The sequence below is a fragment of the Flagellimonas marinaquae genome (assembly GCF_023716465.1).
GTDB classification, from domain to species: domain Bacteria; phylum Bacteroidota; class Bacteroidia; order Flavobacteriales; family Flavobacteriaceae; genus Flagellimonas; species Flagellimonas alginolytica.
Genome location: NZ_CP092415.1, coordinates 1541888 through 1599558, shown reverse-complemented (window position 1 = coordinate 1599558; position 57671 = coordinate 1541888). Strand labels below are relative to the sequence as shown.

Sequence of the window (57671 nt, the reverse complement as noted above, 5' to 3'; positions counted from 1 at the left end):
TCCAGTAAGCGGTGCAACAAAATCTGATGGTACATGGGAGAAAGTTCAAAGTGAGCACCATCATTCAAAACCTGTTCCTCCAATTCTGTTTTTAGAATAGATTCTGCCTTTTTGTAAAATTGATCATCTTTGAAATAGTATGCTCCAAAAAAAAGGGAAAACCCATTTTCCAAAAGGTGGTTCCCAAGCAGGTGGTATTCCAGATTGTGGTGCAGCCTCTGATAGTGCTTGTAAAGGGTTTGGTTTATGGCATGGTCCTTTATCTGGTTTCTTGAAAGAAATTTTATCCAATTTATTCCTCTCAACGAAATTGGATAGGGCTCCAGACCATCTTTCAGTTGGCTTTCGGCCACCATGTAATCCTTGATTAAATCAAGTCCTTTTTGGGTTATACTATTTTTTTGGTTGAGAAAATCAAAATAATTTAGGTTATAGGTCCACAATTTTCCAAACCCATTGTAGTTCCAATCTATTTTGTTTGTGAAATCATGCAGCAAATTGAGAAACTCAAACTTTTGAGCTTCATGGAATGCGTTTTGAAAATAAATTTCCTTCCCATTCCATACCAAGCCGTTCACTTCCTTATTAAGGCTTTTATAGGCTTTCTTGGAAAAGAATCTATTCCCAACAAAGTAAAACAGCCTGTAATAGATTTGTTTACCCTTTAAAAACTTAAGTGTGTGGAATAAAGTCGTTATTCTATGGTAATCCATTTACCTTGTTTAAGGGATTCAATGGCGGCAAAAGAGGCCTTAGTGGTGTTCATTAAACTTTCAAAGGGTATAATTGGTTTTCCTCCGTTTCGTTGTTGATCCAACAGGGCCTTAAACTGGTTAAAATGTCCTTTGTCCTGCCCTGAAGACATATTACCGCCTTTAAAACCATATGTCTTTAACTTTCTCCAATTGTCCATGACCAACGTGCGTTCTTGGGAATAAACCTCTACACGTTCCTTTGAATAGGACTTGCTGCCATTGGAAAAATAATTGATGACTGCGTTAGTGCCGTTCTCGTATTTAAGTAAAATACTAGCATTATCAGTGTTCTCCTCTGGGTTTTCCCCCATGGCGTTCATACAAACTGCAACCACCTTGCTATCTGCCAGATAGCTACACAAGTCTATAAAATGACATCCTTCTCCAATAATTCTTCCTCCACCAACTTCCATATCGTGCACCCAGACCTCTGGTGGAATATATCCAGCATTCATGGTGGCAACAATATTTATGGGTGTTTGTGCTTTGCCAAGTAGGGTTTTCATTTTTTGGGCCAATGGGGCAAACCTTCTGTTAAACCCAACTGAAATACAGGAATTGCTTTCTCCATACGCCTTTTCAATATTGGAAAGTTCCCCATGAGTCAATGCCAATGGTTTTTCCACAAAGACACTTTTGTTGGCTTGTATAGCTTCCAATACCATTGTGGCATGCATATTATGTTGCGTTGTTACAAAAACAAGGCCCACATCATTATCTTGCAAAATCTCTTTGTAATCTGATGTTGAGTTGGATATTCCATGCTTTTTGGCCTGTATAGTTCCGGACAGCCCGCCTGAGCTTGCAATATATTTTATATCTGCCTTGAGTTTTGAAAGGTTAGGAAGAATTGTGGAACTGGTAAAATTTCCGGCGCCGATAATTCCAATGACACCCTTTTTCCCTTTATAATCCTTTTCAACAATTTGTACGGTTTTGGACTGTTCCTTGGTGTTGTCATATTTCAAAATCGATGCAATTGACCTCGAATTGGCCATATCGCCATATATCTTTTTATAGTCTTCCAACAAAAGGCTTTCCGTGATTAACGGTTTAACTTCTAGCATACCTTTTGATATCGCATTCAAAACCGCTTCAAAGTTGCGCTTTTCTGTCCATCTAACATATCCAATGGGGTAATCGTTCCCCTTTTGCTCATACTCATCATCATATCTGCCAGGGCCATAGGAGCATGATACTTGAAAGGTGATTTCCTTTTCATAAAAGTCCGCCCTGCTGATATCCAATCCTATTACCCCCACCAATACGATTCGGCCTCTTTTTCGACACATGTTGGCAGATTGGGAGATAATTTCATTGCTCTTGTTGGATGCTGTGATTATGACTCCGTCTGCACCTATTCCGTTTGTGAAGGATTCCACAAATTTGACTTGATCGGTTCCTTCAGCTGGATTTATTGCCGTAATCCCTTTTTCTTTTGCTATTCTAACCTTTTCAGGGTCAAAGTCAAAGCCTATCACATTACAACCGTTGGCCAATAACAATTCTGCAGTTACAAGACCGATCAATCCCAATCCAACCACCACTATGGTTTCACCAAAAGTAGGATTTAACAATCTTAGACCTTGTAGCCCTATAGATCCTATCACTGTAAAAGTAGCCTCATCATCGCTGACATTGTCTGGAATCTTGGCCACTAGGTTTTTGGGCACACAAACATATTCTGCATGATTTCCATTGGAGGTCACGCGATCCCCAACAGAAAATTCACTTACGCCTTTACCAACCGCAACCACTTCTCCCACATTGCAATATCCAAGCGGTAACGGTTGGTTCAATTTATTGAGAACAGCACTAACAGTTGGCTTTAAACCGTCTGTTTTAACTTTATCCAAAACCATTTTGACCTTATCTGGCTGTTGCTTTGCTTTTTGGATGAAATTGGCTTTGCCAAACTCAACCAACATACGTTCAGTCCCTAAAGAGACTAAACTTCTTGTAGTTTTAATAAGAACACTTCCAGACTTAATGCGTGGTACTGGAACTTCCTCCAAAATAGTATCGCCGTTCTTAAGGTCTTGGATGATTTGCTTCATTGCATGTTTTTAAGCTTCAAAAGTATGGTAAAATTGCTATTAATCATATTAATCAATTTCAAAATCCCCTCCTAGATAAAAGTATCGGATAAGGTTTATAAGTTATTCTACCAAAAGGGCGAGAAGGCCTAATATTAAGCTTCTTAAAAGTTCGCACCTCAGTTACATTGTACACAATCACGTACTTACACATGCCTAATCTTAAAAGCTATCCTATAAATTGGGGGATGAACACACAACCATAATATTCTTAAAAATAACAGTATCTGTATTTTCTGTCTCAAGGCGGGCCTCAAGTTTAAAACAAAACAAAGATTCTAAAAACAAAAAAATTAACCTCATATTGAAACTGCAGGTTTTTCGGGCCTGTTATATTAAAGCCCTAAATTCGATTAGCTGTTCATAATTCTTTCTAACTCCAACCAGCGCTTTTCTTCATAATGATCATGTAGAAACAATTCAATATCGTTTTGAACTTCGTCAAAGTTGTTTTTATAAAAATTCAGAGTATCAACATACTCTTCTAAAGATTTATTTTTTTTCATTACTGTGCTAGGCGCCTCTATGAGATGCCTAAGGTCTGCATAAACCAAAGGCAAACCCAAAGAAAGAAGGTTGAACGCCTTATTACTAATAGTGCAAGCTTGAACACTTTCTTTGTTTGGATTATAGGGGATAATGGAACAAAAGACATCGTCACTTTTAAGTTCATTAAAGGCAGAATAAGGTATATGTTCAAAATTTGCATGGTTCCGCGTCATAAAATCAACCATTTTTTTATCCTCATTTCGGTCAGGGGGGCCTATAAAGCGATAGTGGTAGTTCGTGTTGTTAATGATTCGTTCAATCATCGGCCAATCCATTCTTCCGATAAAACCCCAATATAGAACAGTATTCCGATCTAGAGAGTTCTTCGGTTTTTTGTATTTTTTTTGGCTCCAAGGAAAAAATAAGGTGACATTGTCTCGGTATGTCTTGAGTTTATCATAAAGGGGATAGGAAACGGTCAAAACATGGTCTGAACTCATACAAGTAGCCTGTGTTTGAAGCCGAATTTGTTTTTCCATTCCAAGTTTGGCCTGTGCTTCAAAATCATCATTGATGATTGTAATGATTTTTTTATTGCCCGCTAACTGGGGCAAAAAAGAATAATCGTAACAAAAATTAATTACAAAGTCGAATTCTAAATTATGGATAATTTTTTTTAAATAGAACTTCACGAGGGCATTATTGGCTCTTTGGATAAATCTACTTTGCCTCAATTGATGGTGAATCAACTCGGGATGAGAATAAAAGGTTATTCCCTCTTCCATTCTTTCTTTTACTAAGAAACTCTTATAGGAGCACTTTTCTATAAAAGTAATTTGGTAGCCATGCTTTTTAAGCATTCGAGTGACTTGATGCCTTATTCTAGGCGGTTCATCCCAATTTGTTTTAGTAAGAATTAGTACTTTTCGCATCTAATTAGTTTACGTTCTACTCTTTATTGTTCCATTTTAAAAGCAGTGTCTTTTAGAAAGATAAAAGAAACCAATATTAATAAAAAGCCTCCATGGGTCAACATTACAGTAGGCAGGGAAGAACTAATTAAAACGAAAAACAGTAAGAAAAACACACCAAAAAATCTACTGCTAATATTTAATTGATTTAATATTGAAAAATAAAAGCTAACTATCAAAATATTGATAAAAACACCGATCAATCCGTAATTCATAAATCCATCTGATATTATTCCATTATTTGCACCCCATTTAATATCATTAAAAAAAGCCTCGCCCACAATATAAGAATGCGATAATTCATATGGATAGTTTATAAAGAGACCATCAAACGTCTCTGACCAATAAAGATGGTTTCCATCAAAAAAATTAAAATAGAGGATGTCCAGGAGATTTGGCAAAAAAATTGCCCTACGCACTGTCATTACCATTAAAAAGTCATTATTAAAAGTCTGGGATAAAAACAGAGAGAAAAGTGCTAAAAAAACAATAAAACTGATAAAATAGGTAGCCTTCTTCCAGTAATCAAATCTATAAAGGATTAAAACCATCAATAATCCAACAAAGACAGCTTTGTGTGCCCCACACAGGTATAAAAAAATTAAGGTGAAGGCCGAAAACAGGACCGTTTTTCTATCCTTAAAATATATGCCGAATACTATCAGAGTAGGAATTAAAATTTTATTAAACCAAGAATAGGTATATGCGGTGTAAAAATTATTAACAGAGGCCGACATAAATGCTCTAGTTTCATAAACTTCCTTTAGCAATAAATTTTTAAGGTTTATATGAGGTAGATACAAAATTAAAAATGGAATTATCCCAATCAAAACAGTATTCAACAATAACTTTCGAGAAGAATATAAATCGATGGTTTTGGATGGTATTTTCAACCTAATCTTACCCAGACCCAATGTTGTTAGAAAAAATAGATTATGGGAAAGAAAAATTCGAGAATCAATACTAACAGTATTGGAATATAAGATGCCACTAGGGAAAACAAAAAAGACAAGAATTAATACTAAAATCATGTAGAGGAATCCTTTAGTTCTAACCAACGTAATTAAAACAATCCAGGCAAGAATTAGAAAGGTAGCCAACAAAAAGCGAAATATTTTAAACTCAAAGATTAAGCCTACCGATAATGATACTTTTTGAAAAACATAGAGATCCTTTACAACTTGGGTAAAACATATTTGCAAAACAAGGAATAGAACAATAAGAAGAGTAGCATTCTTGCCTCTAGTTCTATCTACGATTACATTAACATGCTGTTTTCCTAACATTCTGGCTGTAATTTACAAGTAAACAATAGAAAAGCATCACAAAGGATATTCCTGAAAAACGATTTAACATACTTTCAAAAAGAAATCCTAAACCTAAGATGATTAGAAGAAACAGATTAAACAATTGTTTTGAAGGAATGCTAAAAAGTGCATGTAAGAAACCGATAAAAATGGCCAAGAGAGCAAATAAACCGAGTAAGCCACACTCTAATAATATTTGTAAAAATCCATTATGTACGTTTAGATTCTGTTTTAAAGGAGTAGTATAGCCTTTGACTTTATAGGTCTTGTTCAGTTCTTTTTGAGCATCTGCTACTCCAACACCAAACAATAAATTTCCCTCAATTATAGATATAGCAGCGTCCCAGGACATTAACCTTAGGCCATAACCAAATCTATTTTCAGGGTCGATAGTCAACCCCTTTTCTATAAAAGTTTCTACCATGACCTTCCCTCTTGGATTCTTGACAAGAAACACTGAGCCTAAGATAATTATAAGCAATGGAATTAAAATTTTAAGTTTCAGGTCTTTCAATTTTATAAATAAAAACAATGTGAATAAAATAAAGCATATAATAATTCCCATTTTACTGGACAATTGAAAAACAACGAGGGTTAACAAAAACAGCGCAAGAATATTCCATTTGTTGAACCCTGATTTTTTTACGGAATGGGAAAGGATTATGGCTATAGCCGTATTCAAATAAAGGGAGAAGTATATGGTGTCGTGGAAAATAGAAAAGTGTTTAGCAAAAAAATAATTACCATCCCTAACCACGGCATAAAAAAAAGAAAAGTCTTCGTTTACCAATGGTCGGAACACCAATCTTCCACCACTCCACTCTAACGAATTATTAAAAGCGTTTAAGTAGCAGCATACAATGGCTGTTAAACACCCAAGAACAAAGTATTTTAATATTCTTACAACAATTACATTATCTAGTTTAAGCGTCAAGAAAATTAATGGGAAAGTTATCAGTGAAGCTCGATTTTCCAAATACTTGAATTCAAAACTCTCCGAATACAGCAAGGAAAGGCCTACCAAAATGTAGAGTGCCACAGGAAAAATATATGAAGGAATCCCGAAATCAATTTTCCTATTTAGCCGAAGCAAGGACAAAACGGATAATAGGACTAAAATTAAAGTCGATATTTTTTGGTGTAAAGGTAAGGTAAACGCAAAAGCGTATAAGGTAAAGTATTGTGCTTTCAACACACTATTTGGATTAATTCTCTTCATTTACCTAAACCCACAAATTAGTCAAACCGGATATCGAATTTTCTCGCCCAGACAGCAATATTATATAACTTCCATAAGGTAATGTCATCGATACCTTTATTTAACCTATCCTTTTGCACGAACCTTTCCAGAAATGATGAGGACTTTATTTCCTTTAAAAAAGATTCTTTGTCCGATAACCATTTTTTTGTCGGAGCCTCAAATCCAAATTTGTTCTTTCTCCATACAATCTCACCCGGCAATCTATTTTCAGCTGATTTTCGCAGTATATACTTCGACCATCCTTTGCGCATCTTATATGAAAAAGGTAGCGAATAGGCCAGTTCTACAACGTTGTAATCAACAAAAGGAACTCTTGTTTCTATAGAAAATTTCATGGAGTTCCTATCTTCGAATTTCAGGAGTTTTTGCAACTGCACCTTGGTCAATTCAAATTTCTGCAACCTATGTATGTCCTTATTAGCATAGGCGACGTCTTGAAGTAACTTTTTATTGATAAAGAAAGTAAACTCCCTTTTTATATAATTATGTCTTCTCAATTGCCTAAATGCTCGCACTGAGGCATTGTTAAAGTAAATGTTATACAACATAACATCTTTTAGAGATAGTTTTGAATTTCGAGAAATCTGGACAGCACTTTTAATTTTTTGAAAAATGTTTTTTTGTTGGTTGATATAGGCTGGATAATAACGGTCATATCCCAGGAGACTTTCATCGCCGCCCTGACCATCGAGAAGTACCGTACAGCCTTCTTCTTTTGCCTTCTTCATTACAAAATAAGCCATAATAATCGATGGAGACCCAAAAGGCTCTTCCTGTGTTTCGATTACCTCTTCGGCCACTTCCAAAAAATCTTCCTTTGAGGGTTGAGTCACTTTCCAATCCAATTGGAAAGCATCTACTACCATTTTGGCAAAGTGTGATTCATCATTTCTTTTTTCTATTGATTTAGCTGTAAACGCAGTAAATTTGTCTGTACTACTTTTATGGTATTCCTCTGCAGCTGTTGCTGCAATATAAGAACTATCCATTCCGCCACTCAGGCAGGTACCCACCCTTACATCAGAGCGCAGCCTGAGAGCAATCGCTTTATCTATTGTTTTTTGGAAAAGTTTTTCTGCACCTTCAAAATTAAGTGAAGTGAAATCTTCGTTAATTGTCAACTCATAGTACTTTTTTATGCAAAATGTATTCTTACCTATATCATAACTTAAATTGTGCCCTGGCGGTAAGGAATTAATATTCTTAAAGAAAGTTTCGTCGCTATGATGATGATATCCCAAGTATAGGTAATCGAACAATGTTTGTTTGTTGACGCTTGGTTCTTGGATTTGGGTTAAAATTTGTCGTATTTCGGAACTTAACAAAAAAACTTCTTTATTTTCGAAATAATAAAAAGGCTTTATGCCGAACCTGTCCCTACTAATGAAAATTTTTCCCCTCACCTTATCTAGAAGAGCAAAAGACCACATGCCATTAAATTTGTTAACACACCCTTCTCCCCAGTACTCATAGGCCTTTAAAATCACCTCAGTATCTGTCTTGGTAGTAAAAACACAACCTCTTTGCCTTAGCTCATCTTTGATTTCCAAATAGTTATATATCTCACCATTATAGGTTATGACCAAATTATCCATCTCCATGGGTTGATGACCAGCACTACTCAAATCTATGATGGCCAATCTTCTATGGCCAAAGGCAATATTGGAATCTATGAAGTGACCCTCCCCATCCGGCCCTCGATGAACAACCGCATCTGTCATTTTTTTAATATCAGCCAACTTGGGTGAATCTCCCTTTTTATTAATGATTCCTGCTATTCCACACATTGCTAATGAGTTTTAAATTTTTTAAGTGCTTGTTTTTGAATGAAAAAATAAAGGGCATATATTAATACCTCATGTACTGTATAAACAATCAAAGTCTGTTTTATTGGTAATTTAAAATACACTATTGTAAATAAAAGGGTAATCACTGTGGTAAAAAAATAGGTGATTTGCCATGCCGAAAGCAATTTTAGCTGATTGGTGGCATTGAAAATCGAGGACAGTGGGCTGGTACACAACTTTGCCCACAGAGAAAAACCCAAAATGACTGCAAAACTACCCGAGGTTTCCCAATTTTCTCCATAGACCAAAGAAAAGATTTCCTTGCCAAAAAAGTAAAGAATGAAAGCTATGCACCCACCTATTAAAAAAAGAATGAATACCGATCCTAAAAATAGTCTTTTCGCTTTATAATAATTCTTTTTATTGAAAAATGTAGCTGCCTTTTGATAAAACACATCCCTAAAGGAAACCCCTATCAGTGCCATTGGGGCAACCAAAATCATATTGGTGAGTCCCAAATACCCCAAAGTTTCTTCCGAATAGTAAGTTCCAACAAAAAAAATAAGGGCCTGAACAGAAAACACGTCCAAAAGTGCCGGCAAAATAGTGACTTTAGGATAGTCTATATATTTTCTTGCAACCGCTACAAGTCGCTTTGCATCTGTTTGCAGGTTCAATTTAGCCTTAAAGAAAGGTATTGAAGTAACAGTGCCTGCTATCTTGCCGAAAATCAAACCAGAGTTAATAAGTCCAAAAAAGGCCAATACTATACTAAAAATAGAAGTACTTACAGTTTGGGCGATTTTTGCAATAGCGTTTTCCTTGAAAAATTTTTGCCTTACCGATAGATAAAGGACTATATTATAAATGCCAAAAAATGCTACGTATAATGGTATTACAAACCATAACCCTTTAAGGGCATAAAATGCGTTTAGATGATTATAAAAGAAGACTATTAAAAGAAGCAAAAAACAATTATAGAAAATAATGAGCCAAAAACTCAATTTCCCCAAATCTATGGCCTCTGAATCCTTTCGTGGAACCACCATGGCATAATAATACCTGCCTCCGTTCGGTATTACCAGTACTCCCACGATTGCCATAAAAAAGGTGAACGTAGCAAAGTTTTCCTCCTGATATAACCTTGTAAGTATCGGGGATACTAGAAACGGTATCAATTGTGCGATTCCAGTGCCAATCAGCTGGATGGATACATTATTGAAATATTCGGTTTTAAATGGATCAAGTAACCTTTTCATATTTTGGTTGCTAGTCTTATAGGAAGGAATGATATTCCCCCTTCAACCCAACCGGCTCAACATTTCTTATTTTATGAACAATTTCAATAGCAGTCCTTGCCGCTTCCAAGCCATAACCATTACCAGCCAAAATATCTTTATATACCATGGTGTGCAAGTCTGTAAAACCTCCGCTAAACTCCAACTCTTCCCCATCTATAGTAATAGATCTAAAAGTGGTTTGTCCCTTAGCTTTCACCTCTTGGGGCAAATATTCAGCATTAATGGATAAGAACCATCTTACTCTAGCATTCTCAAACTCCAAATAACCAGCGGCCCTATCTCTTTCATGGACATGAACCACATTTTCCTGAACATTCCCAAAAATCCAAGAAAGCATATCATAAAAGTGAACACCAATATTGGTCGCTATCCCTCCAGACTTGCTCACATCCCCTTTCCAAGAGGTCTGGTACCAGTGCCCTCTAGATGTTAGGTAGGTAAGATCTACTTCAAATTTTGTGCTTTTATCAGATTTGGCTACTTTTTCCTTTAAGGCAATTATACTAGGATGTACTCTTAACTGGAGAATATTAAATACCTGTTTACCCGTATTTTCTTCTACCTTTTTCAGTTTATCAATATTCCATGGATTCAGAACTAAGGGTTTCTCGCAGATTGCATCTGCACCACTTCTTAAAGCAAACCTAATATGTGCATCATGCAAATAATTTGGTGAACAAATACTTACATAATCCAAGTATGTTTTTTTTTCATACTTGAGCTTTTCTATATGACGATCAAACCGTTCAAATTCCACAAAGAAATCAGCATTTGGAAAATAAGAATCGATAATGCCTACACTATCCCCTTTATCATACGCTGCTAAAAGCGTATTGTTTGTATCTTTAATAGCTTTCATGTGCCGAGGTGCAATATAGCCGGCCGCTCCTATTAAGGCAAAGTTTTTCATTGATGTAAGGATTTAAGTAGTGTATTAATAATATATTCTTGTTCTTCTTGTGTCAAGTATGGGTTCATAGGAAGACTCATAACCTCATTTGCCGCCTTTTCCGCAAAAGGAAAATCTCCCTTTTTATGACCCAGATAGGCAAAGCACTCCTGTAAATGTAAGGGAATGGGATAATGAACCGCTGTAGGAACGCCTTTATCTTTTAAATATTCTTGAATTTTGTCCCGTTGCGCAACTCGAATGGTATATTGAGCCCACACCGAGTCGTTTTTTGCTTTCACTATAGGTAAGGGAACAAATCCTTGCAATAAACTATTGTAGCGTTCTGCCACTTCTTGCCGTCTTGTAATATCTTGACAATAATACTTTAATTTAACTCCCAAGATTGCAGCCTGAATGTTATCCAGACGCCCTCCCATTCCAATATATTTATGAATATAACGTTCTACCTGTCCATGTACCCGCATAGCCTTCATTTTAAGATAAAGCGTTTGATCATTGGTAAATACAGCCCCTCCATCACCAAAACACCCCAAAGGCTTTGCTGGGAAAAAGCTAGTGCATCCAATCGTAGAGACACTACAGCTTTTTTTTCCATCTTGTGTGGCGCCAAAACTCTGGGCCGCATCTTCAATAACCGCAAGGGCATACTTTTTGGCAATTGTGTTGATTGCCCCCATATCTGCCATTTGACCATACAAGGAAACTGGCATAACTGCCTTAGTTCTATCCGTAATAACACTTTCTATCTTAGAGGCATCAATGTTGTAGGTCTGCGGGTCTATATCCACGAATACTGGTTTGGCGCCCAAACAAGCAATGGTTTCAGCTGTAGCGATAAAGGTAAATGGGGTGGTGATAATCTCATCCCCAGCGTTAATACCTAAGGCCATCATAGCCAATAGTAGCGCATCTGTACCTGATGAAACTCCTAAGGCATATTTTACACCTGTAAACTTTTCAATCTCAGCTTCAAACTCATCCGTTTCTTTCCCCAGAATATAGCGAGCCGAGGTCATGACCTCTTTCGTCACAGACAAAAATTCTTCCTCGTGCTCTTGGAAGGCCTTCTGTAGATTGGCAAAATCTATTTTCATTATTTAATACGTATTACTTTCTCATTATCCAACTGGTATTCTTGACCACTCTCTGGACATATTGCTTTTCCGTTATTATCAAATTTTAATCTGTGCCCGTATTCTCCCACCCAGCCAATTTGTTTCGCAGGATTACCTACCAACAGCGCATAATCAGGTACACTTTTGGTTACTACTGCTCCTGCTCCAATAAAAGCATATTTCCCAATATCGTTCCCGCAGATTATTGTTGCATTAGCTCCTATTGACGCCCCTTTCCGAACCACAGTTCTTGCATATTCCCCCCTACGGTTGATGGCACTACGCGGATTGATAACATTTGTAAATACCATGGAGGGACCCAAGAACACATCATCTTCACATACAACTCCTGTATAGACTGAAACATTATTCTGTATCTTTACATTTCTTCCTAATATGACCTTAGGAGAAATAACAACATTCTGGCCTATATTACATCTTTCTCCAATAACACAATTGGGCATTATATGAGAGAAATGCCAAATTTTTGTGTCGTTTCCTATAGTACAGCCAAAATCAATCACTGCCGTCTCATGAGAAAAAAAGGTATTTTTCATTAGTTGCTACTTTTCATTAACGGTTAACCCCGCAAAAATCTAACACCACTTTATCTTCATTGATTTTTAGGTTTTTAAACTCATCATGCGCCACCAAAAAAGCTATGATATCCGCTTTTTCTATAGCTTGCTTATACCCTGTGAGTTTAAAAACTTTGTGTTCGTTAATATTGGGCTCCACAATAAAATACTCTTCATCATTAGCGTCCTGTAAAACCTTTTGTGCGATATATTTTGCAGGGGATTCTCTTAAATCGTCAATATTAGGTTTAAAGGCCAAACCCATCAAAGCAATCTTAGGTTTTCGACCATTTTTTAATTGAAAATCAAGCTTCGCATTCTTGATTTTTTCTGCACACCAAAATGATTTGTAATTGTTAATTTCTCTTGCTTTACCGATGATTTGGGATTCCATAGGATAGTCTGAAACAATAAAGTAAGGGTCCACCGCTATACAATGACCCCCAACACCACAACCGGGTTGCAGAATATTTACTCTAGGGTGTTTATTGGCAAGCGCTATCAACTCCCAAACATTAATATCGGCTTTGTCACTTATCAGGGACAATTCATTGGCAAAAGCAATTTGCACATCCCTTGAAGAGTTTTCCACTAGTTTGCACATCTCAGCAGTACGAGCGTTGGTCTTGTGCAAATTACCCTTCACATACTTCGAATAGAATTCAGTTGCCTTCTCGGTGGATTCTTCATCGATTCCCCCTATTACTCTGTCATTGTTAACCAATTCATACATAACATTGCCTGGTAATACTCTTTCGGGACAATACGCAATGAAAATTTTCTCTTCAAGCTCTGGCCTTTCTTGGTATATGTAATCACGCATTTTTTCCGTAGTCCCAACCGGCGACGTTGACTCAATGATATACAAATCTCCCTCTTTTAACAAAGGTAAGACGGCCTTTGTAGCGGCCTGAACAAAGGATATGTCCGGTTCATTCTTTCCTTTGAATGGAGTTGGCACTACAATTATAAAAGTATCGGCGGCAACAGGCACTGTCCCAGCTTTCAAATAACCAGAAGCAACCGCATTGGAAACCGCTACATCCAACTCTGGTTCTACAATATGAATTTTACCGGCATTTATGGTTTCAACCACTTCCGGGTTGATGTCCACACCAAATACCTTTGTTTTGTTCTGTGCTACCAATGCAGCCGTAGGAAGGCCTATATAGCCCAATCCTACCATTACCACTGATGGGTCTATCATTTTTGTGTTCTTATATGTTCCACAATTCTTTTACAAGCTTTTCCATCACCATAAGGATTATGCAATTTTGTCATTTTATCGTATGCGTGTTTATCTTCTAAAAGTTTTGAAGCTTCGGATACAATCAATTCTTTGTTTGTACCGACCAAAAGAACCGTACCCGCTTCAACTGCTTCTGGCCTTTCGGTTGTATCTCTCATTACTAGTACAGGCTTGCCCAAACTTGGCGCCTCTTCCTGTACACCTCCACTGTCGGTTATTATCATATAAGATTGATTCATAAGCCACACAAAGGACGGGTAAGATAAAGGAGCTATCAATTCTATATTTGGAACACCACCAAGTATTTTGTATACCGGCTCTTGAACTTTAGGATTTAAGTGTACCGGATAAACTATTTGAACATCATCATATTTTTGGGAAATTTCCTTTAAAGCTTCACAAATACTCAAAAACCCATCCCCATGATTTTCCCTACGGTGACCCGTTACCAAAATAAGTTTTTTATTCGGCTTCAAAATTTGGGACACCTTGCTGATTTCCTCGTCTTCATATGTATTGGAGCTTACCTTTGCAACGCTAATCTGTAATGCATCGATTACGGTATTGCCTGTTACTACAACCGAATCTGAAGGCTTGTTTTCTTTTAAAAGATTTTCTTTAGATGTTTCCGTTGGCGCAAAATGAATATCACTGACTACTCCCGTAACGCATCTATTCATTTCTTCAGGGAAAGGAGATTTTTTGTTGAAGGTTCTCAAACCAGCTTCAACATGGCAAACACCTGATCCAGAATAAAAGGCTGCAATACTTGTGGCCATTGTAGTTGTTGTATCGCCATGGACATACACATAATCCGGCTCAAATTCTTCAAGAACTTCTTTTAGATTCAAGATAATGTCTGCCGTTAAACCATAAAGGTTTTGATTGGGTTTCATTAGATTAAGGTCGTAATCCGGAATTATCTCAAAAAAGGAAAGCACCTGGTCTAACATTTCCCTATGCTGGGCTGTTATGCAAACTTTGGTCTCAAATTCATCCGTATACTTCTCAAATTGCTTTACCAGAGGGGCCATTTTGATGGCCTCTGGACGAGTTCCAAAAACAATAAGGTTCTTTTTCTTCAAAAATTTCTTTTTTACTGACTGTTAAACTACCTACCCCTTTAAATAGTTTTGATAGGACTGTCCGGTTTCTAAATAATTTTTCAAGGTGGGCGACTTTAGGTCTTTATCAGAAAGTAACAAGTTCTTAGAATCGATTTTCCATTCTATGCCTAAATCGATATCCCGATAGACTATACCTCCCTCTGCACTTTTATTATAATAATTATCACATTTATATAAAACTCTTGCGAATTCGCTCAAAGTTAAAAAACCATGTGCAAATCCTCTTGGTACAAACAGTTGTCTTTTATCCTCATTGTCCAGTTCAATGGATAAATGCTCGCCAAAAGTAGGGGAATTTTTACGTAAATCGACCACTACATCCTGAATTTTTCCATCCAATACGGAAACCAACTTGGCCTGGGCATGTTCGCCTTTTTGAAAATGCAGTCCTCTTAACACTCCCTTTTTGGAATAGGACTGATTATCTTGTACAAAATTCACCTCTTGCCCAATGGCTTTACAAAATTCTCTATGATTAAAACTCTCGAAAAAATAACCTCGGTCATCCTTAAAGATTGTAGGTTCGATTACAAAACATCCTTTTAACTTGGTCTCCGTCGCCTTTATCATCCCTCTTTCTTCAAAATACCCAATAAACGTTCACCGTAGCCGCTCTTTATTAAGGGCTTGGCCAATTCTTTAAACTGATCTGCATTTATATATCCCATTTCAAATGCTGCCACTTCTATAGATCCAACCACAAATCCTTGGCGTTCCTCGATTACTTCTATAAACTGGGAAGCCTGCATTAGGGCCTGAAAGGTTCCTGTATCCAACCAGGCAGTGCCCCTGTCCAAAATACTTACGCTCAGTTTTCCTCTTTCTAGATACGCCCTGTTTACATCAGTGATTTCCAATTCGCCCCTTTTGCTGGGCTCAATGTTTTTGGCAATGTCCACGACTTCGTTGTCATAAAAATAAATGCCCGGTACTACGTAGTTGGATTTGGGTTGCTTGGGCTTTTCTTCGATACTAATTGCCTTGCCATTCTCATCGAACTCCACAACCCCATATCTTTGTGGGTCGTTTACGCGATAGGCATAAACAATGCCGCCCTCGGGATTATTGTTGCTCTGCAATAACTTGGACAATCCCGCTCCATAAAAAATATTATCGCCCAAAATAAGTGCCACCTTATCATCCCCTATAAACTCTTCCCCAATAATAAATGCTTCCGCCAGCCCGTTGGGTGAATCTTGGGCCGCATAGAAAAATGAGCAACCATATTTGTGGCCATTGCCCAACAATTCTTTAAAAAGTGGAAGGTCTTTGGGTGTGGAAATAATCAATATTTCCTCTATTCCTGCATACATAAGGGTAGACAAGGGGTAATAGATCATCGGCTTATCGTAAATGGGCATCAACTGTTTGCTCACCGATAAGGTAAGTGGGTGCAATCTACTGCCTGTTCCTCCTGCCAATACGATTCCCTTCATCCTATTTATGCTTGATATTGCTTTTTATAATATTCCAAGTAGTCTCCCGAAGTAACATGGTCTAGCCATTCCTTATTATCAAAATACCACTCTATTGTTAGCTCCAAACCTTCTTCAAATGTTACCGATGGTTCCCACCCTAATTCTTTATTAATTTTCGAGGCATCGATGGCATATCTTAGGTCGTGTCCTGGACGATCCTTTACAAAGCTTATGAGCTTTGCCGAAGTGCCTGCCTGCCTGTCCAATTTTTTATCCATTAATCTGCACAATAATTGGGTCAGTTCAATATTCTTCCACTCATTAAAGCCGCCAATATTGTATGTTTCCCCCTTTTTTCCTTGATGGAACACCAAGTCTATGGCCTGGGCGTGATCTTTTACAAAAAGCCAATCCCGAGTATAGTTGCCATCACCATAAACGGGCAATGGTTTTTTTTGAATGATATTGTTGATGAAGAGAGGAACCAACTTTTCTGGAAATTGGTTTGGCCCATAGTTGTTGGAACAATTGGAAATTACAAAAGGAAGGCCATACGTTTCCCCATATGCCCTTACAAAATGGTCCGAACTTGCTTTAGAGGCCGAATAAGGGGAATTGGGAGCATATGCTGTAGATTCCTTGAAAAAACCATGACTTCCCAAACTACCATAGACCTCATCGGTGCTGATATGATAAAACACAAACCCTGGATTATTCCGGAACAACCCCAAGGATGCATTCAGCAAATTAACGGTTCCAAAAACATTGGTCCTTACAAACGACAACGGGTCTGTGATCGAACGATCTACATGGGACTCTGCCGCCAAATGGATCACACCATCAAAATGATGTTTGGAAAAAAGCTTGTTTACAAAGTCCGTATCGGTAATATCTCCTTTGATGAAGGTATAATTGTCCGCGTCTTCAATATCTTTAAGGTTTTCCAAATTTCCTGCATAGGTCAGGGCATCCAAATTGAAAACTTGATAGTTTTCGTATTCGGAAACGAATCGCCTAACCACATGTGAGCCTATAAACCCGGCACCGCCGGTAATAAGAATGTTTTTGGAAATATTGTGCTCCATTAATATATGCTTAAAGCCCCTTAGGTTCTAATTATGTAGCAGCGAGTACACTATTCCTAGGTCTCCTTGCTAAGGTACGATAATTCCTGTCCAAAATAAGGTTGGCGGTTTCCTCCAAACCGTTTTCCTTGAGTATTTGTTGTGCAAAACCATACCAAGTTGTAGGCTCCCCATCGGTATAGTGATAGGTTCCAAATGGCCTTTCTCCACAAACAATTTCATTTAAAATATAGTTGGCCAGGGCATCCGAATTGGTCGGGCATCCTTTCTGAGCATCTGTAATTCGCAATTCCTCTCCCGCCTTTGCCTTGTTCAAAATGGTACGGTAAAAGTTATGTCCATGTTTTTTATTGTACAACCAGGATGTCCGAACAATAAAATGGTTGGGTATTATTATTTGAATAAACTGCTCTCCTTTTAATTTGGATGCTCCATAAACATTGATCGGGTTGGGCCTATCGCCTACCAGATAAGGGCCTTCCTTTTCTCCATCAAAAACATAGTCTGTGGAAATATGTATCAATGTAACGTTATGGTCATTACAAAGCTCTGCTATATTTTTTGCTCCCTCGGCATTAATCTTAAATGCCAAATCAGGATGTTTTTCGGCCTGTTCTACATGGGTGTATGCCGCACAGTTGATACAATAGCTATACGTGCTTTGGTGAATTACCTTGGTCAGATCTTCCTTGTTGGCAATATCAAGTTCATTAGAGGCTTTAAAATCGAAATCCAGGTTTGGAAAACCTTGTGCCGCATGCATCAAGGAAAGCCCTAATTGTCCTTTGGAGCCCGTAACCAAGATTTTAGACATTTTGATGGAAAAACTAAGTGTTAAACTTCTATCTGTGAAGCTTTCTTGTTGAGATATTTAAGGAATGATAACAAAAAGAACAATCCTACTAACAACATGGGCAATAATATAATTTTCTTGCCAAAGAAAGCCTTGGTGACCCGATGAGGTTTGCCAAAGTTAATTATACTTATTGTGTTCGAGAATTCCTTGAGCTCTTTTTGCTTATCTTCAATGTCTTCAATTAACCTTGTTTTAAGGCTGAGTAAACTTGAGACATTCAGGTTATCTTCATTTTGCAATATGAGTTTTCCGCTCTCAAATGTTTTGCTCGAGCCGTTAAATTTTGAAGAATATCCTTTTATAATAGTATCAATCTGTCCAATTAAGACTTTATTCTGATTTATTCTTGAAATTGAATTCTCTGTATGGACTGCTAAAAGTTCTTTAAAATAAGTATTTGAGTTAATAAACTTCATTATTTTTTCTGCAACAATTGCCCCTGAAGGATTCTTATATTTAAAAGTGACCTTGTGATTTAATTCGGAGTTTTTTAGAAGTTCATCGCGCAATACATCTGCTACTAAGTCTGTATTTTGAAATTTTTGAAGCGTCTCCAGATACTCCAATTCTTTTTCTTTTGAATTTTCTGTATCTTTTTTTGTAGGCTCTATTGTTACTTGAAAGCCTTTTACTTCTTCCAACGTCACCCCTAATTCATCCAAAAAAGTTTTGTTTTCGGATTTAAGGTTTATATCAATTTCATCTATTACATCATACAAATAGTCTTTACTGTCCAGGTTGGGCCTAACGATTACATCCAACTGCATTTTTTCAGAAGTAATAAATTTTAATCCATATCCGATTGCCCCACCTAGTACAAACAAAGCCGCGAGAATTATTGCGTTTTTCTTTAAATATAGAAAAACGCGCAAAAAGAAAATTCCAAGTTTATTGAACCATTTTCCAATCATTTGGAACAATTGCCCCAAATCTATTTCGTCTGAACTATTCTGATTTACTGGTTGGTCCGCCATTTTTTATGTATTGAATATTTGTTTAAGAATTCTGTCCGTAATCAAGTAAGTGGGTTTAACGCCTGTAGTGCCCAGTCCGCCAGAAGCCAAGGTACTCCCAGTTTCCAAGGGGTTGTCCGATGCGTAATAGGCATAGCGCACCTTAACTTCTTTGTTTATGCTTTTTCGTATTTGAGAAGCCGATTGTATAGCTTTTTGATAATGTACACCCTCCATTTCCAATCCGATCACGTTCCAAGTGGACTCGTGGAAAAACTGGAGTATGTCCCTGTTCTGAAGCGAGGTTCCCAACACTGTGACCATGGTTCCTTCCATTACTTTTAATCCATGTCCCTTAAAATCAGAGGCGCAGAGTTCGTTGTTAAAGGGGTAATTGTCCGCAGTTCCTTCGAAAATATGGGCGGATGGAATCATTAAATCTCCTTTGCCTCCTTCCAGAATTCCGGCCTTGCCCATAATGGAGACAGAATCCACATTCAAAAAAATCTTTTCACCATCCTCTTCCAAGGGCTTCAACAGTTCATCTATGGTTTCGTATGCTTGTTCCCCAAAGGCATAATCCATTACGAATATAACCGGTTTTTCGTCCTCGGAGATACCCTCCGGCAAATTGTAACAGCAGCTTTCCCCACCAAACTTTGCAGTATCAAATATTTGGACATCGATATTGGCCCCGGATTCATCGTCCAAGAAAATCATCCCATTGCTCTGTGCCAGTTCCTTTACTTTTTGGTTCAGCGATTTGTGTTTTTCGGAACCCAATGCTACATAAATGTCCAGGGAATCGTTGTCCGGAAATTCTTCGGCCAATGCCTTTTTGGCAAAAAGGGAATTCATTACACTGTGCATATTGGCACTGATGATATGCAATGGCCTATGTATTAAATTGTTCTGCTTTAAGGTGTTCTTTATTTTGTTGGCCCACTTTTCCCCATGAATGTGGTGCCCTAACCGTTCGCGCAACAACGGACTAAATGTAATGGTTCTTTTATTGCCAGTTGTTTCTTCCTCAATGGCCAATTTGCCCAACCAGTACATCACATTTAAAAAACGGTCTGGATCTTTCTGGGTTTTTAGCTTGTTCTGAATATCAACTACCTCATCAAAGGTTCTGCCCAAGATATTGGCACAATGTATCAGGGCCACTTCTCTTTCTTCATTATCTTTTTCCTCGCTCAGTACAAACTCGGTAAGTTTGTCCCAATCTCTAATGGTTGCATTCCCATCGTCCACCAAAACTCTTTTGGAAATTTTTCCGGACTCAATGAACAAGAAGGTAAGGTGGGTCAAAATATCGTAAATATCACTACGTCCCCGGGTTATTTCTATGTTCATCTGTTCGTCGTCAATGCGGTAACAGTTTCGTCTTCTTTTTGGGGGAACAATAGGTTTTAAATGCGATTTGGCGAAGCCTTCATCCGAGGTAAGGTTAATAAATCGACATTCCTCAATGCCTTCTGGAAGACGTTCCAATACATAGATCAATCCGTTGAGCTCTGCCTTTTCCTCGGCAATTGTACCATATATTTCGGGCCTGAGCAGCAAAAGTGCACTGCGGAGGGCGTTTCCCGAAACGCCCGATGGTTTATAAAAACCGCGATTGAGCAAATGGCGCATGGTAATGTACAAGCGTTCGATCGCATTGGTAGATTCCTGTGCCCTGGTAGTCTGTTTTACTTCTGTTGCCATCATATCTTCTGGCAAAAATAAGTGAATTCCTATGAAAGTTAAACTGTTATGAGTCAACTAATTTTAAAGGACTGTAATCCGTCCGCCACTTTTCTGTCGTTCGCAAGTCGCTGAACCTTGTTCTGCCCGCCAAGTTTACCAATGGATTTCATGTAATCCTGAAAGCCATTTGTTTTGACACTACTAATTTTTAAGGGTTGAAGGATATGTCCATCGATCAAGTCGAGATAGTAACTGTTCTGCTTTTTCATACTTGCCTCAATAATTCCGGCAAATTTTACTCGGTCAGTTGGTTCCCTTTCAAATTCAATGAACCATTCGTGATACGGGAGTTCCCCTTCTGGCGGATTGGTCTGTGGGGCAACGGTAAATTCGTTTACAAGGGCATCGGTCTGTTCCACTGCCAATCGAAGGGCTTCTTCCACTTCTTTGGCAATTACATGCTCACCAAAAGCGGAGATAAAGTGTTTTATACGGCCGGAAACCACAATTTTATACGGGTCTTTGGAAATAAACCGAATGGTATCCCCAAGGTTATAGCCCCAAAGCCCCGCATTGGTAGATATTACCATGGCATAGTCCACACCCAGCTCAACCTCGGCAATGGTCAACCGTCTTGGGTTTTCGTCGAAAAACTCGTCGGCCCTTACAAATTCATAAAAAACACCCGCATCCAACAACAGCAACATTCCTTTTTCCCTTTGGGAATTCTGATAGGCAAAAAAACCTTCGCTAGCGGGGAACAGTTCAATGCTGTCCACTTTTCTGCCGATCAGGTTTTCGAATTTTGCACGGTATGGTTCATAATTTACGCCTCCATAAATAAACAGTTGGAATTCTTTAAAAAGCTCCCCTACTTTTTTGCCCGTTTTTGCATTCAGCTTTTCAAAATACATTTGGACCCAAGAGGGAATGCCCGCTATAACGGTCATACTCTCCTCTTCGGTTTCCTCTACAATCTTGTCCACCTTTGTTTCCCAATCCTCGATACAATTGGTCTCCCAACTGGGCAAGCGGTTTTTTTGAAGGTAATTGGGAACGTAATGTGCCGATATGCCCGATAATCTTCCCAATTTTATGCCGTTCTTTTCCTCCAACATGGGGCTGCCCTGAAGAAAAATCATTCTGCCGTCCACAAAATCCGCATTACCGGTTTCGTGGATGTAATTGAGTATGGCATTTCGAGAGGCTTCTACCTGATTTTTAATTGATGGTCTGGTGATGGGAATATATTTGGCACCAGATGTTGTCCCGGAAGTTTTGGCAAAATATATGGGTTTCCCGGGCCAGAGCACATCGCTTTTACCATCAAGAATTTGCTGAACATAGCCTTTGAGCTCTTCATAATCCCTAATAGGAACTCTTTCCGTAAATTCTTGATGTGATTTAATGGTGTCAAAGCCATGGTCCCTGCCAAAAACAGTGTTCTTGGCTTCGGTTATCAATTGGTTAAAAACCTTTTGTTGGGTCTTAACGGGCTGTTTTACCCATTTATCGGTCTTTTTTGCAATTCGATTCGCAAATATTTTAGCTGCAAATGCTTTTAAGGACATCTAATTGAAATCAATATAGTTTTGTGGGTCCACTGGTTTGCCTTTTCTCCAAAGTTCAAAGTGTAGGTGTGGTCCTGTAGTAAGCTCTCCTGTATTTCCTATTGAAGCTATTACCTCGCCTGCCTTTACCATATCGCCTTGAGCTTTGCTCAACGAGCCGTTATGTTTGTACACCGATGTAATGCCTTCTTGGTGTTCCACGATGATCACATACCCTGTTTCGGTGGTCCATTCCGCAAAAAGAACGGTGCCGTCCGCAATTGCTTTGACCGGTGTATCTCTTGGCGCTACCAAATCCACAGCATAGTGCTTTGTTTTTGGGTCGAACCCTTGGGTCAAAGTACCGTTAACGGGAGAAAAGAAAAGTGTTCCAAGGTTTTCCACATCCCTTTCAAAAAGATTGTACTTGTCTTCCAATTCCACTTCTTCACGCAAAAGCAAATCTTCGCGTATGGGTGTCAGGTCTACTGTGGAGGGGTCCAATTTGTACTGTTCGAACAGGGAGTCCCTATTCGTCTGGTTATTCTCGATATCGCCGCGCAGTACTTTTCTAACATTGTCCAAGTACTTATTTGTATAGTTAAGAACAGTGACCAAAGAATCTGTTTTATAGGTAAGTTCCGTAGCCTGTCTCTTTAATTTTGTTGAGGAGTATCCCGGGATATATTCTCGAAGGGGCGTAAAGGCAATGATCAATGTCGTGAGCCCTATCAATACAATTATAAATAAGGTTCCGGTAACAAAAACATTGAGCCGATTGAGTTTAAACGAAATTTTCTCCTCAAAGGTGCTTTCATTAAGAATTACCAAGCGATACTTGTGCAGTAGCTTACGTTTTATCTCCTTTCTTTTCTTTTTGTCCTTTGCCATGGTCAACAAAGATAGTCTTAGATTTTAATATGGATGTTAAGCTTTTTAAAAAGCTACGCTGCTTACAAGTCTAAAAATCAGTTTTAAATCCTAAATTTCGTTAATCGAATATTCTCTTCCACTTCTTTTTAGTACCTTTACCTTTCTAAATTAAAGGTTTTTGAAGATATGATTGCTCAAACTATATTACTTGGAATGTTGGGCCCTTGGCAGATTGTCCTGATTGTTGCCGTGGTAGTTTTGCTTTTCGGAGGCAGAAAAATTCCGGAACTTATGAGAGGGCTTGGTAGCGGCATCAAAGAATTTAAGGACGCGACCAAAGAAGACGAGAAACTGGAAGGCGGAAAAAACGAATCTAATTCCTAAACGGATTTTTTGGGCGTTGAAACGCACTGGTTTTTAATTGGTTTTCGACCAACGACCACATATTTTAAGGTTTCAATGTCGATATTTCAGCCTTTCACAACAAAAAATTATCCCCCCAATTACCTTATCCTATTTTAGCGGTTACAACTAAACTGTTAGGCTTGCATGCTTAACCTCCAAATGAGCCTTTTTTGTTCATTTGTGCAGACGGAGTGGTAATGAAAAGATTGATCTTGCTTTTTTTCTTCTCATGCTTCCTAGGGTCAAATGCCCAGGAGCTTGCCCTTTCCAATATTGGAGAGGATACTTTGTTGTCCGATACACTGATGGACAATAACAGCGATGAATCCCCAAGTGAATTTGTAAAATACCTCGACGGGCTCAATAATAAAAAGCTCAATAAATACCTTGGTAAAAAAGGAGTGGCCGAAAAACTGGTCCAAAGAGGCAATTCGTACTTTAACAAAATGTGGTATGCCGAAGCTGCCCGCATTTTTGATATTGTCCTCGAAAAAACCGATACAAAGCACACCTACGAAATACTTTCCAAAGCTGGCGATTCCCATTATTACACCGGTAATCTGGAAAAATCGTACAAGTGGTACAATGAGCTGTTCACATTATACGAAGATGAAATAAATACAGACACCTTTTTTAAATATACCCAAACCCTAAAGGGAACGGGAAAATATCTTAGAGCGGCAGCTTTGACCAAAATATTGAGACAAAAAAGGAACGAGCCCCTGAACGAACTGGAATCGTTAAACACCAATACTTGGAAAGGCGCAACACAAGTGACGATCAAGAATTTGGATATTAACTCCAAGTATTCCGATTTTTCGCCCATGTTCCATAATGATTCGGATATCGTATATGCTTCCGCAAAAGATTCTTCCATTTTGACCACACGTCGTTATCGCTGGACCAACCAGCCTTTTCTTGATCTATATGTATCGAAAAAGAAAAATGATGATGGTGATCTATTGCCGCCCAAAAAATTCTCCAAGAAAATCAATACAAAATACCATGAGGCATCATCTGCCTTTTCTCCTGACCAAAAAACCATCTATTTTACCAGAAACAACTATGGTAAACGATTGAAGCGAGGCAAAAATGGTATTAACCACCTCAAGATCTATCGCTCACAAAACATAGATGGCCAATGGACCAGCGCAGAAGAACTTCCCTTTAATAGTGAAGATTATTCAACGGGACACCCTACGGTAAGTCCGGATGGCAAAAAATTGTATTTTGTTTCCGATATGCCCGGCGGTTTTGGTGAAACGGACATCTATGTGGTGGATATTCTAGAAAACGGTGCGTTTTCCGAGCCCAAAAACCTGGGTAGGACAATCAACTCGGATACAAAGGAAATGTTCCCGTACGTAACGGAAAACAGTCTTTATTTCTCGTCCAACAGACCAATGGGATATGGCGGGCTAGATGTTTACAAATCCGATGGTTCCGATGAGACTTTTGCAGGCGCGATGAATTTGGGCGAGCCCATTAACAGTAATAGGGACGATTTTTCGTATATCGTGGACGCCTCTAGTGGGAAGGGCTATTTTGCATCTAACCGAAAAGGAGGCAAAGGTGATGACGATATTTATTCCTTTGCATACACTCCAAACCTAAATGCGATCACAGGGGTTCTGGAAGATTTGGCATCAGGTGAAGCATTGCCGAGCGCTACCGTATTACTATTGCAAGGAAATAGAATGATAAATGAAACAACCGTAGATGAAATGGGCCACTATTCCTTTCCCAACCTAAACCCAACTACCAATTATATGGTGGTGGCGAAAAAGGAGGGGTACCTAAACGATAGTCTTGCGATACAAACCGCCGATAACAAAAATATAGTGGTGACCCAAAAGCTGAAGGCAGAGATCAAACAATCCGCAGCAGAGGCCATTGTTAAAACATTTGAACCCAAAAATGTTTATTTCAGCTTTGATAGCTACGAAATAACCCCGAGTTCCGCACAAGAATTGGATAAACTGATTACTGTGCTAAAATCGAACAAAGGGCTATCCTTAAAGATTGAATCCCATACCGATGCTATTGGTTCCAAGGCTTACAATAAATATCTTTCCGAGAAGCGGGCCAAGTCTACCAAAGACTATATGGTTTCGCAAGGTATAGACCCGAGCCGAATTATTAGCACCTCTGGATTTGGTGAAGACCGTTTATTGAACAATTGTGGAGATAGCCAATCCTGTCCTCCTGGTCAGCACCGTTTAAACAGAAGGTCGGAGTTTATCCTAATTGCCGAATAAGCTCTTACAGGCCTTAAAACTGTGTTTATCCGACTTAAAAACACAGAACTTCTACTGTTTATCGATGAAATTGATCGTATAGCCGATCAGGGCAATATGTAGTTTATCGATCAAAAGCACAATCTTACGGATTTAACACTTTTCACAACAGCATTCACCCCTTTTTTCCTGCGTTTCATCCCTTTGTTTTCGGTTCTCACCTTCGTAGTCGAATCTTTGACATGTCTTTAAATCTTAAAATCAAGCTTATGAAAAAATTAGTACTCGTCAAAGAAATCTATATGGATGCGTTCCGCAACTTGGGGCACATCATCGTGGAAAAATACTTTAAAATATTTGCCTGGTTCAGCTTTGTCATGTTCTTTATTGTGCTTTATGCCTTTATTTACAGGATAGCAACAGGCTTTGCGTTTGATTAATCAGCCTAAGTTTTAAAGAACGAAAAAGCCCAGGCAATGTGCACTGGGCTTTTTTGATATTTGAATTTGGTTGTTCCTATCCTTTTGGAGGATCGGAATCAAACTTTATGGTCTTTAAAATGGCTTCCAGCTCGAACATGTAGTCTCTTTTTGCTTCGGACGGAGCAAAAGTAAATCCCTCGATAATCATTTTTCTATCGTTCTCCTTATCGTTGATGATGTAGGTTAAGAACGGACCCGCCATTGGGTAACCATGTATTTCCCAAACGCCTTTTACCTCAGCCGCTTTTTTGCCACCTATTTCTGCAGGAAAAACATAAGGGGCAAAAGCTTTTTCCGTAATCATATACGTGTTTTCATACGGGCCGGGAATAAAGCTTTTTCCAATGGAATCCCTCATTCTTACAATATCCTCCACAAAGGTAGAGTCGTTATTAAAATAGTCCCATGGCATCTCATAAGCAATAATGTTCATGGTTCCTTTTGGGATTTGAATGTCCATCCAAACAAATTTGTTTTCCCTTCTGCCCACTTTGTAAAGCGAGGGCACGTTGAGTTGTATTCCGAACTCTTCTTCCAGTGCTTTGTCCTTGCTCAAGGAACGCTCAAATCGCTTCTGGGCCTCGGCAATCTCGTTTGCTTTGAATTCTTTTATTGCCCTATCGGCCAACGAATCCAGGTTTTTGATCAACACCTCTTCTGTAGGCCCGGTTACAACGGCTACTTTTTGAGGTTTTGAATATGCATCGTTTTTAATGTGGGCCAAGGAGGTAGAGTCTTGCTCCACATACAACAGTGATCGGGAATGGGTGGTTGTTCCCTTAAACACTTTTGGTGGTATCTGGGTTAGGCTGAACTTTGGTTCTATTTGCGGTAATCCTACAATCTGGGCCGCAAACTCTTCCCTTATTTTTTCGCCAACTGGGCCTCGCCAGAGTTCAGTATCCATAACTACCATTAAGGAGTTGATCCCTCCTGTGGATGGCGGTAAAAACCTTTCTTTTGATCCCGAGCTGTTACAAGCTCCCAATGCCAGCAATACGGTGACAATAAATAGTGTTCCTAATTTTTTCATCTTGTGTTAAATTTACGAAGAACAATCGCACAATTTTAGTTTTGTGCCCGGTTTTAGATTATTACCGCTAATACCGTTCCATTCTCGCAAATTTTCGATGGAAACACCCGGGTATTTTTTGGAAATGGTCCAAAGGGAATCCCCAGATCTTACTGTGTGGATTTTTGAGCCGTCCGCTACCTTTCCATTTGACTTGGAACTACTGCTATTGCTGCTTTTTTTAGCGATATACGGTTTTCTTGGAAAAATAGTTAAGCGCTGTCCGACCCTTAAATTATTGCTCCTAAGTCCGTTCCATCTTTTTATTTGGCTTACACCAACCCCATAGCGCTCCGCTATCTTGCCTAGATAATCCCCACTTTTTACACGATATCTTATTTGATCCTGTGCCTTGATCATACTGGGCAATGGTTTCTCCATGGAATCCAATTCCTTTTTGGCATAGGCATAGATTTCTTCCTCGTTGGAGACAAATTTTCCAATTTTTGAAACCGGCAGACGGAGTGCATAATTCTTCCCTTCGACTTTTGGGATAATATTCAATTTATAGGCCGGGTTCAACATTTCCAGCTCCTCTTTACCTATATCCACCAATTTGGATATTTGATCAAACGTAATCAGGTTTTTTACATGAACCGTGTCGGTTTCAAAATAAGCGCGTTCTGCTCTTTTATATTGTAGCCCATGTTCCTCCGCATATTCAAAAATGTACATGGTAGCCAAAAATGCAGGGAGGTATCCTGCTGTTTCACGTGGAAGAAACGGTCGGATGTTCCAATAGTTCTCATATCCCCCGGAGCGCCTTATGGCCTTATTTACATTTCCGGGTCCCGAGTTATAGGCCGCAAGGGCCAAATCCCAATCCCCGAAAATATCATACAATCTGGACAAGTACTTGCTCGCCGCTTTGGTGGCCATGATCGGATCATGCCTCTCATCAACATAACTGCTCACATCCAGCCCATACATTTTTCCGGTGCTGTACATAAATTGCCACAGGCCCTTTGCCCCAACCCTGGACCTTGCCTTGGGATTGAGTGCGGACTCAACAATTGCCAAATATTTTATTTCCAAAGGAATGTTCTGGTTGTCCAGTTCTTGTTCAAACAGTGGAAAATAAAACTGGCTGGCGGTCATCATCCGTTGCATTAAGTCCCTCCTTCGTGTTAAAAAGGATTTGATAACGCTTTCCAACGATGGGTTGTATGAGATGTTGAAGGGTGTTTTTTCATCCATTCGGGCTAAACGGGCCTTTAGTGTATCGGTGGGCAAATCCAGTAAAACAGCCGGCTCTTGTTCCGGTGCACTTTGGATTTCCAACAACATATCACTGAATAGCTCAGCGTTACTGTGAAGCTCTTTGAGCCAAAGGCTATCGTATCTCCATGCCTCTTCCAGATCGCGCAGTCTAAATTTGCCGTCCTCTTGCGTTTCAAGAGCCATCAATTGCCCATCTATTTTGATGTTTGATACGGCAATGGTGGCATTTTCACTCTCCTGATCCTTGGTTGAATCTCCATCAACATTCTGCTGATCATCCACTTGTTGTGCTGCCATATTCGAAGCTACGCAAAGAATGGCCGCAAAAACAGCTTTTTTAATTTTCTGGTTCATTTGGACAAGGTTTGATTTTTTTTGGGGCGAACTAAATTGGCTTTTTTTTCTGAAATACTAAAGCCAAGAGATAAAATTCTCTTTCTTTTAACGTTTCCCCAATATCTCAAAACGTGAGACTTAGCCTATTATTGCAGCAATTCCGGGCAAGGTCTTGCCCTCCAAGCTTTCCAACATGGCCCCACCACCTGTAGAAACATAGCTCACCTTGTCCTCGAAACCAAACTGTTTTACGGCCGCAACGGAATCACCTCCGCCAACTAGCGAGAACGCTCCATTTTGAGTGGCTTCGTCTATATAGTTGCCAACGGCTATGGTTCCTTTGGCGAAGTTTTCCATTTCGAAAACTCCAACGGGTCCGTTCCAAAGAATTGTTTTGGAAGCAAGAATTACTTGTTTGAAAATTTCAAGGGTTTTAGGTCCGGCATCCAAGCCTTGCCATCCATCCGGAATTTCGTTTACCTCCACAAATTGGGTGTCGGCGGCATTATCAAAATCATTGGCGGCCAGAACATCTACCGGTAAATATACCTGAACGTTCTTGGCTTTTGCCTGTTTTAGAATATCGAGCGCCAAATCCATTTTGTCATCCTCGCAGATGGAGTCCCCGACTTTACCCCCTTGGGCTTTTATAAAAGTGTAGGTCATACCCCCTCCGATGATCAAATTGTCCACCTTGTCCAGAATATTCTCTATAATGGTGATTTTGGAAGAAACTTTAGCGCCGCCCAAGATTGCGGTTACTGGTTTTTCCCCTGTTTCCGTCACCTTGTCTATTGCTTTTATTTCTTTGGCCAACAAATATCCGAAACACTTGTTTTCGGGGAAAAACTTGGCCACTATTGTTGTAGAGGCATGGGCCCTATGCGCTGTTCCAAAAGCATCGTTCACATAAACATCCCCGTGTTTGGACAACTGTTCGGCAAACGATTCGTCTCCAGCTTCTTCCTCAGCATAAAACCTTAGGTTTTCCAGCAAAAGAACCTCGCCGCTTTTTAACCCTGCTACGGCTTCATCCGCTTTGTTTCCAACACAATCCTCCACAAATTTCACCTGTACCCCGATAATATCGGATACGGTTTCGGCGATATGCGATAGCGACATATCCGGATTTACTTTTCCTTTTGGCCGGCCCAAATGGCTCATTAAGACCGCAGACCCGCCGTCTTCCAAAACTTTTAGTATGGTGGGTTTTGCAGCATCGATCCGGCTGGTATCGGTTACATTGAAATCGCCATCCAACGGCACGTTGAAATCTACTCGTATCAATGCTTTTTTTCCTTCAAAATTAAAATCGTCTATCGTTTTCATCTGTGTGTCCTTTTTTGAGAATTTCAAAAGTAAAGATTTCCTGCTTTTTCGGCTATTCATCCGTACTAATATTTAAAAGTTTCAGTGGATTTAACCTTTTCGTTGAATTCTGTTAAACCTTCTTTGGGATACCCTGTTTTCCTTAGGGAAACTTCAGCCGTTAAAAATGTATCTTTGGGACATGCTTTTTAAAAATGTTTTAGGCTTAGAGCACATCAAAAACCATTTGGTGACCACAGCTGAAACCGGAAGGGTGGCGCATGCTCAATTATTTGTGGGGCCAGAGGGTTCCGGCGTTCTGCCCATGGCAATTGCCTATGCCCAGTATCTGTTGTGTGGCAACATCGGTGTCGAAAATGAAGGAGGACATACCGATTGCAATACCAAATGCAACTCATTGTCGCATCCCGATCTTCATTTTGCTTTTCCCGTTTCCAATTCGGACAAGATAAAATCGCATGCGGTAAGCGACCATTATTTGGAAGAGTGGCGCCAATTTGTAAAAGAGCAACCATATGGAAACCTGTTCGACTGGTACCGGCATATCGGCATTGAAAAAAAACAGGGCCAAATCGGGGTGGACGAAGCCCAGGACATGGTTAAAAAGCTATCGTTAAAGTCTTATGAGGGCGGATATAAGATCTTGATTGTCTGGATGGCGGAAAAAATGAATGTCTCCGCTGCGAACAAGCTGCTAAAATTGATCGAGGAGCCTCCAAACAAAACCATTTTGCTCCTTTTGGCCGAAGATGAAGAACAAATCATAAACACGATCAGATCCCGTTGTCAAATTTTGAATTTTCCCCCACTTGCGGAACAAGCGATTACCGATGCGCTCCTCCTAAAAGGTGTGGACCAGACCGAAGCGTTGACCATTGCCTTGGAAGCAAACGGGAATTTTAATAAAGCTTTGGATCTATTGAACAAGGATTCCGAGGATTTGGTTTTCGAAAGATGGTTTGTACAATGGGTGCGCAGCGCATTTAAGGCCAAAGGTAACAAAGCTGCGGTACAGGAACTGATCTTGTGGAGCGACGAGGTGGCAAAAACGGGACGTGAGGTGCAAAAGAAGTTTTTGAATTACTGTCTCACCATGATGCGCCAAGCACTTTTGCTAAATTATAGCGCCACGGAACTGGTACATGCGAAAATACATATGGAGGGCTTTGACCTCAACAAATTTGCTCCTTTTGTACATGAAAACAATATTTTGGATATTGTAAAGGAGTTGGAACAGGCTATTTTTCACGTGGAACGTAACGGAAATTCCAAATTGATCTTTACGGACCTGTCCATAAAACTTACAAGGCTTTTGCACGCCAAGGCCGCCTAATTTAAAATATAGTTTATGAACAATGTATTCGCGAACGCCACAGAAATCCTCTTATTATTGTTTTTGACAATTACATTTTTGCAAAGTGGAATAGATAAAATTTTAGATTGGAAAGGCAATTTGGATTGGTTGACCGGTCATTTTTCCAAATCCATTTTTAGGGGAATGGTCCCCGGACTTCTGGGAATTGTTTTGGTATTGGAAATGTTATCGGGAATACTGGCCGGTGTCGGCGCTTTTCAATTTATTGTTGATAGTGAGAGCAGTTATGGCTTTTACGGCGCCATTCTGTCGGGAATTACCTTGCTGATGTTGTTATTGGGTCAGAGGGTCGCCAAAGATTACGTAGGTGCCCAAACTATTGTTGTGTACTTGATACCTACCCTATTTTTAGTGTTTTTAATGCAATAAGACACGTTTGGAGCACGCTCCCATATATAATTGAGATTGGCCCTAAATGGAAATTGATATGGGCTGCAAGAACTCTTTGGTTTCCCATACAAAATCGTTTGACTTTCGTTTTTAATTTTAATCAACTCTACTTAATCCACCACCCCAATGACATTTGAAGAAGCCGTAATCCATCGTCGCTCCGTCAGAAATTATAAAGAAGAGGCCATTGATGAAGAGGTCGTGAAACATTGCCTCCAAATGGCCACTTTGGCACCCAATAGTTCCAATATGCAGCTTTGGGAGTTTTACCATATCACAAATCCTGAGGTGCTTAAAAAACTTTCGGTGGCTTGTTTGGACCAACAGGCGGCCACAACAGCCCAACAATTAGTGGTTTTTGTTACACGCCAAGATCTTCATCGGACAAGGGAAAGAGATATGCTAAAACTAGAAACCAAAAATGTCCAAAAGAATAGCCCAAGAGAAAAACAAGAGGCCCGCATAAAGAGATGGCAGCTGTATTATGGAAGGGTAATGCCATTTTTATATGCTCGTTTTTTTGGTGTGCTTGGAGTTATCAGAAAAATTATGGTAAATATAGTCGGGTTGTTCCGACCTATGGTTTACCAAGTATCCGAAAGCGATATGAATGTAGTTGTACATAAAACATGTGCACTGGCCGCCCAAACCTTTATGCTGGCCATGTCTTCCAAAGGATATGATACCTGTCCCATGGAGGGCTTTGATAGCAAACGGGCAAAGCGCATTTTAAAATTGCCCTATGGAGCACAGATCAACATGATTATCTCGTGTGGCATTCGTGCAGAAGGCGGGGTATGGGGCGATCGCATGCGTATTCCATTTAAAGAAGTTTATACGCGTGTGTAGCCTAAGTTTCATTATTTTATTTGGTTAATCTTTTTAAAAAACTAACCCCATTTTATATGGACACAGCAAGTAACAATTCCGGTACGCAAGACCTAAACCATATTAATGTTGCCCAATCCGACCTTCGCAAGGGTTACGGTTATGGGGCGTTGGGTGTATTGTCATCCGGATTGGTTTGGCTTGTTTCTGGATCAGTGGCGTTTTTGGTCAATGGCCAAACTGCGGTTTGGACGCTTTTTTTCGGCGGCATGCTTATTAATCCTTTAGGATTGTTGTTGGCTAGGTTAACCGGTGTTCCTGGTAAACATTCCAATCAAAATGCATTGGGAAAACTGGCCATGGAGGGTACATTTTTTATGCTCATGTGCATTCCTCTGGCATTGTTGCTATCTCTGCAGGAGCATGCGTGGTTTTTTCAAGGTATGCTTTTGATCATTGGTGGAAGGTATTTGACCTTTACCACGCTTTACGGGATTAAGATATATTGGATATTGGGCGGGCTTTTGGGAGCTACTGCCTTTGGGTTGTTTTTCCTAAATGCATCTCCCGGCCTTTCAGCACTTAGTGGTGCCGTGGTTGAACTTGCGTTCGGTGCTTTTTTATTCACATCATATAAAAAATCAAAGGCACAAAAACAAAAAGCCCGCTCTTAAAAGCGGGCTGGTGTACAACTGAACTATAATTTTATTTTTCGTATTTATCGTTCAATATTTTTAGAATGGCATCGGTAACGTCATTTGTTTCGTCCCCATAAATAACGGAGCCCCCGTCGCCACCTCCAAGGATGTACGTGAAACCATTTGCCTCGCCATAGGCTTTTATTTCTTTTTTCACCTTTTTTACCAAGCTGTCCATCTCTGCCTGACTGGATTGCTGTAACTGCTGCTCTTCTTGTTGCAACTGTTGACCAACAAATTGCCCACGCTGTTGTAGTTGTGCGTATTCCTCTTGTGCATTTTTCTGTGACATTTTCTGCGCCTTGGTCTGAAACTGTTGCAATTCCAATTGAAAAGCTTGTGAAATACTATCTCTTTTTTTGCCCATGGCATCCGCTTTGGTTTTGAACCTGGCCTCAACATCTACTTTCTCTTGATACTCGTCCATGATTCGTACACTATCCACAAATGCGATTTTGTTCTGCTGACATGCCATGGCGGTTATGGCAATTACAAGCACTAGTAATTTTTTCATCATTAAGTTTTTATAGATGGCAAAAATAGAAAAGGTTTTCAAATAGGGATAATTAAGTTGGAACGTTCTAAAAAGTTAAAATTGGAACTATAAGCTTTTCTTATTCATAGTTTCAATTTCTATTGAGCTCACTTATGTTCTGTGCGTTCAGAAACGGCTCTCTGAAAGCGTTTCTTTTTTGGCCAATGTAATTGTCCTATTTAGTGTGAAATGAGCTGTTCAAAAGACTTAAAACGGCTTATTGCTTCTTTTTGAGGATATAAATCAGTGAAGAGTGTTCTTTGGTGAAGAAGGCACTTAAATTTGACCATAGTCCAATAAAAAAGGCTTTGATCAGATAAAGCTTGTTGCCTTTGTATTTTTCTGAAAGCATGGAAACGTAAAATGCATCGAAGAGCATGGGTCCAATCTTTACCACTTCCATTTGATGTGCAGCAAATATTTTGGCGATCGCTGTTTTTGAAAAATGCCAAAGATGCCTGGGAACATCGTAACCGGCCCAAAACGACCCATAATGGTTTGCATCATACGATTTAAAATTTGGGACAGCGATTACCATTACGCCGTCCTCTTCCAAAAGACCCACCAAAGTTTTAATATCTTTTTCCAAATCCGGTAAATGCTCTAGTACATGCCAAAGAGTGATGGCTTGGAACCTATTAGTGTTTATCTCTTCTATTTTGGCGCTTAGCCCCACACCTTTTTTTAGAGCTAGTTCCCTAGCCTTGTTGTTGGGCTCCACCCCAAAGGCTTCAAATCCATGTTTTTTTGCCGTAAGCACAAAATCTCCAGTTCCTGCACCAATGTCAAGTAGATTTATTGGTTTATTTACCTGATTATCAATTACTTGAATTTTATTTTGTAAATTTCTGCGCTTAACAAACTGGTACAATCTATCTGTAAAAGTATTTTGGGCATCGGTATGCGATATATAGTCCTCACTTTCGTAATATAAGTCAAGGCTTTCGGGTTGTGGTTTAGTAACCAACATATCCAGGTCTTGATCATGATGTAGTTCAAATTCTTCGCCTGAAACAGAAAAGTCTTTAGTTTTTAAAAACAAGCTCATTATAATTATCGGTGGCCAAATATTCTTTCTTCAAATCCCGAAGATAGGACAAAACCAATTCTCTTGAAACTGAATCGAACGATAAACAATCTTCTTCTGTTGCACTGAATATTTCTATGGCTATGTACCAATTACCTATTCGTGTAGCATGGGCATCCTCAAACATGGGATCCATATCGGCCGCTCGGCTTAATGCCACATCCAACGCCAAAGGAACCAGGTTTATGGTTTTGGTCGGAATCTCGACTTCGTAAAATGAAAAATAAAAGGTTTGGTCATTGATTGTAAATGGTACTTGCACATCCACGTAATAATCGTCCAGTTGATATTTTGTGTTTACATAATGGTAAAACTCGTCGGCATCTTTTGGGTCTTCGAACACAAAAACTGTTTTCTTGGGCAGTCCCCTTTTAAACTTTTTTCCTTGGGTTATTTTATAATCTTTTATAGTGGGGGCAATACGCAGTGGTATACATGAATGCAAAAACATAACCGCTAACGCAAGAAGTAGATGCTGTTTCATTTTACAAGTTGATTTGCAAATACAAATCAAAAACTGAGCCAATTACATCCGGCCAAAAAGATAACAGTTGTTCCACGTGGAACAGTTTGGCTCCTTATCGCCCCAAAAAGACTAAAAGGACGCTTATATCGGCAGGAGAAACACCACTTATACGTGAAGCTTGCGAAATGGTTACCGGGCGAATATTCTCCAGCTTTTCTCTTGCCTCATATGAGAGTGATTTCAATTTTGAATAATCGAAATTATCCGGAATTCGGACATTTTCCAACCTCTGAAGTTTATCCGCGTTTGTCTTTTCTTTCTCTATATAACCAGAATATTTTACTTGGATCTCGGCTTGCTCCAGCACTTCGGGATCGAGCTCGTTTTCCTTCACAAATTGTGCGACAGCATCTAATTGAAGCATGTGGTCCATGGTAACCTTTGGTCTTGAAAACACCTTGAATAGTTTATCCGACTGCTTTACCAAAGATGAATGGAGCCCTTCTAAAATGGGGTTGATTTCTTCCGTATTGAAACTGGTTTTCTTGAAAAAATGAACAAAAGCCTCAGACTTTTTCATCTTTTCTTCCATCCTGTTTACCCGTTCTTCTTTAGCTAAACCGATTTGATATCCCTTTGGTGTTAAGCGTAAATCTGCGTTGTCTTGGCGTAGCAATGTTCTATATTCCGCCCTTGATGTGAACATACGATAAGGTTCCTCCGTCCCTTTGGTAATCAAATCATCGACCAAAACTCCAATATATGCCTCATCTCTTTTAAGTACAAAAGGTTCCTTTTCGTTAATTTTAAGATGAGCATTTATCCCGGCCATTAACCCTTGGGAAGCCGCTTCTTCATAGCCAGTTGTGCCATTAATTTGTCCTGCAAAATAAAGGTTGTTCACCAACTTGGTTTCAAGGGTATGCTTTAATTGTGTTGGAGGAAAATAATCGTACTCGATTGCGTAACCAGGTCTAAAAAACTTTACATGCTCGAATCCCTTTACGGATTTTAAAGCTTTATATTGAACATCTTCGGGCAATGAGGTTGAGAAGCCATTTACATAAACTTCCACAGTATTCCAACCCTCGGGCTCAACAAATATTTGATGAGAATCTTTATCTGCAAAACGATTGATCTTATCCTCAATAGAGGGGCAATATCTGGGCCCTATACTTTTAATCCTCCCATTGAACATTGGCGACCTTTCAAACCCTTCTCGCAATAAATCGTGAACCAATTTACTCGTATGCGTCATGTAACAATCTCTCTGTTCAGTAAGAACCGGTGTGTTTAAATACGAGAATTTTTCTGGCTGTGCATCTCCTGGCTGGGGAATCATTTTGGAGTAATCCAAGGACCTGCCATCCACTCTTGGCGGTGTTCCCGTTTTCATTCGTCCACTATCGAAACCAAGGTCAACTAACTGTTCAGTAATACCTGTCGCCGCTTTCTCACCAGCTCTTCCTCCTCCCAATTGTTTTTCCCCGATGTGGATCAACCCATTTAAAAAAGTTCCATTGGTCAAGACAACCGCCTTGCCTCTAATTTCGAGCCCAAGACTTGTTTTTACGCCCACTACTTTATCCCCTTCAATCAACAAACCATTTACCATTTCCTGATAAAAATCGGCATTTGGTGTATTCTCCAAAGCCATGCGCCATTCCTCAGCAAACCGCATTCTATCGTTCTGTGCCCTTGGACTCCACATAGCGGGGCCTTTGGATTTGTTCAACATTTTAAATTGAATGGCCGACTTGTCCGTGATGATGCCGCTATATCCCCCCAATGCATCTATTTCTCGAACAATTTGACCTTTTGCAATTCCACCCATTGCAGGGTTGCACGACATTTGCCCAATCGTTTGTAGGTTCATAGTGACCAGCAAAGTGCTTGAGCCCATATTCGCGGCGGCAGCGGTAGCCTCCGCCCCAGCGTGTCCTCCACCAACAACAATTACGTTATATTCCTTTTCAAACATAGCTATGGTTCCACGTGGAACATTTTAATTTTTTCATCTTCCTTTTTGCGCATTAACTCTTTTTCGGCAACCGTTTTATCTTTATATCCAGTAAGGTGCAACACCCCATGGCTCATTATTCTGCGTAGCTCATCCAAAAAATCTTCCTTAAACTTTATAGCGTTTTCTTCAACACGCTCGGTAGAAATAAAAACGTCGCCAGAAATAACCGATCCATCTGTATAATCGAAAGTAATGATGTCCGTTAACGTATCGTGATTCAAGTACTCCTTGTTCAATTGTAACAAGTAATCATCTGTGCAGAAAATATAATCGATCTGACCCACCGAATAATTTTCTGAATCTACTACCCTAGTTATCCAATCTGAATACTTGGGTTTGTTCTCTAAAACAAAATCACTTTTAAAATGAAAATCAATCATTATCGAAATAAACCTTTACCTTCTTTTCAAAATTTTGGCGCAAAGGTAGTGCTTGTCTATTTAATATTTCAATGCTATTTCTATAATCCCGAAGGAGCTCCGGTCGTGTAGTAATGGGGTTATCGAATCTTTTAATGCTAGTGCTACTTTCCCTTTCTTTTTTCTCACCTTGCTCCATAGCTGCATTTTCGAGCTTCATCAATTGATGTTGAATGTTGTTAGCCTTACTCTGGGTGCGTTCCGTAATACCGTTCTGCAATAGGTCATTCTCAAATTCTTCCATTAAGTGGACCAGCTTTTTAGCGAGATTTTTATCAGACTCTTGTAACATATCCTCTAATTGCTGTTCCAACTTTTCCCTTAAATATTGCTGTTCCTTATAAATTTCGTAAACCTCGTTCAGGTCCATTTCACCAATACCATTGCCTCCCTCTTGCGCACCTTTTTGCTCTTTCCTATCAGAACTTCCCGTAGAACCAGATTCTCCTTTCTCTCCTTTGTTTCCCCTACCTTGGCCGCCAGTATTCCCCTCTTCTTGACCGCCACTACTCTTACCGGGCTCCTGGCCTTCACCTTGGGATTGTTGTCCCTGTTTACCACTCCCGTTCATTTTTTCCTGGATATCCTTTTGCCCTTGAATGATATCCGGTAATTGAAAATCCTGACCAGACCCCTTACCCTGTCCGGGTTGCATATTTTGTTGCATATTATCCAGCACATTGGCCAAAAAATCAGCCAATGCATTTGTGGCATTAATAACATATTGCTGATAAGATGCTCCTTGATAAATCTGATTTTCGGCTATACTTTCCAATGATTTGTCTATGTTATAATACACTTCGGTTATTTGCTCATTGACAAATTCCGACAATTCTGCCCTGCGCAATGAAAGTGCAAATAGACTATCATCCACATGTTCGAACAACCTACGTAAGTTTTGTTGGTTTTTTACTGTTCTTGAAAATTGAGAAATGTCAACATCGGCATTCTGAATGTTATCGTATAAATTTTCTTGTTGAAAAGAAAACGTTACCAAATTATCCAATATTTGCCTTAACATTTCTGCGTCCTCAGCATCTGTTTCACCTCCGGCGGAGCTGGCGCTGGATTTCATGGACTGGCTCATTTCATTCATTTTCTGGGCAGCGGACTTTTGCTTTTTGGAAGCGTTCCTTCCAGCTTGTTGTCTCTCTTCCGATTGAGAAGATTCTTCCAAGCCTTGATGCTTATTAATTTCATCTAGTGCCTCCTCTTGATCCTGTTTAATAGCATCTGTCTTTTTCTTATCCGTACCTAAGTCCAATGGTTTTTGAAGCTTATCATTGTCCTTCTCCAGGTCTCGTATCTCGTTTTCCAGCTCCTTAAATTCATCATTTAATTTGTTCTGCTCTTTGTCACTAAAATCCTGACCCAATTTTAATTCCGACAATATTTCTTGCTTCTTAGCTAGTTGTTCAAGATTATTAGCTATTTGATTGGCTTTCTCAGTAACGTAGTACTTTTTGGTCAATTCCAAGATCTGTTCGAGGTTCCTTGCATTCTTACTTTGATTTTTACCTAGCTCCTCCAGCCTGTTCTGAAACTCTTCCTTTTCTAATTTTTCAGCAATTTTATTTAATTCTTCCAAAAGCTCGGCATTCTTCTTAGCCTCTGCCTCTTGTCGTTCCAAACGTTCCTGAAGCATTTTTTTAAGTTCAGTATCCTGCGAACTTTTCTCTATACTTTTGTTCAAATCATTGCTGAATTTTTGCATCAGCTCTTCCTGTTGTTTTTGCTTGTTCAAAAAATTCTTTATCTGGTTTTTCTCTTCATAATTAAGCGCCTTTTCCTCCTTTTGTAAATTAGAGATCTCGGACAGTATATCTTCTTGCTTCTTATATTCTTCCAATGTATTATCCAACTTTTTCAAAGTAGTGCTCTGATGCTCCATCTCCTTGTCTATCAACTCTTTATCACTATATATAGTGGCATTAAACGTAGCGCTTTTTGTCACCTTGCCGCCTCTAATTCCATCATTATCAACAATTTCGAAAAACAGCTTATACTGTTTACCACTTTCCAATGCCAATCCAGAAGGAAAAGTGTAGTAAAACTGATATACATTGCTATTTGGCTTTTCCAAAGACAAGCGTTGCTGGTTTTCTAAATCATCCGTTGGGTAAACCACCAAACGAATATCACTTATCCCATGATCATCGGCCGCTTCCCCAATAAAATATGATTCGTTCGGGTTCAATGAATCCAATACTTGATCTACTTGTACGGTAGCTTTTTGATCTTTGACCACGTTTAAACGATACGAGAGTTTTTCAAAATCCTTAACCCTCTCATTGGATGTCCGCAGTTCATAATCAAAATCGTTAAATATTTTTCTATCAATATTAAATAGATCACCATCTTTTTGAAAAGCAAGGACTGTATCCATAGCTTTCATCTTTATGTCTTCCACATAATTTCCCAAAATATTCCATGTCACCTTGGTGCCTTCCGGGATATCCGCATTCCCAGTACCGCTAACCTTCTCAGACACCCGGTTTAAATACTTTGGAAAATCCAACTCCAACGTAAAATCCACCAATGTTGGAGTCCTATAACTATTTACAGTGTATGTTCTGGAATTCCATCCATTAGCAGAAAAATAGAACTTTGAACTTAATACTGGCGCTTGAAAAGTATATTCATAAAAATCGTTCTTTTTCTGCATTAACAACGGCTCATTATTAACAACGATCTCCACTTGATCGGGACGAACTTCGCCAACCGTTCTAACCTGGATTAGTAAGGCTTGGCTGTCCATAACCTCTAATGTGTTGTTCAATAAAACAAATGAAAAAGGTGCAGGTCTCTCAAAGGCGGTATCGTATTGCACAACCCTTTTATGGGAGTTGAAAAACGACACCAAATCTCCTGTTAACCAAATAAAAACTAAAAGCATCAGGGGTATTACCACATATTTTGCATACCTATAGCTTTCTCTATAATCCACTGCTTTTGTGAAGGGTACCGGCTTTAGTTGTTCGGCTCTTTGATCAATACTGGCCAACAACAATTCTGTTTTTTCATTGTTATCCGATAGTTCCAATAAATTATAGAGTTTATCTCCTACCTCTGGAAAATGTGACCCAATAAGTTTAGAGGCGTCTTTTGTATCAATTCCATTTCGGATTTTAAAAAGATACAGCAAAGGAACCACTATATAACGGTACAATAAATACAGCTCCACCAAAATAAAAACACAGAACAGCACCATTCTCCAAGCATTATCCAACCAGAGCCAGTATTCAAATCCAACAACAACAAACCAAAAAATTGTTCCCAAGCTTAAAAACAAGAACAAACCTTTAATCAATTCTTTAGCATAAAATCGTTTAGTGAAGTCCTCTAACTTATCTAATATGTGCTGATATCCATTCACAATAATGCATTTGTCTTACCAAATTACCTGATCCTTAGTAAACCAACAGAAAAATTTTGTTAAACCTTACTCTTTTCCAATTATCCCAACTACAGAAAGCAAGCATCCAAAATCTTTCCAATTCGTGTGGGGGAACGTATCTTTGCGAGTAAATTTAACACTGTTATGAGTCAGAAAGTACGTGTCCGTTTTGCACCTAGTCCCACCGGCCCCCTTCACATAGGAGGCCTGCGAACCGCATTGTTCAATTATTTGTTCGCCAAAAAAAACAATGGCGATTTTATACTTCGTATAGAAGATACCGATCAGAACAGGTTCGTAGAGGGTGCCGAACAATATATTATAGACTCCTTAAACTGGTCCGGAATTCCCTTTGATGAGGGTCCAGGCAAAGAAGGTGCTTTTGGTCCATATCGTCAAAGTGAACGAAAACATCTCTACAAACAATATGCTCTTGATCTTATTGCAAAAGATAAAGCCTATTACGCTTTTGATACCCCGGAAACCTTAGATCATCACAGAAAAGACCATGAGGCCAAAGGCAAAACATTTATTTATAATTGGCATAACCGTCTAAAACTGACCAATTCCCTATCTCTATCCCCGGAAGAAGTAAAATCAAAAATTGATAATGGTGAGGATTATGTTATTCGATTTAAATCGCCGGAGAACCAACAACTCATTCTCAACGATAGCATTAGAGGTGAAATCAAAATAGACACCAATGTTCTGGATGACAAAGTTTTGTTTAAAAGTGATGGTATGCCCACATACCATTTAGCCAATATCGTTGATGACCATCTAATGGAGATTTCCCATGTGATCCGTGGTGAAGAATGGTTGCCCTCTTTGGCGTTGCACCAACTACTTTATGATGCATTTGGTTGGAAGGCACCCGAATTTGCACACCTACCATTGATCATGAAGCCAGTAGGGAAAGGGAAATTAAGCAAGCGTGATGGAGAAAAGGGAGGTTTTCCTGTTTTCCCACTAAGCTGGAACCAATCTGTGGGTTATAAAGAAGCTGGTTTTTTTCCCGAGGCAGTGATCAACTTTTTGGCGCTTCTCGGTTGGAACCCTGGAACCGAACAAGAAATATTCAGCCTACAAGAATTGGTAAACGCTTTTTCGCTGGAACGTGTAAACAAGTCGGGGGCGCGTTTCGATCCAGAAAAAAACAATTGGTATAATCAGCAGTGGCTACAAAAAAAGAGCGACGATGAACTCGCCCAACTATTTACTGTAGATCTTGAATCCAAAGGAATTTCCGCAAATTCCAGTTACATAAAACAGGTAGTTTATTCGATAAAAGAGCGTGCTGTTTTTGTGAAGGATTTTTGGGAACTATCCGATTATTTCTTCACGGCGCCCACCACTTACAACGAAAAAGCGGTAAAAAAACAATGGAAAGAGGATACGCCGGACATTATGAAGGGAGTTATTGATATCCTAAAAGGTATAAATGACTTTGAATCTGCCATAGTAGAAGAAAAAGTTAAGGCCTGGATAGGACAAAAAGAGCTTTCGTTCGGTAAGGTTATGCCTCCGCTGCGTTTGGTGATCGTTGGGGATATGAAAGGGCCGCATCTATTCGACATTATGGCTTTAATCGGTAAAGAAGAAAGTGTAAAACGCATAAGTACGGCCATTGAACAACTTTAGATTTTCAGGAACTGTAACAATATTCAATAATTGACTACTAATACATTGGTCGAGTTTTGTAATTTCCATTTCTAACATAAAATCTAAACACTATGGGCAACTATTTACTAATACCTATTGCGTTTGTCGCGCTTATTATTTTATTCAAATTTTTCTTTATCGTAAAGCAACAGACCGCTGTTGTTGTTGAGCGTTTTGGTAGATTTCAGAGTATCCGTAATTCAGGATTACAAATGAAAATCCCACTTGTTGATCGAATCGCCGGCAGACTGAGCCTAAAGATCCAGCAGCTGGACGTAATCGTTGAGACCAAAACATTGGACGACGTTTTTGTAAAGTTGAAGGTGTCCGTGCAATATGTTGTAATCAGAGAAAAAGTATACGAAGCATTCTATAAATTGGAATATCCGCATGATCAAATTACCTCTTATGTTTTTGATGTTGTGCGTGCAGAAGTTCCAAAAATGAAGCTGGACGACGTTTTCGTCAAAAAAGATGATATCGCCATCGCGGTAAAATCAGAATTGCAAGATGCCATGCTCGAGTATGGATACGATATAATAAAGACCCTCGTTACCGACATTGATCCAGATGCGCAGGTAAAAGCCGCAATGAACCGAATAAATGCATCGGAGCGCGAGAAAATTGCAGCACAGTTTGAAGGTGATGCCCAACGTATCCTTATAGTAGAAAAAGCTAAGGCCGAAGCAGAAAGTAAGCGTTTGCAAGGTCAAGGTATAGCCGACCAACGCAGGGAAATTGCACGTGGACTGGAAGAATCTGTTGAAGTATTGAACAAAGTGGGCATAAATTCCCAGGAAGCATCTGCATTGATCGTTGTTACCCAACACTACGATACCTTGCAGGCCATTGGTGAAGAAACCGACACCAACCTGATTCTATTGCCCAACTCCCCTCAAGCGGGTAGCGATATGCTGAACAATATGGTAGCATCCTTTACAGCAAGTAACCAAATCGGAGAGGCCATGAAACGTAAACAAAACGAAAAAGATTCGGGCACAACCGAATAACTCTTTGTAATGAACAATAAAAAAGGCTCCCGATCGGGAGCCTTTTTGTGCTGGTTACCAAATTCTAACCTAACTTTCTAAGCAATTTTTTTGCCACCAAAGAGATTGCGATTTTTTGGAACAATGGGGCCAAACCTCCCAATATATTGGCTGGGTAAAATTCCTCTTTGGTATTCTGTACCGCTAATTTTACCTTTTCCTCGTGTATCTGCCTTTGTAACTTTAGGATTTTAAGGTCTCGGTCTATTTCTTCAAAAGATGTGTATTCGGTATGCATCATAACTCATCAAAATAAAATTTAGAAAATCGTTTTAAAAGTGGCTTTTCTATCCTTTTTCTGAGAATAAAAAGAAACATACCAATCAGTACATAAAAGCATCCTACAATTAAAAAGCCCGTTGCGGTATTGCCCGTCCATGATCCCAACCAAAAAGCAGCGCTTATCGATAAAAACAAAAGGGCAATTGATGCAAAGCCACCTATAAACAATGCCTTTGTGGCCATAGTGATGCCTTTCATCATGGACTTAAAACTCTGCAGTCTGTATAGGTCCAGGCTGTTTTTTAGGTAGTTCTTCACACCATCCTCTACATAGCCCACTTGCTCTTTAATGTCTTCGAATGCCATATATTACTTTTGAAGTTGGGCATTCTTTTCTCTAAGGTCTTCCAGCTTTTTCTCCAATGCTACCAAAATATCATCGGCCTTATAGCTCATATTGGAAAGGGTATCCTCCAATTTTTCCTCAAATTCGACTTTTTTGGCATCCGCCGTTTTAGAGAACTCATCCTTGGCGTTGTGAAGACTTTGTGCAAGATCGTCTTTGGCCTTAACGGCACTTTTTTTAATTTTCTTTCTGGTTTTCTTTCCTTTGTCCGGAGCATATAAAATTCCTATTCCGGCACCCACAACGGCTCCGGTTAATAATGCGGTTAATACGTTTCCTGTGTTATTTGACATAATGTTATCTATTTTGATTAAACTTTGTTTTAACAAACCAATCAGTCGGATTATAAATCGGATGAACAATTGATTTATTCCAAAATTAAAGCGCCAAAAGAACGATGATCGATTCAATCGCTCTAATCCTTGACGCTTTAGATAACTTTTGACAAAATATTAAGAATAAAGCCTTTTAAGCAACCATAGTGGTCCACATCATGCAAATAGTTTCCAGAAAAACAAAACGCTTGCAAAACGCAAATAAAAAGCAGCTTTTTGATAAGGTAACTCAATGGACAACAAGTACAGAATAAATAAGTCTTATACTATCCTTTTTGCTCCAATTTGGCCCAAGTGTCCCTTAAAGTAACCGTTCTATTGAACACCAACTTATCTGGAGTGGAATCTTTATCAACATTAAAGTATCCCATACGTTGAAATTGCATTTGATCTCCAACTTGTGAATCTTTGAGACTCGGCTCCAAATAACCTGTTACCTTTTGTAATGAATTTGGATTAACAAAATCGAAAAAATCCTTGTCCTTATGACCATCTGGTGTTGGGTCCGTGAACAAACGATCGTACAATCTAACCTCGGCTGTAATAGCATGTGGTACAGAGACCCAGTGTAAAGTTCCCTTCACTTTTCGAAGACTTTCTTCGGTGCCGGAGCCACTTTTGCTTTTTGGATCGTAAGTACATTGCACTTCGGTAATATTACCTTCGTTATCCTTTGTGCAGGTTTCGGCTTTTATAATGTATCCATTCTTTAAACGTACTTCACCACCAAGTTTTAACCTAAAGAATTTTCTGTTGGCCTCTTCTCTAAAATCTTCCTGTTCTATATAAATTTCCCTGGAAAATGGTACTTGTCTACTTCCTGCGGACTCATCCTCCGGATTGTTCTCGGCCACCAACCATTCTTCTTTTCCTTCTTCATAGTTGGTGATAACCACTTTTAATGGGTTTAAAACACCCATGACCCGTGGTGCAATTCTATTTAAATGCTCCCTAACACAAAAATCCAATAACGAGACATCTACCACGTTTTCCCTTTTGGCAATACCGATGGTATCCGCAAAATTTCTAATGGACTCAGGTGTAAAACCTCTTCTTCGCAATCCAGAAATTGTTGGCATTCTTGGGTCGTCCCACCCGGAAACAACACCCTTTTCCACTAATTGCAGCAGTTTGCGCTTGCTCACAACGGTATGGCTTAGGTTCCTACGGGCAAATTCCCTTTGTTTTGGCCTAAGTTTATTCGAAGATACCACTTGGTCTAAAAACCAATCGTAGAGCTCCCTGTGGGGCAAAAACTCCAATGTACACAAAGAATGAGATACTTGTTCAATATAATCACTTTCGCCATGCGTCCAGTCGTACATGGGATATATACACCAATCGGTATTTGTTCTGTGATGTGCTTTGTGCAAAATTCGGTACATTACCGGATCACGCATCAACATATTGGAAGATGCCATGTCAATCTTAGCTCTAAGAACATGTTCCCCGTCTTTAAACCGCCCCTCTTTCATACCTTCAAAAAGTTCTAAATTCTCTTCAACGGAACGATTTCTGTACGGACTTTCCTTACCTGGTTCGGTAGGTGTACCTTTTTGTTCGGCAATTTGTTCGGAAGTTTGGCTATCTACATAAGCCTTTTTCTCCTTAATCAAGTATACGGCCCAATCGTACAACTGCTGAAAATAATCGGATGCATAACACTCTTTGTCCCATTTAAACCCAAGCCATTCCACATCGTTTTTAATCGCTTCAACATACTCTTTCTCCTCCTTGGCCGGATTAGTGTCGTCAAAACGTAAATTAACAGGTGCGTTGTACCGTAATCCCAATCCAAAATTGAGACAAATGGAACTTGCATGTCCAATATGCAAATATCCATTGGGTTCAGGAGGAAATCGGAACCTTAAATCGTTCTTTACATAACCTTTTGTTAGGTCTTCCTCGATAATGTGTTCTATAAAATTGAGCGATCTAGCTTCTTCTGACATACCCTTGATTTGATGCGCAAATGTAGTAAAATCCCATGTTGATAGCTATTTTTAGTGCATCTGTGTATACAAAGTAGGCATTTTCACAACAGATTTTCAGCGACCTACAACAATATCTTTCCATTCGTCGAAAATAGAATCATATTTGTTATTGGATTACTATATGAAAAAGAGACGCCTGAACACCGTCTTTAGAAAGAATTACTATTAAGGGGCACAAACTAACAGGGCTATATGGCCCATAACCTCTTAAAATCTAACGGTGATGAAAAAAAGTAATTCAACAAATAGCATTTTAGTTCTGGCCTTGGCTTTTGTGCTATTTGGTACCCTGAGCGTACACGCTCAAATTCTCAACAAACCTGTACCCGCAGATAACCCCAACCTAGCCGGAAACTCCGCTTGGACCGCGGTTTGTGCATCGGCAGGTTTTAACGAATACTTCGTAAACTTTACTTGGCTACCGCCCATGGTGGACAGTAGCAACGAATTTATCCTTGAATTATCGGATAGCGATGGATACTTTTCTTCACCTACCGAACTTGCCAGGGTTAGCGACAAAAACGGAACTTTTGATTTTGAGTTTGAGTTTGCCCTGCCAACGAACATGAGAGGTGACAACTTTAAAATGAGGGTACGCAGCACCAGCCCGGCCAAGACCAGTCCGCCGTCTGATGCATTTTCCATGTACTTTATCGACTATAATTCACCATTGCTAATTAGTGAGAACGGGAGCGGAACCATCCCTTCCGGAGGCCAGATTCAAATCTGTGGGGGAGAATCGGTAACCTTAAAGCCGCACAATATCCCAAATGCAGATTCTTATATCTACAATTGGTATCGAAGCGGTACACTACTTCCTCAAAAATCAGAGAGCATCACCGTTTCTGATCCTGGAATGTACTACGTAGAATTAGATTATGGCAATTGTTCGGGCTCGGCCAACACCTTGTCCAATACCATAGAAATAACAACTGGAACCAGTTCTGGGCTTGCTATTAACGGAGCCAGTTCCATTGAGGTTTGTCCCGGTGCAACACATCTTTTGGAGGCGAACATTAGCGGAATGGGCTATACCTATACCTGGTATAAAAACGGAAATATAGTCAGCGGCCCTACGGTTGATGGTAGCTCGTATACAGTAAATGCCAACATCTCAGGGTTTGAAGGTTCTTATGTTGTAGAAATAGAAGGTTCCGGAATATGCAAAGAATCCTCTAACGCAGTTGTTGTTTCCAATTCAGGTTCTTTTGATATCACTTTGGACCATGAAGAAAATATTGTTTTGCTTCCGTCTCAGAATAAAACCTTATCCGTAAGTACCACCGCGACCAATGCTACCTATCAATGGTATAAAAATGGTTCGCCCATTACCGATGCAACCAATAGTTCTTTGGATATTGATACTGTGGGTGAGTACTATGTAGAAGTAACCGAAAATGGTGGTCCGTGTACCCCGGCACCTTTGGCTTCCGCTACTACAACAGTGGTTTCGCCAGAATCCTTTGAACTCGTAATCGACTATGTGGGCACTTACACTTCTTGCGCCAGTACCGACGCAACCATGAGCTTAACGACTATAAATGCAGTTGGCGAAAACGGCTCCAAAACAGATGTTACGGCCGATCTACAAAGTTCTTTCAGTTACCAGTGGAAGCAAGAAGGTACCAACATAGCTGGGGAAAACTCCAAAACTATCACCATATCCGATCAAGAGGGCAACGGAAATTATACCTTATTTGGATCTATAGACGCTTTTGATGCTATTTCCAATGGACTTGAAGTTCGACTAGCTTCGAATGAATCCTTGGCAATAACCGCAAATAGCACGGTGCTCTGTGAAGGAGGAGAAGCTATTGTATTAAATAGTGGATTGGATCTTACCGACCAAGCCTTTGAATGGCAAAAAGATGGTACCGTAGTAGATACGGCTTCTGAAGCACTTACCGTAACCGCTGCCGGTGTATATCAATTGATCATAAACACAAATGATTGTCCATTGATTTCCAATGAGGTGACCATAACTAATTTTGATGAGTCTTTACTGGTACTGGATAAATCCAAAGACCTCATCATAATCGAAGGGGAAACCGAAACAATTACCGCTAGCGGTGCCGACTCCTATGAGTGGTACGATGCTGGCAACAACCTAATATCATCCAGTAATTCTTACGACTTTACAGAAGAAGGAGAATACTTGCTAATTGCCAGCTTTGGTACATGTACCCTTAGCAAGGTGATCACAATAACCTATAGGGATATGTTTGCTATACCGAACGTTATAACTACGAACGGTGATGGAATCAACGACCTATGGATTTTGCCGAACACTTATTCCAGAGACCCCAACGTTCTCGTTACCATATTTAATGAGCGCGGAGAACAGGTATTCAGCCAAGCCGGCTACGAAAATAATTGGCCTCAATCCACCACATCCTTTAACAAACAGAGCATGATTTTCTATTACAAGATCACGCGAGGTGGTAAAAGCCTTAAACAAGGAACTATCACAGTTATTAAATAAGCAGCAATGCAAATCAACAAACCTCTACTATTACTAACTTTCTTGCTACTTGCCTTCTCACCAACGAGAGGACAGGAAGAGGAAGTGTACGTACCCTATAACGTGCCTTCTCAAAACCTTATGAAGTTCAATCGGTTCTTGTTGAACCCCACCTTTTCCACGGTTCGGGAAGACAAGTCGTACATCAATCTATTCCATAGAAACCAATCGGTATCTTTTGATGACAACAACCAGGTTTACTTCTTGAGCTATAGTGGTAGAGTTAGCGATAGAAGTGGTGTGGGTTTAAGCTTGTTCACCAACAGGGAAGGGCTGTTCAATAATTTTGGTGTACATGCCAACTACGCCTATGGTGTCAGGTTAAGCACAAACAGTACTTTTACTTTTGGTGCCAATGTTAGCTACTACCAAAGTGCATTTAACCAAGATCGGGTAAACTCTGTTGAAGATGACCCGTTTTTGAATACCTTGGAAAGTAGCTCCTTGGTAAGCTTTCAACCAGGATTCAACTTCTCTATTGGTAAATTCGATATTGGTGGCTTTGCAGAGAACCTTTTCGATTATAATCTTAAAACCAGCGAATCGGTAACCGATTTTAACGAAAAAACCTATTCCGGTCACTTACAATATACCCATCAGTTCGAAAACGGAACAGGTATTATGGAGCAGGCCCGTTTAATGCCATTGGCAAGGGTGCGCAAAGTAGGTGAAGAAGAAATTACCCTTGGTGGTAACCTTATCTTGGATTTACCAAAACTAGGGTGGGTGCAAGCTGGCTACGATGACTTTTATGGTGCGTCGGCAGGTTTAGGATTTAACCTTACCAAAAATATATCGCTGGGTTATACAGTAGAAAAAGGATTGTCCAACGAGTTCGAAAACTTTGGGGTCACCCACGAAATCTCTCTCGCCTATTCCTTTACCCCCAATCTAACGGAAGACAGGGTAATGTTGGAAAAAGAAGGAGAAGACTTAGTGTCGAACGAAGAAGATGTACCCCAGGACAGTTTAAGCATTACCGATAAAGACCTCGAAATAGCCCAATTAAAAGATAAATTGGCAGAAAACGATGCCATTCTCGATGAATTGCTCATGCGTCAAGATTCCATAGAATCCAACCGTAGGCAAGATCTTGAAAAACGCTTTGAGACCGTTATGAAAATGGTACAGCGCGAAACCCGTGGACAAAACCCGGAGCTGGAGGAAAAGGCCAAAGAAGTGTACTTCGCCAATATGGACAGTGCCGATATCGTAACAAGAAAAAAGCAACCGCTTGCCAACCATGGTCTATCCAATACTACAGCTACCAAAAAGGTAATAAAGATCAGCGAGGCAAAGGATAATACCAATAAGGCCTATGCCTCAACTGCAAGGGCAAAACAGGACAGAACCTATAGAAATACAAAAAACAATAAAGTAAAATACAAAGCTCATGTTGTTCCAAATGTGGAAAGCGGACATTACTTGATCGCCAATGTGTTTAGGGACAAGGACAACCTGCATTCTTTTATAGAAAAACTACAGGCACAAGGCATTGAGGCCGATTACTTTGAAAATCCAAAAAACGGACTCAACTATGTTTATATCGCCGAGTTTAACGACAAGAAAGAAGCCTTACATGCCTATCGCACAAAAATGAACGGCACTTACCAAGGAGACGCCTGGGTAATGAACGTAAACGGAGGAAACTCGCCAATTGCTGGATACAATGAAGAAAGCAATACTAAAAAATCCAAATATGGAAATAGCTTGTTGTCCAAAAACATCGCAGCAAATTCTGGAGGAAAACGCCATGTGGTAATAAGAACCCATTCTGGAGAAGGATTGCCCGAAGGGTATTACATTATTGCCAATGTGTTCGAAAACTCTACAAGCGCGAAAGAATTTGTTAAAGAACTAAATGCCAGAGGACTACATGCCAGTTACTTTATAAGCCCCCAGGACAAGCACAGGTATGTGTACTTAAAAAAACACGATACTTGGAGCAATGCATTGACCTCTTACTATACCAAACTCAACGCATCGTATGAAGACGATATGTGGATCATGCGAATAAAACCAAACACAACCATTTAACCACCACGCTTATGAAAGTATCACTACTCAGGTGGGGCATAACTACTTGTTTACTCCTGTTTGCATACGCGGGATTTTCACAAGTAAAAAACGATTTCGATGTTCGTTACGCAAACGAAATTAGGGGAGACCTTACGTTTATTGCCAATAATATAGTAAACCGGGACTCCAACAATAGAGATCCGGAAGATCCATACAATAGCACTGGTTCAAGCTCCAGTTACAACGATGACCTCAACATGCAATATATTGATGTTGATGGCGACCCTAGTACCTTTAGCTCAAGTAGTGCAACTTTGGCAGTACCAGATTCGGATTGTTCAAGAATTAGATATGCGGGACTATATTGGTCTGCCGTTTATAGAGATAACAACCGCCAGACAGATTTTGACGAAATCAAGTTTAGGGTGCCAGGTGCCGGCTACGTAGATCTAACTGCCGATGAAATTCTTTTTGATGGTAATGGAGATTCCGATTTTGGCAGCTACGCTCCATATGCCTGCTATAAAGATGTAACATCTATATTAACGGGCTTGACCAATCCAGATGGAGAATATACCGTGGCCAATGTACGGGCCAGTTCGGGAGATAACGTTACTGGAGGCGTTTCCGGAGGTTGGTCTTTAGTGATCGTTTATGAAAACCCGACCTATCCAGGAAAATACATCACTACTTTTGACGGATATGCCGGTATTAAATCCGGAGAAACAGTAGATATTCCCTTTAGCGGATTTACCACTTTGCCAGCACCTTTCCCGGTAAACGCAAAACTTGGTGTAGCCGCCTTGGAAGGAGATAACCGTATTACCGGGGATCGACTGTCCATTAGAGCAGATAGCAATGGGTCTTTCACCACATTGTCCAACACGGCAAATCCATCCAATAACTTTTTTAATAGTAATATTACCAACGAAGGGGTAATTCAAACCAATCGTAACCCTAATAGTATCAACACCTTGGGTTGGGACGTAGATCTGTTCACCATTCCAAACCCAAGCCGGTCCGTAATACCCAACGGAGAAACAGGGGCAACATTAAGAGCTTCGTCTTCACAGGATAAATACGATATTTTCTTCACCTCCTTGGATGTGGAGATCATTGAACCATCTATCAACTTGGCCAAAACTGTCGAGGATATAGGTGGTAACGATATTACTGGACAAGGTGTGCACCTAGGTCAATATCTGGATTATGTGCTTACTTTCCAAAACGTAGGAAACGACGATGCCACAAATTATACCATAAGGGACGTTCTTCCCATAAATGTGACCTTGGACGAATCCAGTATAACCATGCCCTCTGGGGTAACCTATACCTTCGATCCTGCAACCAGAACCATAGTTTTTACCATTCCCGATGATATTGTTGAGGAAGGAGATCCACCAGCAGTTATCCGTATGCGGGTACAAGTGGCCGAAAACTGTTTCGACTTTATCGATGCCTGTACGGATATCATTCAAAATTTGGCATATTCCACTTATCAGGGTGTTTTGAACTCAAACCAAATTACCGACGACCCCAGTGTTTACGATTTTGATGGTTGTGGATTTGGTTCTCCTGGTGCCACAAATTTCTTGTTGGACGACCTTAGCGCGTGTAACTTTAGTAGGACCGTACAACTCTGTGGTGAGGATGTATTGTTGAACGCGGGAGATAACTTTGACAACTACATTTGGTACCGCGACGAAAACGGTAACAATCAAATTGATATAGGAATCGATACGGTTATTACCGATGCCGATTCAGATACGGATCCCAGCACCATGTTGGTTACAGAAGTTGGCACTTATATTGTGGACAAGCAAGTGGCCGACCCATGTAAAGACTTTCAAGAAATAATTACCGTAGAATTGTTTGGTTCGGTTCAATCCAACCCAATTACAGCCTTGATCAACGACCCATCGAACAGCATAGATGGTGATATTGAAATATGCCCCAACGACGGTAGTGAACTGCCCGAAATTTTCTTGTGTGGACTTAACGATACAGAACTTCTACAGATTAACATTCCCGATGCTACACGAATCGATTGGGAACAACTGGACGAATCTAGCTGTGGAGACCCCGTAGATGGTTGTGCTAACACAAATACCGGTTGTACGTGGAATGTGGTTCATACCGGAAACGATTTCTTGGCTTCGGACACTGGCCAATATAGATTGGTAATCTATTATGAGGATGGATGCTTCAGTAGGTTCTATTTCAATATTTACAAGAACCCCTTGGATCCGAGATACACCAGCAGCGATATTATATGTGATACCGATGGAAACATCACCGTTACCAATGTCCCTTTGACTTATGAGTTCCAATTGGTGAACCAGACCACAGGAACGATTATAGCTCCTTACCAATCCAGCCCCAGCTTTGATGTTGACACCAACGGTGCCTACATGGTGGAAATAAGACAACAAGGAGTAACCGATGGTTGTATTTTTGTGTTGGACAATATCGGTATTCTGGATAGGGATTTCCAGGTAGATGTTGTTCCCCAAGACACCGATTGTAACGGGTTGGGAGAAATTGCCATCTCCGTTCTCAATGTTGAGGCGCAATATTACTACGAAATTTCAAGTGGAGGCACCGTGGTGGATACCCACGGACCAACCAACGATAACAATTACACTTTTGAAAATCTGAACGATGGTGTTTACGACGTAACCGTAACCACAGATGATGGTTGCGACTATACCGAACAAGTTACCATTAACGATGTAACCGATTTGGCAGTAAACGCTTTGACCACAAAAAACATAGATTGTACCGATGGTATTATCTCTGTGACCGGATCGGGCGGATTCCCAAACCCTGATTATTACTACGCTATTTGGAGCTACAACGGCACAGACCTATACACCGATATTGGTGATATTCCTCCCGGCGCTTACCAGACCAGTACCGATTTTACCTTTACCAACGGAGAGGAAGGAACGTACGAGTTCGTGGTCGTGGACGGAAATAGCTGTTATGCCATTTCCAATAGCGCTGTGATTTCAGTTTCTCCTGCGGTGGAATATACCACTAGCGTGGTTGACGAAACTTGTTTCGGGGCAGACGATGGTTCATTTAACGTAAATGTGACCAACTCCAACGGATATAGTCTTTCTTATACGTTGACTTATCCCGATACCTCGACCACATCCAACACCTCCGGTTCTTTCACAAACTTACCTCAAGGAAATTATTCTCTGACCATAACCCAAACACAGGGCGGCATATCCTGTGATTTTATTGAGACCTTTACGATAAGTGGTCCGGCATCAGGTGTAACTGCCGACGCAGTTTTGACACAAGACTACACTTGTCTGCAAAATGGAATTATTGAAGCACAAAACGTAATAGGAGGTGCCGCTCCTTACGAATACAGCATAGACGGGGTCAACTTTGTTGCTTCACCTACTTTTAACAATCTAACGGATGGAACCTATACCATTACCGTAAGAGACGATAGCGGGTGTACATTTGTTACCGATCCGGTAACCATAGACCCATTGGACCCCCCCACCGATATTGGTTTTACGGCAACCGACCCCCTTTGTCCGACTTTTGTTTCGGACGTAACCCTATCCGTTACAGGTGGAACGCCTAATTTGATCTATGAAATTATTTCCCCTGCCGTTAGTGCAGTAAACAACGGAAACAATGCAATCTTTGCAGGTCTGTCTCCAGGAACCTATATGTTCCGGGTAACCGATAACAATGGTTGTTTCTATGATGAAAGTTTTACCATTGACCCTGTAACGGAAATCGCAGTAACAGGTCAATTGCTGAACAACATTACCTGTTTTGGTGATTCAGATGGAGAAATAAGGTACAATGTATCCGACTTCAATACCGATTATGATTATTCCGTAACTGGTCCTGCAACATTTTCGGGAACCGCCGAAACCAATGGAACAATCACCCTTTCTGGATTGGCCGAAGGAACCTATACCATTACCGTTACCGATAACTTTACCAACTGTGCGGACACCGCAAGTGTTACCGTTGTAGCTCCGCCTGCAGCACTCAACGCTTCAGTTACTGTGGCACAACCCACCTGTGTGGCCAATGGTTCGGTAGATATTGTTGCGGCTGATGGATGGGGAAGTTATACTTACGAAATTACTGCTGGCCCAGCAGGATACGTACTGCCAACAGCACAAGCTAACGGCCTGTTCACCGGTTTAAATATTGGTGGCACCTATACCTACACCGTTACCGACGCCAATGGTTGTGTGTTTACGGACACTTTTACACTAACGGAAGCCATTGCACCGGTTTTGGATATTGTTCCGAACGATATTTGTTATGACGATGCCACGGGATTGACTTTAACGGCCAATGTTACATCTGGAGGAGATGGAAATTATGAATACAGCCTAAATGGAGGTCCGTTCGTGGCCATAAATATATTCACAGGCCTCGGTCCGGGAACCTATACCATTGATGTTAGGGATGGGAACGATTGTACCGATTCGGCATCAATCACCATTGATCCAGAACTTAGTGTAACGGCATCAGCGCCCAACATAACAGCCTGTGGAACAGATACGGATGTGACCGTAACAGCGGCCGGAGGAGATGGAAATTACGTATATGCCATTGTAAATAATGGGGCTACACCAACCGCTGGAGATTTCGCAGCTGCAAACCCCATTACTATTACTGGGGCAGGAGATTACGATGTGTACGTAAGAGATAACAATGGTGCCGCAGGATATTGCGAGGCCGTTTACGATATTACCATTCTTCAAGACGATCCATTGGCCTTAACCATTGCCAATACGGACATTCTTTGTAGTGGTGAAGCTCAAGCCCAAATTACCATAACTGCGACAGGTGGTGAAGCACCTTACACCTACAGCATTGACAATGGGGCCACCTATCAAACTTCCAACATTTTTGTAAATCAAGCAGCGGGTAGCTATAATATCAGGGTTCGCGATGCCAATAATTGCGAGGTGACCCAAATTTACTCCATTACAGAACCTTTGACCCTTTCGGCTTCTGCCGCGGTAACTGCCTTGGCAGAATGTTTCCCTGGAATGGGTGCTGAGGTGCGTATCACCAATGCCATTGGAGGTACAGCTCCTTACGAATACAGTTTTGATGGCGGTTCCAACTATGGGACAAGTTCCATTGGATATCTATTGCCGGGGACACACACACTTTACATTAGAGATGCCAACTTGTGTACCTATCCAATGTCCGTAACCATTGATCCAGAACCAACACCTCCTACCGCAACCACAACCATTGATTACGAGTGTGATGGTGAAGGAACCATTACGGTAACACCAAGCAGCACCGATTTTGACTATACTTACGAAATTAATGGTACGCCTAACACACCGGATACCAATAATGTATTTCCAAACGTACCCGTGGGCAACCATACCATTACGGTAAATTACACCAGTAACATAGCCCCTTCACCCAGTATTCTTTTATCCGAAAATTTTGGGGTGGGACCAAATACAAGCATCACCGAAATTGACCCTGCTTACTGTTACGAACCGCAAGATGGCAGTGCCAGCGCATGTGCAGGTTTTGGTGCGGACACACATATTCAAGATGGTGAATATTCTGTAACTCAAAATATTGTAAACCCTTATCCTTCTTGGCAAAGTCCAAACGATCATACTGGAGTGGCGAATGGAAGGTTCTTGGCCATAAATGTGGGTGGAGTAGCCGGTGTTGGTGGAATCGTTTACCAAAAAACAGGAGTAGAAGTAGTACCCAACCGTGATATCACTGTTTCGCTATATGCGTTTAACCTATTGCGTA

At 40.1% G+C, this 57671-nt stretch carries 45 protein-coding genes (2 of these 45 running past the window's edge); 12 read left to right on the top strand and 33 right to left on the bottom strand.

Annotation, left to right across the window (positions count from 1 at the left end; all coding sequences use genetic code 11):
• From MJO53_RS07170 to MJO53_RS07075, 20 genes are all read right to left on the bottom strand, one after another.
• A protein-coding gene (locus MJO53_RS07170) for an alginate lyase family protein (RefSeq protein ID WP_252081032.1) crosses the window boundary here: on the bottom strand, window positions 1-713 show its 5' portion. Its footprint begins 874 nt before the window's first position; the window shows 713 of its 1587 coding nt (coding positions 1-713); it begins with the start codon at window positions 711-713; its stop codon lies beyond the left edge, outside the window.
• Entirely contained in the window at window positions 695-2812 is a 2118-nt protein-coding gene (locus tag MJO53_RS07165; protein WP_252081031.1) for a bi-domain-containing oxidoreductase, read from the bottom strand. Before MJO53_RS07165 ends, MJO53_RS07170 begins: the two co-directional genes overlap by 19 nt.
• A gap of 392 nt (window positions 2813-3204) precedes the next feature.
• Entirely contained in the window at window positions 3205-4272 is a 1068-nt protein-coding gene (locus MJO53_RS07160) for a hypothetical protein (RefSeq protein WP_252081030.1), read from the bottom strand.
• A 23-nt stretch (window positions 4273-4295) separates the two neighbouring features.
• Window positions 4296-5597: a hypothetical protein gene (locus MJO53_RS07155; RefSeq protein WP_252081029.1), complete on the bottom strand. Its 1302-nt coding sequence runs from the start codon at window positions 5595-5597 to the stop codon at window positions 4296-4298.
• Window positions 5575-6837, bottom strand: coding sequence for an O-antigen ligase family protein (locus MJO53_RS07150; RefSeq protein ID WP_252081028.1), 1263 nt, complete (start codon window positions 6835-6837; stop codon window positions 5575-5577). The genes MJO53_RS07155 and MJO53_RS07150 overlap by 23 nt, the downstream gene beginning before the upstream one ends.
• Before the next feature lie 17 nt (window positions 6838-6854).
• Complete coding sequence (gene asnB, locus MJO53_RS07145) at window positions 6855-8666, bottom strand: asparagine synthase (glutamine-hydrolyzing) (RefSeq protein ID WP_252081027.1); 1812 nt, start codon at window positions 8664-8666, stop codon at window positions 6855-6857.
• A gap of 2 nt (window positions 8667-8668) precedes the next feature.
• The gene (locus MJO53_RS07140; RefSeq protein WP_252081026.1) at window positions 8669-9925 is read right to left on the bottom strand and encodes a lipopolysaccharide biosynthesis protein; all 1257 of its coding nucleotides are present in this window, start codon (window positions 9923-9925) and stop codon (window positions 8669-8671) included.
• A 16-nt stretch (window positions 9926-9941) separates the two neighbouring features.
• Window positions 9942-10877, bottom strand: coding sequence for a Gfo/Idh/MocA family protein (locus tag MJO53_RS07135; RefSeq protein ID WP_252081025.1), 936 nt, complete (start codon window positions 10875-10877; stop codon window positions 9942-9944).
• Window positions 10874-11974, bottom strand: coding sequence for a DegT/DnrJ/EryC1/StrS family aminotransferase (locus tag MJO53_RS07130; protein WP_252081024.1), 1101 nt, complete (start codon window positions 11972-11974; stop codon window positions 10874-10876). Before MJO53_RS07130 ends, MJO53_RS07135 begins: the two co-directional genes overlap by 4 nt.
• Window positions 11974-12552 (bottom strand): acyltransferase, encoded by a 579-nt coding sequence (locus MJO53_RS07125; RefSeq protein WP_252081023.1) that lies wholly within the window; start codon window positions 12550-12552, stop codon window positions 11974-11976. Before MJO53_RS07125 ends, MJO53_RS07130 begins: the two co-directional genes overlap by 1 nt.
• Before the next feature lie 16 nt (window positions 12553-12568).
• Window positions 12569-13780 carry a UDP-N-acetyl-D-mannosamine dehydrogenase gene (gene wecC, locus MJO53_RS07120; protein WP_252081022.1) on the bottom strand — a complete coding sequence of 404 codons (1212 nt, stop codon included), beginning with the start codon at window positions 13778-13780 and terminating at the stop codon, window positions 12569-12571.
• The gene (gene wecB, locus MJO53_RS07115) at window positions 13777-14907 is read right to left on the bottom strand and encodes a non-hydrolyzing UDP-N-acetylglucosamine 2-epimerase (RefSeq protein WP_286037777.1); all 1131 of its coding nucleotides are present in this window, start codon (window positions 14905-14907) and stop codon (window positions 13777-13779) included. The genes wecC and wecB overlap by 4 nt, the downstream gene beginning before the upstream one ends.
• Window positions 14908-14937: 30 nt before the next feature.
• The gene (gene rfbC / locus MJO53_RS07110) at window positions 14938-15516 is read right to left on the bottom strand and encodes a dTDP-4-dehydrorhamnose 3,5-epimerase (protein ID WP_252081225.1); all 579 of its coding nucleotides are present in this window, start codon (window positions 15514-15516) and stop codon (window positions 14938-14940) included.
• Entirely contained in the window at window positions 15516-16385 is an 870-nt protein-coding gene (rfbA, locus tag MJO53_RS07105; RefSeq protein WP_252081021.1) for a glucose-1-phosphate thymidylyltransferase RfbA, read from the bottom strand. Before rfbA ends, rfbC begins: the two co-directional genes overlap by 1 nt.
• 5 nt (window positions 16386-16390) lie before the next feature.
• The gene (rfbB, locus tag MJO53_RS07100) at window positions 16391-17452 is read right to left on the bottom strand and encodes a dTDP-glucose 4,6-dehydratase (protein WP_252081020.1); all 1062 of its coding nucleotides are present in this window, start codon (window positions 17450-17452) and stop codon (window positions 16391-16393) included.
• A 31-nt stretch (window positions 17453-17483) separates the two neighbouring features.
• Entirely contained in the window at window positions 17484-18266 is a 783-nt protein-coding gene (gene rfbD, locus MJO53_RS07095; protein WP_252081019.1) for a dTDP-4-dehydrorhamnose reductase, read from the bottom strand.
• 20 nt (window positions 18267-18286) lie between these two features.
• The gene (locus tag MJO53_RS07090) at window positions 18287-19219 is read right to left on the bottom strand and encodes a hypothetical protein (protein ID WP_252081018.1); all 933 of its coding nucleotides are present in this window, start codon (window positions 19217-19219) and stop codon (window positions 18287-18289) included.
• Window positions 19220-19285: 66 nt separating this feature from the next.
• Window positions 19286-20974, bottom strand: a complete 1689-nt coding sequence (locus MJO53_RS07085) for a DUF6909 family protein (protein WP_224835955.1) — start codon at window positions 20972-20974, stop codon at window positions 19286-19288.
• Window positions 20975-21024: 50 nt separating this feature from the next.
• Window positions 21025-22524, bottom strand: coding sequence for a GH3 auxin-responsive promoter family protein (locus MJO53_RS07080; RefSeq protein WP_252081017.1), 1500 nt, complete (start codon window positions 22522-22524; stop codon window positions 21025-21027).
• Complete coding sequence (locus tag MJO53_RS07075) at window positions 22525-23394, bottom strand: M23 family metallopeptidase (RefSeq protein ID WP_224835957.1); 870 nt, start codon at window positions 23392-23394, stop codon at window positions 22525-22527.
• A 168-nt stretch (window positions 23395-23562) separates the two neighbouring features.
• On the opposite strand from MJO53_RS07075, the gene tatA reads away from it, so the two are divergent.
• From tatA to MJO53_RS07055, 3 genes are all read left to right on the top strand, one after another.
• On the top strand, window positions 23563-23760 hold the full coding sequence (gene tatA / locus MJO53_RS07070) for a twin-arginine translocase TatA/TatE family subunit (RefSeq protein WP_286037776.1): 198 nt from the start codon (window positions 23563-23565) through the stop codon (window positions 23758-23760).
• A 218-nt stretch (window positions 23761-23978) separates the two neighbouring features.
• Window positions 23979-26039 carry an OmpA family protein gene (locus tag MJO53_RS16935; protein ID WP_286037775.1) on the top strand — a complete coding sequence of 687 codons (2061 nt, stop codon included), beginning with the start codon at window positions 23979-23981 and terminating at the stop codon, window positions 26037-26039.
• 248 nt (window positions 26040-26287) lie between these two features.
• Entirely contained in the window at window positions 26288-26458 is a 171-nt protein-coding gene (locus MJO53_RS07055; protein WP_224835958.1) for a DUF6747 family protein, read from the top strand.
• A 76-nt stretch (window positions 26459-26534) separates the two neighbouring features.
• Here the strand turns inward: MJO53_RS07055 and MJO53_RS07050 are convergent, their stop codons facing one another.
• From MJO53_RS07050 to MJO53_RS07040, 3 genes are all read right to left on the bottom strand, one after another.
• Window positions 26535-27533 (bottom strand): DUF4837 family protein, encoded by a 999-nt coding sequence (locus tag MJO53_RS07050; RefSeq protein WP_252081016.1) that lies wholly within the window; start codon window positions 27531-27533, stop codon window positions 26535-26537.
• Window positions 27534-27545: 12 nt separating this feature from the next.
• Window positions 27546-29147: a lytic transglycosylase domain-containing protein gene (locus tag MJO53_RS07045; protein WP_252081015.1), complete on the bottom strand. Its 1602-nt coding sequence runs from the start codon at window positions 29145-29147 to the stop codon at window positions 27546-27548.
• A gap of 120 nt (window positions 29148-29267) precedes the next feature.
• Window positions 29268-30458: a phosphoglycerate kinase gene (locus tag MJO53_RS07040; RefSeq protein ID WP_252081014.1), complete on the bottom strand. Its 1191-nt coding sequence runs from the start codon at window positions 30456-30458 to the stop codon at window positions 29268-29270.
• Between the two features lie 181 nt (window positions 30459-30639).
• Here MJO53_RS07040 and MJO53_RS07035 point away from each other — a divergent pair, with 181 nt between their 5' ends.
• The 4 genes from MJO53_RS07035 (at window position 30640) to MJO53_RS07020 (ending at window position 33725) form a co-directional block, all read left to right on the top strand.
• Window positions 30640-31791: an ATP-binding protein gene (locus MJO53_RS07035; protein ID WP_252081013.1), complete on the top strand. Its 1152-nt coding sequence runs from the start codon at window positions 30640-30642 to the stop codon at window positions 31789-31791.
• A gap of 15 nt (window positions 31792-31806) precedes the next feature.
• A complete protein-coding gene (locus MJO53_RS07030) occupies window positions 31807-32202 on the top strand; it encodes a DoxX family protein (protein WP_252081012.1) in 396 nt (131 codons plus the stop codon).
• A 147-nt stretch (window positions 32203-32349) separates the two neighbouring features.
• Window positions 32350-33072, top strand: a complete 723-nt coding sequence (locus MJO53_RS07025; protein WP_252081011.1) for a nitroreductase family protein — start codon at window positions 32350-32352, stop codon at window positions 33070-33072.
• A gap of 56 nt (window positions 33073-33128) precedes the next feature.
• A complete protein-coding gene (locus tag MJO53_RS07020) occupies window positions 33129-33725 on the top strand; it encodes a DUF7010 family protein (protein WP_252081010.1) in 597 nt (198 codons plus the stop codon).
• A gap of 31 nt (window positions 33726-33756) precedes the next feature.
• Here the strand turns inward: MJO53_RS07020 and MJO53_RS07015 are convergent, their stop codons facing one another.
• The 6 genes from MJO53_RS07015 to MJO53_RS06990 form a co-directional block, all read right to left on the bottom strand.
• Window positions 33757-34263: an OmpH family outer membrane protein gene (locus MJO53_RS07015; protein WP_252081009.1), complete on the bottom strand. Its 507-nt coding sequence runs from the start codon at window positions 34261-34263 to the stop codon at window positions 33757-33759.
• Window positions 34264-34501: 238 nt separating this feature from the next.
• Entirely contained in the window at window positions 34502-35332 is an 831-nt protein-coding gene (locus tag MJO53_RS07010) for a class I SAM-dependent methyltransferase (protein WP_252081008.1), read from the bottom strand.
• Window positions 35310-35855, bottom strand: coding sequence for a hypothetical protein (locus tag MJO53_RS07005; RefSeq protein WP_252081007.1), 546 nt, complete (start codon window positions 35853-35855; stop codon window positions 35310-35312). Before MJO53_RS07005 ends, MJO53_RS07010 begins: the two co-directional genes overlap by 23 nt.
• A 94-nt stretch (window positions 35856-35949) precedes the next feature.
• Entirely contained in the window at window positions 35950-37818 is a 1869-nt protein-coding gene (gene mnmG / locus MJO53_RS07000) for a tRNA uridine-5-carboxymethylaminomethyl(34) synthesis enzyme MnmG (RefSeq protein WP_252081006.1), read from the bottom strand.
• Window positions 37819-37820: 2 nt separating this feature from the next.
• Window positions 37821-38240, bottom strand: a complete 420-nt coding sequence (gene ybeY / locus MJO53_RS06995) for an rRNA maturation RNase YbeY (RefSeq protein WP_252081005.1) — start codon at window positions 38238-38240, stop codon at window positions 37821-37823.
• The gene (locus MJO53_RS06990; RefSeq protein WP_252081004.1) at window positions 38233-41559 is read right to left on the bottom strand and encodes a hypothetical protein; all 3327 of its coding nucleotides are present in this window, start codon (window positions 41557-41559) and stop codon (window positions 38233-38235) included. The genes ybeY and MJO53_RS06990 overlap by 8 nt, the downstream gene beginning before the upstream one ends.
• A 261-nt stretch (window positions 41560-41820) precedes the next feature.
• On the opposite strand from MJO53_RS06990, the gene gltX reads away from it, so the two are divergent.
• Window positions 41821-43317: a glutamate--tRNA ligase gene (gene gltX, locus MJO53_RS06985; protein WP_252081003.1), complete on the top strand. Its 1497-nt coding sequence runs from the start codon at window positions 41821-41823 to the stop codon at window positions 43315-43317.
• Between the two features lie 92 nt (window positions 43318-43409).
• A complete protein-coding gene (locus MJO53_RS06980; protein ID WP_224835973.1) occupies window positions 43410-44348 on the top strand; it encodes an SPFH domain-containing protein in 939 nt (312 codons plus the stop codon).
• Between the two features lie 64 nt (window positions 44349-44412).
• Here the strand turns inward: MJO53_RS06980 and MJO53_RS06975 are convergent, their stop codons facing one another.
• The 4 genes from MJO53_RS06975 to MJO53_RS06960 form a co-directional block, all read right to left on the bottom strand.
• Window positions 44413-44628, bottom strand: coding sequence for a DUF6327 family protein (locus tag MJO53_RS06975; RefSeq protein ID WP_252081002.1), 216 nt, complete (start codon window positions 44626-44628; stop codon window positions 44413-44415).
• Window positions 44625-44975 (bottom strand): phage holin family protein, encoded by a 351-nt coding sequence (locus MJO53_RS06970; protein ID WP_252081001.1) that lies wholly within the window; start codon window positions 44973-44975, stop codon window positions 44625-44627. The genes MJO53_RS06975 and MJO53_RS06970 overlap by 4 nt, the downstream gene beginning before the upstream one ends.
• Before the next feature lie 3 nt (window positions 44976-44978).
• Window positions 44979-45308 (bottom strand): YtxH domain-containing protein, encoded by a 330-nt coding sequence (locus tag MJO53_RS06965; protein ID WP_224835976.1) that lies wholly within the window; start codon window positions 45306-45308, stop codon window positions 44979-44981.
• Window positions 45309-45616: 308 nt separating this feature from the next.
• Entirely contained in the window at window positions 45617-47302 is a 1686-nt protein-coding gene (locus tag MJO53_RS06960; RefSeq protein ID WP_252081000.1) for a glutamine--tRNA ligase/YqeY domain fusion protein, read from the bottom strand.
• 265 nt (window positions 47303-47567) lie between these two features.
• Between MJO53_RS06960 and MJO53_RS06955 the strand changes: the two genes are divergently transcribed.
• The 3 genes in view from MJO53_RS06955 to MJO53_RS06945 are tightly spaced (at most 11 nt apart) and all read left to right on the top strand, a layout consistent with a single transcriptional unit that may run on beyond the window.
• A complete protein-coding gene (locus MJO53_RS06955) occupies window positions 47568-49826 on the top strand; it encodes a gliding motility-associated C-terminal domain-containing protein (protein WP_252080999.1) in 2259 nt (752 codons plus the stop codon).
• Between the two features lie 6 nt (window positions 49827-49832).
• A complete protein-coding gene (locus tag MJO53_RS06950; RefSeq protein WP_252080998.1) occupies window positions 49833-51902 on the top strand; it encodes a PorP/SprF family type IX secretion system membrane protein in 2070 nt (689 codons plus the stop codon).
• Between the two features lie 11 nt (window positions 51903-51913).
• Window positions 51914-57671 carry the start of a T9SS type B sorting domain-containing protein gene (locus tag MJO53_RS06945; RefSeq protein WP_252080997.1) on the top strand. It continues 8405 nt past the right edge of the window, so 5758 of the gene's 14163 nt are visible here — the first part of the coding sequence; the start codon lies at window positions 51914-51916; the stop codon falls past the right edge of the window.

Bases quoted from the DNA above. Each gene is read 5' to 3' on its own strand.
- MJO53_RS07165 (WP_252081031.1), bottom strand. From the start codon at position 2,812: ATGAAGCAAATCATCCAAGACCTTAAGAACGGCGATACTATTTTGGAG.
- MJO53_RS07160 (WP_252081030.1), bottom strand. From the start codon at position 4,272: ATGCGAAAAGTACTAATTCTTACTAAAACAAATTGGGATGAACCGCCT.
- MJO53_RS07155 (WP_252081029.1), bottom strand. From the start codon at position 5,597: ATGTTAGGAAAACAGCATGTTAATGTAATCGTAGATAGAACTAGAGGC.
- MJO53_RS07150 (WP_252081028.1), bottom strand. From the start codon at position 6,837: ATGAAGAGAATTAATCCAAATAGTGTGTTGAAAGCACAATACTTTACC.
- asnB (WP_252081027.1), bottom strand. From the start codon at position 8,666: ATGTGTGGAATAGCAGGAATCATTAATAAAAAGGGAGATTCACCCAAG.
- MJO53_RS07140 (WP_252081026.1), bottom strand. From the start codon at position 9,925: ATGAAAAGGTTACTTGATCCATTTAAAACCGAATATTTCAATAATGTA.
- MJO53_RS07135 (WP_252081025.1), bottom strand. From the start codon at position 10,877: ATGAAAAACTTTGCCTTAATAGGAGCGGCCGGCTATATTGCACCTCGG.
- MJO53_RS07130 (WP_252081024.1), bottom strand. From the start codon at position 11,974: ATGAAAATAGATTTTGCCAATCTACAGAAGGCCTTCCAAGAGCACGAG.
- MJO53_RS07125 (WP_252081023.1), bottom strand. From the start codon at position 12,552: ATGAAAAATACCTTTTTTTCTCATGAGACGGCAGTGATTGATTTTGGC.
- wecC (WP_252081022.1), bottom strand. From the start codon at position 13,780: ATGATAGACCCATCAGTGGTAATGGTAGGATTGGGCTATATAGGCCTT.
- rfbA (WP_252081021.1), bottom strand. From the start codon at position 16,385: ATGAAGGGAATCGTATTGGCAGGAGGAACAGGCAGTAGATTGCACCCA.
- rfbB (WP_252081020.1), bottom strand. From the start codon at position 17,452: ATGGAGCACAATATTTCCAAAAACATTCTTATTACCGGCGGTGCCGGG.
- rfbD (WP_252081019.1), bottom strand. From the start codon at position 18,266: ATGTCTAAAATCTTGGTTACGGGCTCCAAAGGACAATTAGGGCTTTCC.
- MJO53_RS07090 (WP_252081018.1), bottom strand. From the start codon at position 19,219: ATGATTGGAAAATGGTTCAATAAACTTGGAATTTTCTTTTTGCGCGTT.
- MJO53_RS07085 (WP_224835955.1), bottom strand. From the start codon at position 20,974: ATGATGGCAACAGAAGTAAAACAGACTACCAGGGCACAGGAATCTACC.
- MJO53_RS07080 (WP_252081017.1), bottom strand. From the start codon at position 22,524: ATGTCCTTAAAAGCATTTGCAGCTAAAATATTTGCGAATCGAATTGCA.
- MJO53_RS07075 (WP_224835957.1), bottom strand. From the start codon at position 23,394: ATGGCAAAGGACAAAAAGAAAAGAAAGGAGATAAAACGTAAGCTACTG.
- tatA (WP_286037776.1), top strand. From the start codon at position 23,563: ATGATTGCTCAAACTATATTACTTGGAATGTTGGGCCCTTGGCAGATT.
- MJO53_RS16935 (WP_286037775.1), top strand. From the start codon at position 23,979: ATGAAAAGATTGATCTTGCTTTTTTTCTTCTCATGCTTCCTAGGGTCA.
- MJO53_RS07055 (WP_224835958.1), top strand. From the start codon at position 26,288: ATGAAAAAATTAGTACTCGTCAAAGAAATCTATATGGATGCGTTCCGC.
- MJO53_RS07050 (WP_252081016.1), bottom strand. From the start codon at position 27,533: ATGAAAAAATTAGGAACACTATTTATTGTCACCGTATTGCTGGCATTG.
- MJO53_RS07045 (WP_252081015.1), bottom strand. From the start codon at position 29,147: ATGAACCAGAAAATTAAAAAAGCTGTTTTTGCGGCCATTCTTTGCGTA.
- MJO53_RS07040 (WP_252081014.1), bottom strand. From the start codon at position 30,458: ATGAAAACGATAGACGATTTTAATTTTGAAGGAAAAAAAGCATTGATA.
- MJO53_RS07035 (WP_252081013.1), top strand. From the start codon at position 30,640: ATGCTTTTTAAAAATGTTTTAGGCTTAGAGCACATCAAAAACCATTTG.
- MJO53_RS07030 (WP_252081012.1), top strand. From the start codon at position 31,807: ATGAACAATGTATTCGCGAACGCCACAGAAATCCTCTTATTATTGTTT.
- MJO53_RS07025 (WP_252081011.1), top strand. From the start codon at position 32,350: ATGACATTTGAAGAAGCCGTAATCCATCGTCGCTCCGTCAGAAATTAT.
- MJO53_RS07020 (WP_252081010.1), top strand. From the start codon at position 33,129: ATGGACACAGCAAGTAACAATTCCGGTACGCAAGACCTAAACCATATT.
- MJO53_RS07015 (WP_252081009.1), bottom strand. From the start codon at position 34,263: ATGAAAAAATTACTAGTGCTTGTAATTGCCATAACCGCCATGGCATGT.
- MJO53_RS07010 (WP_252081008.1), bottom strand. From the start codon at position 35,332: ATGAGCTTGTTTTTAAAAACTAAAGACTTTTCTGTTTCAGGCGAAGAA.
- MJO53_RS07005 (WP_252081007.1), bottom strand. From the start codon at position 35,855: ATGAAACAGCATCTACTTCTTGCGTTAGCGGTTATGTTTTTGCATTCA.
- mnmG (WP_252081006.1), bottom strand. From the start codon at position 37,818: ATGTTTGAAAAGGAATATAACGTAATTGTTGTTGGTGGAGGACACGCT.
- ybeY (WP_252081005.1), bottom strand. From the start codon at position 38,240: ATGATTGATTTTCATTTTAAAAGTGATTTTGTTTTAGAGAACAAACCC.
- gltX (WP_252081003.1), top strand. From the start codon at position 41,821: ATGAGTCAGAAAGTACGTGTCCGTTTTGCACCTAGTCCCACCGGCCCC.
- MJO53_RS06980 (WP_224835973.1), top strand. From the start codon at position 43,410: ATGGGCAACTATTTACTAATACCTATTGCGTTTGTCGCGCTTATTATT.
- MJO53_RS06975 (WP_252081002.1), bottom strand. From the start codon at position 44,628: ATGATGCATACCGAATACACATCTTTTGAAGAAATAGACCGAGACCTT.
- MJO53_RS06970 (WP_252081001.1), bottom strand. From the start codon at position 44,975: ATGGCATTCGAAGACATTAAAGAGCAAGTGGGCTATGTAGAGGATGGT.
- MJO53_RS06965 (WP_224835976.1), bottom strand. From the start codon at position 45,308: ATGTCAAATAACACAGGAAACGTATTAACCGCATTATTAACCGGAGCC.
- MJO53_RS06960 (WP_252081000.1), bottom strand. From the start codon at position 47,302: ATGTCAGAAGAAGCTAGATCGCTCAATTTTATAGAACACATTATCGAG.
- MJO53_RS06955 (WP_252080999.1), top strand. From the start codon at position 47,568: ATGAAAAAAAGTAATTCAACAAATAGCATTTTAGTTCTGGCCTTGGCT.
- MJO53_RS06950 (WP_252080998.1), top strand. From the start codon at position 49,833: ATGCAAATCAACAAACCTCTACTATTACTAACTTTCTTGCTACTTGCC.